We start from the raw sequence: 56,741 nt of genomic DNA, 5'->3' as shown, positions 1-56,741 counted from the left end.
ACGCAACGGCGCGCGAACTTCGCTCGCTGCGCCTCGAGTCGACAGAAGACGGCAAGGGTATTCTTCTGATCGAAGTCGACGAACGCAAGCCGGGCATCCACCGCGAAGTGCGTTATGAAATCACGCCGGCGGAACTGATTGCGGCCATTCGCGCGCACGGTGCCGAGCTGCCGGGCGAACAACACAATCATCGTACGTAACGGGGTCGCGGCATTGGCGCAAGCGAATGCCGCATGTCAGCCGCTGGGGCTCCGCTTGAGCTCATTCGCACGCCTCGTCTGCAGACCCCTTGTAAAACTCATCTGCAACCTCACTTGTAGGGTTGACCGGCCGGCCGGAACATCGCTCCTCGTCTTCGTTTTCGCCTGCCGCGCCTGACCCAGCAAGGCTTCTCCCGCTTCGTCAACGCATCACATTACCGGACGCTTGCACGTCTCGTAAATGCGTCCATAATCGTTAAGTTCCCTCTTCATTCTTCCCACCGGAAACGGCAGCGGAAGTAAGCCAATGCTACATGACCTCGTGGAGCAGTACGGGCCTGCACTCGTCTTTGCCAATGTGCTCGCCGCATCGCTGGGGCTGCCCGTGCCCGCGATGCCGTGTCTCGTCCTGTTCGGCGCGATGGCGGCCATGCATCCGGCCACCGTCGGCACGCAACTCGCCTCGGTGCTGATCCTGGCAATCTTCGCTACGCTGATTGGCGACAGTGCGTGGTATCTCGCCGGCCGCATCTACGGTGGCAACACGCTGAAGACACTGTGCAAGCTGTCGCTTTCCCGTGACACCTGCGTAAAGAAGACCGAGCGCTTCTTCGGCCGCTGGGGCGTGCGCGTGCTCGCGGTGGCGAAGTTCGTCCCCGGCCTCGCGATCGTCTCCATTCCGATGGCCGGCGCAATGGGCACCAAATATCGCACCTTCCTGACCTATGACAGTATCGGCGCCGCCCTGTGGTCTGGTACCGGTCTCGTCATCGGCGCCATATTCGCGCCGCAGATCGACATGCTGATGGCAGGCGCTGGCCGCCTTGGGCGGATGGCGGGCGTCATCCTCCTTGTGCTGCTGCTGCTCTACGCGACGTATCGCTGGATCCGGCGGCGCCAGCTCATCAACAAGCTGGCCACGGCCCGCATGGAAATCGACGAGCTCGACAAACTGATCGAGGCCGGGAAGCCGCCGGTGCTGTTCGATATCCGCTCGCGCGAGAAACGCAAGCTTGATCCGTACGTGATTCCGGGCACGCAGTTCGCCGACGAGCGTCAACTCAACGACATCATCGCGAAGTACGCGCCGGACCAGAAGCTCGTCATCTATTGTTCGTGCCCGAATGAAATTTCGGCCGCGTGGATGGCCAAGCAACTCAACGAAGCAGGTTTCATCGACGTGCTGCCGCTACGCGGCGGTCTCGACGCCTGGCGCGACTCGGGACTGAAAACCGAACCGCTGGACGAGGAGCCCGTGTCCGAAGTGCATCCAGGCGTAGCGCCGGCGGTGTAGCGCGCCCGCCTACCGCGCGCCGGTGGCCGCCGGTGGCCGCCGTTTGCTTGTGATCTGCCCTGCTCGCTGGACCGTATGCTGAACCAAAAGACAGAAGGAGCGGTTTGATGGTTGAGATTCAAGAAGCCGAAGCACAACAACAACAAACTGTGGTCGCCGACGCGCCGTTCTCTTCGCTGGCGACCCGGGAACATCAGATGTTCCCCGAACTGACCTGGCAAGAAATCGACCGGCTACGCAAATTCGGCGAAGTAACTCATTGGAAACCCGGTGAGCTGCTGTTCGAAACCGGTCATATCGGCCCGGGAATGTTCGTTTTGCTGGCAGGACGAGTCAAGATTTTCCAACGCGATGGACTCGGACGTGAGCGCCTTGTCTCCGAACGTGGCGCCAAGCAGTTCCTCGCCGAAGTGGGTCAATTGTCCGGGCGAGTCTGTCTCGTCAGCGGTATGGCGGTCCAACCCGTCGATGCGCTGCTGATTACACCCATACGATTACGCGCGTTGATCGTCGCGGAAGCCGAGCTTGGCGAGCGCATCATGCGTGCGCTGATCCTGCGGCGCGTCTCGCTGATCGAAAAAGGCGCGGGCGGCCCGATCCTGGTGGGCAAGAGCAACGACGCGCGCCTCGTCTCGCTGCAGGGCTTCCTGTCGCGCAACGGTCACCCGCATTCGGTGATCGACGAACGCGACGACGACGCGCTCAGCCTGATCGAACAGTTCGGCGCGCAGCCTGAAGACCTGCCGCTGGTGATCTGTCCAGACGGCTCCGTGCTGCGTCATCCGAGCGACCCCCAACTCGCGACCTGCCTCGGCATGCTGCCCGAGCTCGATGCTTCGTTGATCTACGACGTGGCCATCGTCGGCGCCGGCCCGGCGGGACTCGCAACCGCGGTTTATGCGGCCTCGGAAGGGCTCTCGGTGATCGTGCTCGACAGCCGCGCGCCGGGTGGCCAGGCGGGCGCCAGTTCGCGCATCGAGAACTATCTTGGCTTTCCGACCGGCATCACGGGCCAGGCGCTGGCCGGCCGCGCGTTTGTACAGGCGCAGAAATTCGGTGCGCACGTCGCGATCCCGGTCAAGGTTAAAGCTTTACATTGCGAAGAGTCCCCGCATCGGCTCGAGCTCAAGTGCGGCGGCAGCGTGAAAGCGCGCACCATCGTGATTGCGAGCGGCGCGGTGTACCGTCGGCCCGCTATCGAAGGGCTCGAGCGTTTCGATGGAAAGGGCGTCTACTACTGGGCCTCGCCTGTCGAAGCCAAGCTATGCAAGCGCGAGGAAATCGTGCTGGTGGGCGGTGGCAATTCCGCCGGCCAGGCCATCGTCTATCTCGCCACGCACGCGGCGAAGGTGCACGTGCTGATCCGCCGCAGCGGCTTCGAAGCAACCATGTCGCGCTATCTGATCGACCGGATCCGCTCGCTGCCGAATGTGTTCGTTCATCCACATACGGAGATCGGGCAACTCGAAGCGGATGAGGTCGGCCTCGCGTCGGTCGTGTTGAAGCAGCCGCTGGCGGACGGCACGGATCATTTCGACACGCGCCATCTGTTCCTCTTCACCGGCGCCGATCCGAACACCGAATGGCTGCAAACCTGCGGGGTAAAGCTCGATTCGAAGGGTTTTGTGCTGACCGGTGCGAAGGGCCTGAACTCCACCTGCGATCTGGGCACGACGGTTGATGGCGTGTTCGCGATCGGCGATGCACGCGCAGGCTCGACCAAGCGGGTAGCGGCAGCGGTCGGCGAAGGGGCGGCCGTGGTGGCGCAGATCCATCAGATGCTCGCGATGGTCACGGGAGAGGTGGTCGCGCTAGGGGCATGACGCATTCGCGCTAAAGTAGCGGTTGTCCGGCCGGGCGACGCATCTTCGGTCCGCCTCACGCCGCTACTTCGTAAGCGCCACCGCGCCACTCCATCCACTCAGCGATCGACCGCGTGAAGACTCTCCCGTTATCCGCCGCCCGCACTCTCCATCTGGCCGCGCAGGGTCTGTTGACCCCGCCCCGCCGCAAAGCCACCAAAGCCGACGTCCTCGACGCGATTCGCCGCATGGCGCAATTGCAGATCGACACGATTCACGTCGTCGCTCGCAGCCCTTACCTCGTGCTGTTCAGCCGCCTCGGCGCCTACACGCCGCAGTGGCTCGACGAGCATCTCGCCGAGGGCAAGCTGTTCGAGTACTGGTCGCACGAGGCCTGCTTCGTGCCGATTGAGGATTACGGCCTGCTGCGCCACCGCATGTTGGACCCAAGCGGTATGGGCTGGAAATACGCGGCCGAATGGCACAAGAAATACCGCAAGGAGATCGAGCGCCTGCTCGAACATATCCGGGCAACGGGACCGGTCCGCTCGGCGGACTTCGCCCGTGAGGCGGGCAAGAGTAACGGCTGGTGGGACTGGAAGCCGGAGAAGCGCCACCTCGAAGTGCTGTTCGTCATCGGGCAATTGATGGTCGCCGAGCGGCGCAATTTTCATCGGGTCTACGATCTGACGGAACGAGTACTGCCGGGCTGGAACGACAAGCGAGATCTGCAACCGGCAGAGGCCATCGCTCAGGAAGTACTGCGACGGAGTTGCCGCGCCTTAGGCGTCGCGCGCGCCGATTGGGTCGCCGATTACTACCGGCTGCCGCGCCGGCCGTATGTCGATGCGCTGCACGCGCTGGCCGACCAGGGCGAACTGATCCCGGTTCACGTGGACGGCTGGAAACAGGACACCTTTGTGCATCACGAATTCGCGCCGCTGATCGACGATGCAGTCAGCGGCAAACTGGCCTCGACGGTCACCACATTGCTGTCGCCGTTCGACCCGGTCGTGTGGGATCGCAAGCGCGCTGCGGCACTGTTCGACTTCGACTATGTGATTGAATGCTATACGCCCGCGGCCAAGCGCAAGTACGGCTATTTCGTGCTGCCGATCCTGAGCCGCGGCAAGCTGGTAGGCCGCGCCGATGCCAAGGCGCACCGGGCGAGCGGCATCTTCGAACTGAAGGCGGTGCATCTGGAACCGGGGGTGCGAATCAGCGGCCGTCTCGCCGCGGACCTTCAGCGCGCGTTCCAGCGCTGTGCGGACTGGCATGGCACGCCAACCGTGCAGATCACGTCGGCGCCGGAGGCTTTGCTGGAAGCGCTAGCCGCGCAAGAAAGCGTGGAAGCCTGAAACTTCAGACCAATTTCAATGTTCGAGCTTGACCCGTAGTTCACGGGCCGTTTCGAGCAAGCCTTCGTACCCGGAACGCGCATGCTCCGGCAGATCCGGATCGCCCACTAGCGTGCCGAGTGTCTCGATCAGGCTATACAACAGCCCTTTGGCCGCGCCCGATGCAATGCCGCCGGAACTCACCAACTGGTCGACGTGGCTGATGGCTGCGTCGAGGTGTTCGAGATCAGGCTTTTGGCCCGTTTCCTGATTTTGCGAAACATCACGCGTCATGATGGAACATCTCTCCGTTTGTGGCAGTGGCGAATGAATCTCTAATGTTGTTATATACCGATCGCGATCGGTCGTCCATTCGTGCGTTCGCCGCATCAGAACCTGCTAGGGCGTAGGCGTCCACCGGTACATCAGGATCTTGGCGCGCGCATCGTCCTCTACCAGCACGTCGTATTCGCCGTTATCACGCTCCACCGCGCTGATGCCGAGATACACATCGACCCAGCCACTCGTGTTGCCCACACTCGCGCCGGGCGTCATGTAGCCGACAGCCTGACCGGAGCGCGCATCGTACACATCGATCTTCTGCGTAAACAACTCGGCAACGAAGATATAGTTGCCCGCCACCGCTACGCCCACCGTGGTCACCTGCGGATCGCTTTGCGTGTTCCACGGCAGTGCAATCGTGTAGGTCAACGACGGATTGCCGCTACTCCAGTTGTCATAGCGCGCGAGCAGCGGCCCGGCTTCTTTCCACAGCGTCGAGTTCCATGGGTTCGCGGTCGTAAAGCCAGTCACATACATCGTATCGGTCTGTGGCACATAGACGATGCGCCCGAGCCGGGTGAACTGCGGCGGCATCGCAAACCACTTGGCTCCCGTGTACTGGTAGATCGGGTTACCGTACGGATCCAGCCCCTGCAGCGGCATCTCGCGGATACCGCTCACGGGCGTCGCAAGCCAGACGTTGCTCGTGCTGTCGACCCACCAGAAACCGTCGCCGACCGTGCTGCCGGTGGAGGGATTACTAGTGATCTCGTTTGCATCGACCACGCCGTCGCCGTTGCTGTCGCGCCACATCCACTCGCCAGACGTCGGCTGCCCAGCCGGCCAGGTGCCGGGGATTGGATTCTCGGCCAGCAAGCCGGAGGGAATTGCGACTTCGCCGTGCGCCGTGTCGAAGCGATACACGCTCAAGTAGTGCGAGTACGGGTCAAGCGTGTACAGATAGGGCTGGCCATTGATCCGCCGCACCATCGGCTCGCCGCGCACGCCGCGAGTCAGGTAGAACGAAGGGTCGTTCGGGTAAGCGAAGCGGTTCAGCGTAAAGCCCGCATACGACCATTCTTTCCCGGTGGGTTGGCTGTAATCGAGCGAGAAGCGTTTCGAGCCGCTGTACACGCTAGCGGAGTTAGCTGGGTCAAAGTCGCCGCTATCGACGAACGTCAGCCCGTACAAACGCCAGTTCAGTTGCTGCGAGGCGAGCCCATAGCTCTCGAGAACTGCGCCCTCGCCGACCGTCGCCGATCCGATCGGCCGCGGCCCCTCGTTGTTCTGCCCCACATACAGATTGCCGCTCTGATCGAAACCGATACCGGTGATGCCGTTAAAGCGCCAGTTCCCGGGCGTGCCTTCGACCGCATGGAAGATGCCGTTGCGCGTGCCGAGCGCGGTGTCGAGTTGCGTCTGTCCGCCGGCGATTTTGTCGAATACAAGAATCTGCTGCGAGGGGCTATTGTCCGCGACGAGAATCTGCCCTGACGGAGCAATGGCAAGGGCGGTGGGTACGGTACCGGCCGGCAGCGGCAGGGTCCCCGCCAGCGGCGCGCCGGCGTTCGAACAATGCACGACGCTCGCGCCGCTCGCCGAATCGAAACCGCTGATGACCCAAAGCGTCGAGTCGGTATCGATGACGATACGGCCCGGCGCCGGCACGCTCCACGAGCGCAACTGCCGCATGGTTTGTGCGTCGAGCACGACGATGCGGTTGCCATAGGTATCGGCCACGTACACTTCGCTGTCGCTGGCAGCGAGCCCGCGAATGCCCGCGTCGATGCCGGCCGGCACCGCCTCGACGCGCAGAAAACTATCCTTGGTTGCGTTAGCGCTGTTGCCGATGCCGGAGGCGAACGGCGCACCAAGGGCGATGTTCGACAACAGACGCCGTGTGATACCGAACCACGTCTGGTTCTGCGGCGGATAGTCCGCACCCACCAGCGCGTTGCTCTCATTGCCGATCGACATCGCGGCGTACAGATACGTGCTGTTGGTAGCGACCGCATCGCCGCCGGCCGCGCCCCATCCGTGCGTATTGCCCGCTACTGCGAGCTTGTTACCATTCTGATAGGAAGCGATTTCACTACCGCTTTCATCCCATGGTGAATTGGTATAAACCGTCCCATTAGGCGTGACATTGATGGATTGAATGTCTTGCTGCATCCATTTTCCGTCGCCAAATCCAAAGCTATTGCCAATCCAGGATGTGGTGTAGGTCAATTGCGATTGAGCCAGTGCAGCGCAAGGCTCGATGCTCAGCAAGACGAAAAAGGTCGCGCCGAGGCGGGATGAGAGTTTCACGATCATATTCCTTGCGAGGAGTACAGCGATTTTTCATCGCGTATTCTGCGAGAAAATTAATCGATAAAAATCCCATTTATAAATTTAATAAAAATTGACAATTTTGCTCGCATCACTCGAATTGAAATTTCGGATTGTTTTTCCGATATATCTTTTCAAATATTACGTATCGGGCAAAGTTTTCCGTCAGGGTGAGCGCGCACGCTAGATCAGGCCAAGCGAATCCAGTACTCCCGTAAGTTCTCACCTTTGGGGGTTGGCAGAGAAGGCTTCCCGAATTCGGCTCCCGGAAAGCCTCACCTTAAAGGCTTGGCGGTGCGCAAGGTGCCTTGTGGGCCCTCACCACTGAGCGGCGGTCATTGCCTGATACATGCACGCCGTGCGGCGAACGCGGCGCTCACTTGCCTCCAAACACCGCCGGACGTCGCGCCGCAAACGCCGCCAGCCCTTCGCTGAAATCCGCGCTTTCGCACGCCTGCCGACGCAGCTCCGCAATCTGCTCCATTGCCTGAACAGGCATGGGCTGCAGGTCTTCGAGGATGCGCAATTGTTCCTTCACGGCCTGAATCGCCAGCGGCGCCTTACCGGCAATCCCGCGCGCCAGTTCGAGCGCCGTGGCCTCCAGCTTGTCGCTGTCGACCAGCCGGTTGACCACACCGAAGCGTTCGGCGCGCTGTGCATCCAGTGGTTGAGCGCAGAAGAACATTTCCTTCAACACGTGGATCGGCAGGTTGTTGAAGAAACGCAGCAGGCCGCTCGTCGTGTACGGCAAGCCGATATTCGCCGGTGTCATCGCAAAGCGCGCACTGCCGTCCGCCACTACGAGGTCGCAGCTCATCGCCAGATCGACTGCGCCGCCCCACGCAGATCCCGAGACCATCGCGATCATTACGCCGGGATAGGCCCGCACGCGGCGTAGCGCCAGTTCGAGCGGCTTGCCATAGGCGATCGGATCGCGGTCGTGCTCGAGTTCGCCGATATCGTGGCCTGCGCTCCAGACGTCTTGCCCCACACCGCTGCCGAGTATGACGACCGGAATACGCTGCGCTGCGAGTGCTTCGAGACGGGCGTCGAGTGTCTGGAGCAGCTCGGCACTGAGTGCATTTCGCCGCGTAGGATTACTGAATGTCAACTGAGCGATCCGCTCATCGACAATGTTCACTTTCACCGTAGCCGGTGAGGTTTGCGTATCGTTCATTGCGTCACTCCTGCAGCGGGTTCCGAGACCTTTTCCCGCGCATTGTATTCGCCCTCACGGTCCTGCTGATGCACGGCCTTCGCGGCAAGCAGCGCCTCGATCGCGGTGGCGTCGAAACCCGCCTCGCGCAATACGTCCACCGTATGTTCGCCCAAGCTGGGCGGCGCATGCCGGCTGACGTGTGGCGACGTCTCACCCGCCGCTGACGGACTCGACACCGGCGTCACCACCTGACGCAGCGCGCCGAGCGTCGGATGCTCCAGCGTCTCGACCAGTTGGCAATGCCGCACCTGCGGATCGTCGAACACTTCATCGAGCGTATTGATCGGGCCGGCGGGCAGTCCCACGCCAATGAAGAGTTCAGTCCACTCGCGTTTACTGCGCGTCTTCAGGCGAGTCTCTAGCACAGCCTTCAATTCGTCGCGATGCGCCACGCGCGCCTCGTTGGTCGCGAAGCGCGGATCATCCGGCAGCGCGGGCAGATCGAGCAACTGGCACAAACGCAGCCACATATCCGAGGTGATCGGCGCCAGATTGAGCGGGCCATCTGCGGTTTCGAATACGCCATACGGTGCGATCACCGCATGCGCATTGCCGGTGCGGCGCGGCACGTCGCCGAGACTCAGGTAGCGCTGGCCGTGCACGCTCAACAAACCGATCAGACTGGCGAGCAACGACGTGCTGACATGCTGGCCGCGCCCGGTGCGCTCGCGCTCCAGTAGTGCCGAGAGAATCGCCATGGCAAGCCACATGCCCGAACTCAGATCGCCGATTGCGGTGCCTGTCCGCGTGGGGTCGCCTTCGGCAAAGCCAGTCAGACTCATCAGCCCCGAATAACCCTGCGCGATCTGGTCGAAGCCCGGCCAGCCGCTCATCGGACCATCCACGCCGAATGCGTTGATGCTGCCCATCACGAGGCGCGGATTGCGCGCGCTGAGCACCTCATAGCCAAGTCCCATGCTCTCGACGGTGCCGGGCTTGAAGTTCTCGATCACGACGTCCGCGCCGTCGATCAGGCGTTGGACTGCAGCGAGACCTCCCGGCTTGCGAAAATCGATGCACACGCCGCGCTTGTTACGGTTGCAGGACAGATAGTACGTGCTCACGCCACGGTCGAACGGCCCCCATGTCCGGCTCATATCGCCGTGCGGACCGGGTTCGACCTTGATCACATCCGCGCCGAGATCGGCCAGCACCATCGAGCAGAACGGTCCCGACAACGCGCGGCTCAGTTCGACGACCTTGATTCCTTGCAACGCTTGCATTCAGTTCTCCAGCGGATAGATGACAGGTGCGGATCGCGCACGTCGTGCATGTAGTGCCCGCGGTGCGCGTGCTGAGGCGCGCTATTCCGGCAACGTCTGATGACGGGTCTCGACGGCAAACGGCAGGATCAGCAGACCGAGTACAAAGGCGGCAGCCGTCCATGCGACTGGCAAGCCCAGCGAGCCTTGCCAGTGAATCGCGGCAGCCAGCAGGAAGTTGACGCCGGCTCCGAGCAACCGCCCGATCGACGCGTTGAAGGCGAAAGCAGTCGCACGCATCCGGGTTGGATATTGCTCGGGCAGCCACAGCGAAAAGATCGCGAAGTTGCCGCCGAAGAAACCGAGAAACAACAGCGACACCATGAACAGGTTGAGCCCGTTGGGCAGATAGAACACCCAGCCGAAGGCGAACACGATCGACGCCGCCATGCCGGCGAAGTACACGCCGAGCGCCCCGCGGCGTCCCAGCCGTTCGGCGAGCCACGGCGCGGCCAGACAACCGAGGATCGTCGCGAACGACAGCACCGCCGCACCAATCGACGCCAGATGCACGCCGCCGACACGGTCGATGCCGACGCGCGCCGCTAGCGTCACGACCGCGCTCGCTTCATAGACCGATCCTGCCCACAACCCGATGATCGCGACACCCACGAGACTCGCGCTCGTCAACGTGCGGCGCCGATACGCCGGGGCAAAAATCTCCAGCAGCGGACGGCGGGTCGCCGCCACTACGGCAGGCGCGTTCGCCGCGCCCGGACCATGCGAGGACTTGCGCCACTGACCCGGCTCCTTCACCTTCATCACCGTGAAGATCGCCAGCAACGCCGGCACCAGACCGCACAAAAACATCGCACGCCAGCCATACGTCGCGCCGACTGTGTAGTTCAGCAGCGCGGCAAGGAAGAAGCCGAGGTAGTAACCCGTCTGCAGATAGCCCGCGCCCATCTTGCGGCGATCCTCAGGCCAGCTTTCGGCCACATAGGTGCCGGCCAGCGCCCATTCGCCGCCCACGCCGATCCCGGCAATCAGCCGGAACGCCGCCAGTTCCCAGACGTTGTGCGCCAACGCGGCCGCACCCGTGAACACCGAGTAGATCAGAATGCTCGCGGCCAGCGTCTTGACCCGGCCGAAGCGATCCGCCAGCGGCCCCCAGATGAAGGACAGCCCCCAGCCGATCAGAAACAGAGCGAACAGGATCGAGCCGTACATGCCGAGGTTGCCGGGTGTGGCGGCTATGCCCGAGGCGGGCAGAAGCTCGGTGAGCGCCGGGATCAGCACGAGCGCGTAGATCACCGAATCCACGCCGTCCAGAACCCATCCCGAGTAGACCGCCCAGAAGCCGTCGATCTGTTCGCGGGTGAGAGGCGTGCGCTGGGGCTTGAGGCCCGGCGCCGATGCAGCGATCACTTTGGACATGCGTGTCTCCTGGCCGGCCGACGCCAACCGTGTTGAAGCGGCGCCCGGCCGGTCGGCCTGAGCACTCTTCGGTTTTTTGTGGACCCAGTATAAGAACGCGCTCGATCGCCGAAAAATATGATATTTCTCTAATTCGATCGGATTTGCTTATGGGACAAAGAGATCAAGGAAACAGGTAGGGACCTGCGGCAACTGCGGTATTTCGTGAAAGTGGTGGAGTGCGGCAACGTCACGCGAGCGAGTGAGGCGCTGCACATCGCGCAGCCGGCGATCAGCCAGCAGATGCGCAATCTCGAAGCCGATCTGGGGATGCAACTGCTGGAGCGCAGCGTGCACGGCGTCGCGCCCACCGCGGCGGGGCAGACGCTCTATCGTCATGCGCTCGAGTTGTTGCGACAAGCCGACGGCACCCGCGAGCTGCTGCGCCAGGACGCCGAGTTGCCGCAGGGCAAGGTGTCGGTGGGTATGCCGTCGAGCACGGCGCGGGTGCTGGCGATTCCGCTCGCGCGAACCATCCGCGACCGTTATCCCGGCATCGCGCTGGAGTTGATCGAGGCGCCGAGCGCGGATCTCGGTGGTCTGATTGGCGGCGGCAGGGTGGAACTGGCGGTGGTGGTGGATGCGGTCGAGACGCGCGGCATCGTTGCGCAGCGGCTCTTCAGCGAGGCGCTCTATCTGATTGCGTGGCCGGAATTTCCCATGCCGGCCGAGCCCGTGCCGCTCGCCGAACTGGCGCGCATGCCGCTGATCCTGCCGAGCGCGCCGAACACGATCCGCAGCCGTGTCGACTGGGCGCTGCGCGAAGCCGGCCTGCCGTGCGAGATCCTGTTCGAGGCCAGCTCCACCTCGTTGTTGTTCGCGGCGGTGATGGCGAAGCTAGGGGTGACGATCCTGCCGTGGAGCGCCGCGCACATCGAACTCGACGAGCACAAACTGAAGCTCGCCAAAGTCGATCACCGGTTGTTCTCGCGCACGCTGTCACTGTGCTGGCATGACACGGCGTTGCTCAGCAACGCCGTGCAGAAGGTGCGGGCCGCCATGCTCGAACTGTTCGCCGAGCTGGGACGGTGGCCGCAATGGGCGGCGGCTGATTAGGCCGTCGCGCGCCGGGCGAAGACGCGCCGTGTCAGGTCGAAGGCCACCAGATTGCCGGCCACCACCAGCACGAGGCCGACGACGGCCAGTACGGTCCAGTGATACCCCTCGAAGACCGTCGATACCGCCAGCGCCACAATCGGAAACAGCACGGTGCAGTAGGCGGCGCGCTCCGGCCCCATCCGTCCGACCAGCATCAGATAGGCGGTGAACCCGACCACCGAGCCGAACACCGCCAGATAGGCGAGTGCGCCGAGATACCGCGCATCGGGTTCGACTGCGAACGACAAGCCCGCCAACGCGCTGCCCACCGTCAGGATGCTCGCGCCAATCAGCATGGCCCAGCTATTGGTGACGAGCGGGTGCAGACCCATGGACTGCATCCGGCTCGACAGCAGGCTGCCGGTGGAAAAGCACAAGGTGCCGAGAAGCGCGACTCCCATCCCGAGCCACGCGGCATTGTCGCCGAGGTGTCCGGCCATCTGTGGTACGAACAGGCACAGGATGCCCACCAGACCCAGCAACGCACCCACGATGACCGTAGGTTGCAACGGACGCCCCATGAACAGCCGGCCATTGATCGAATTCAGCAGCGGCGCGATCGAGAAAATCACCGCGACCAGTCCGCTCGGCACGACCTGCTCGGCGTAGTAGAAGCACAGAAAATTGCAGCAGAACAGCGCCAGCCCCTGCGCCAGCAGATACCGCCACGCGGCGCGCGGCGGCCAGATCGGCCGGCGCATGATGCGCAGCAGTGCGAACAGGATGAGCGCCGCGAGCCCGAAACGCCAGGCAATCGACACCGGCGGCGGCACCACGCCGAGTTGCCATTTGATGGCGATCCAGGTGGTACCCCAGATCAGGACGGTTAAAGCGTAGAGAAACAGATTCATGGCAAGGCTTGCGGGAAGAGAAAATTCGGGGATTCGACCGCCCGACTGTGCTCCCGCGAACCGCTCATCACTTGTCCAGGATTGCGCACTTTTCTGCCACGGCGAGCGGGGACGGTGCCGCACGCTCTATACTGCAAGCCATATCATCCGCCACTTTCCAGCCGTGAACACCAGTCTGCCCAGCACCGTGATCGATCCCACCGAGACGCCATTTGGCCTCCATTCGGTGTGTCGCACACGAACGCTGGGACGACGCCGACGGCCTGTTGCGGACCAATGAAACGGCCCACGAAGTCCTGAGCCTCCTACTGCGTTCGCAAGGCGTGAGCCGTATCGACGCTGGCCTCAAGGGCGGGCTCTCGGTGGCGACACGCCGACGGCTGCGCGACTACATCGACGAGCATTTGACCCAGCCGCTGACGCTCGGCAATCTGGCCGAGGCGGCCTGTCTGTCGGAATACCACTTGGCACGCATGTTCCGCACCTCGTTCGGCTTACCGCCGGCTGCGTGGATTGCCCAGCAGCGTGTCGAGCGGGCGCGGGTGCTGTTGCGCACCACCGCGCTGCCGCTCGCCCAGGTGGCGGCGCGCTGCGGTTATGCCAATGCGAGCCACTTCAGTCACCGCTTCCGCGAAGCGGTGGGCGTGGCGCCCATGTTGTACCGGCAGGCGATCGGCGCCGCGGCCTAACCCAGGTTGACGTCGGCTACTTCAAGGCCATCGCCAGCACACGCGCCACATGCACGGCGTCGACGCCGGCGCCATCGTGAATCTGATGCCGGCAACTGGTGCCATCGGCCACCATCACCGTATCAGCGCCGATCTTGCGCACCGCCGGCAGCAACGACAACTCCGCCATTGCCTGCGAGGTCTCATAATGCTCGGCCTCGTAACCGAAACTGCCCGCCATCCCGCAGCAGGATGACTCCACCGTCGACACCTTCAGTTCCGGAATCCAGTTCAGCACGGTTTGCACCGGCGTGAAGGCATCGAAGGCTTTCTGATGGCAATGGCCGTGCACCAGGGCCTTTTCTGTCGGCAACGGTTTGAGCTCGAGCGCCAGACGCCCGGCCTTCTGCTCGCGCACCAGAAACTCTTCGAACAGGAATGCCGACTTCGAGAGCCGCTGCGCTTCTTCGCCGAACCCATAGTGGAGAAACTCGTCGCGCAACGACAGCAGACACGATGGTTCGAGTCCGACAATCGGCACACCGCGTTCGACAAACGGTTTGAACGTGTCCAGCATGCGTCGCGCTTCCTGCTTCGCTTCGTCCACCAGACCCGCGGCGAGGAACGTGCGGCCGCAACACACCGGCCGCTCGCCTTCGCGCGTATTGAAGTGCACGGTATAACCGGCGGCCTCCAGCACCCGCTGCGCGGCTCGCGCATTCTCCGGTTCCATGTTGTTGTTGAACGTATCGACGAACAGCAACACTTCCCGCACGACGCCATCGGCGCTAGAGCGCGCCTTTGCCGACGCGGCCGATCCGCCCGCTCCAGTCGCTCGCGTCGCTACAGCGCTCGCCAGGAACGATTTGCTGAAGCGCGGCAGCGTGCGTTGCGGCGCAAAACCCACCGTCCGCTTAAACCACGTGGACAGCACCGGCACGTTGTCGGCCAAAGCCATCAAGCCCGGCACCTTGCTCGCGAACGGCGCGTAGCGCGGCATGAACGCCACGAGCCGGTCGCGCATGCTCAGGCCATTACGCTTGACGCGTGCCGCCCGCGCCTCGATCTTGAACTTAGCCATATCGACGCCGGTCGGGCAGTCGCGCTTGCAGCCCTTGCACGACACGCACAGGTCGAGCGTGTCCTTCACGTCGTCACTCGCCAGCCCTTCCTCACCGAGTTGCCCTGAAATTGCTAGCCGCAATGTATTGGCCCGGCCGCGCGTCACGTGCTGCTCGTCCTTCGTCACGCGGTAGCTCGGGCACATCGTGCCGGCATCGAATTTGCGGCAATGGCCGTTGTTGTTGCACATCTCGACGGCCTTGGCGAGGCCACCGGACAGGTCGTTGCCGGCGCCCGGCAGCGTCTCCTTGCCCGTGAGCGGATCACGCTCGACGTTCCATGCGGACCAGTCGAGCGCCGTCTCGATTGCGCGTTCACGATAGCCCGGCGCGAAGCGAAAATTGCGCGCGTCATCCATCTTCGGCGGGCGCACGATTTTGTCCGGATTGAAGCGGTTGTCCGGATCGAAGAGCGCCTTGATCTCGCTGAATGCCTGGTTCAGGCGCGGCCCGTATTGCCACGCCACCCATTCGCCGCGGCACAGCCCGTCGCCGTGCTCGCCCGAATAAGCGCCCTTGTATTCGCGCACAAGGGCCGCCGCTTCTTCCGCGATCGCCCGCATCTTGAGCGCGCCGTCGCGCCGCATGTCGAGAATTGGCCGCACGTGCAACGTGCCGACGCTCGCATGCGCGTACCAGGTACCTTCTGTGCCGTGGCGGTGGAACACCTCGGTCAGCTTGCTCGTGTACTCGGCCAGGTGTTCGAGCGGCACCGCGCAGTCTTCGATAAAGGACACCGGCTTGCCGTCACCCTTCATGCTCATCATGATGTTCAGCCCAGCCTTGCGGACCTCCCAGAGCGCTTTCTGCTCATTGGCATCCGGCATCTGCACAACCGAATCGGGCAGACCGAGGTCGGCCATCAGCTCGGTCAACTGCTTCAGGCCCGCGAGTTGCGCGTCACGGCTTTCGCCCGCGAATTCCACCAGCAGAATCGCTTCAGGACGACCGACCAGCGCCTTCTCAATGACCGGGCGGAAAGCCGGATTGCTGATGGCCAGATCGATCATCGTGCGGTCGACCAGTTCGACCGCCACAGGCTTGAGCTTGACGATGTGCTGCGTCAGGTCCATCGCCTGCCAGAAGGTCGGGAAGTTGACCACGCCGAGTGTCTTGTGCGCCGGCAACGGCGCGAGCTTCAGCGTCAGCTGCCGGCTGAATGCCAGCGTGCCCTCCGAGCCGACCAGCAGGTGCGCGAGGTTGGCGATGCCGTCATCGGTGTAGGCGCGCGGATTCTGACAATCGAAAACGTCGATGTTGTAGCCGGCGACGCGCCGCAGCACCTTCGGCACGCGCGCGACAATCGCGTCGCGTTCGCGCAGCGCGATGCGCTTTACGCCCTCTACAATCTCCTGCAAGCGCACCCCTTGCGGCGCCTCGCGCAGCGACCCGAAGCGCGCCTCGCTGCCGTCGGCGAGGATCGCTTCGATCGCCTCGACGTTGTGCACCATGTTGCCGTACTCGATCGAGCGCGAGCCGCACGAATTGTTGCCGGCCATCCCGCCGATCGTGCATTGCGCGGCCGTCGAGACATCCACCGGAAACCACAGCCCATGCGGCTTGAGCCAGGCGTTCAGATGATCCAGCACAACGCCCGGTTCGACCGTCACGGTGCGCGCTTCGGCATCGAACGCGACGATATTGTTCAGCCACTTACTGGTGTCGACCACCAGCGCCTCGCCAACCGTCTGCCCGCACTGGCTCGTGCCGGCGCCGCGCGCGAGCAACGGCACCTTCTCGCTGCGAGCGACTTCGAGCGCGATGCGCAGATCGTCTTGATCACGCGGCACTACGACGCCAATCGGCGTGATCTGGTAGATCGACGCATCCGTGGCGTAACGGCCGCGGCTCGCCGCATCGAACAGCACATCGCCGCGCAACGCTTCACGCAGGCGCTTCGCGAGCGGCGTCGTCATTCGCGCACTGGACGGCACCAGGTGAATGGGTTTGACGAGCAAGGGGGAAGCGGCATTCGTCATAATCGTCGGCCCGAAAAAATCTCTAGAAGAGCGTCACACTGATGGGCGCGAGCCCTTCAATGCGGCCGCTCGCCGTGCCTGCGGTCTGCGGGAAAAACATGCCCGTGTAGGAGCCGGTCGTGATCACCATCTCCGGCGTGACCGCCACGCCGCGATGCACCGCGCAGTGGTTCACAAGCCACGGGAGCAACCGGCGCGGATCGCCAGCAGGATTCGCCGCCGCCTCGAGCACCACATCGCGTCCCTCGAAACTGAAGCGCAGCGACGGCGCGACAAACGGAAAGTCGTCACGGTAAGGCGCGAATTCGCCGACTATGAGCGCACCGTTGTTCTGCAGATCGGCGAGTTGCGCCAGCTTGTCGATATTCGGCCACGCGGCGTAGCGGCTCGCGACAATTTCAATCGTTGTGCCGAACGATCCGATACCCGCCAGCACTTCATCTTCGCTGTACGGTTCGCTCGCTGGTTCGAAGCGGCGGCCGAAGCGGAACGCAATCTCCAGTTCGAGCGCGAGCGGCGCAAACACTTCTCGCGGCAACTTCGCGCCGTCGCCATAGACATCACCGGCTGGCAGCGGCGCGCCCTGGATCGGCCCGGTATCCGACTTCGCGCCGATCTTCCAGCCGCCAATCCGCGCTCCCGACGCACGCAGAATCTCGTGCTGGATGGCGTAGGCCGCGTCGGCGTCAGCCGGTATCAGTTCCGGCGGCACGCTGCTGAGCGTCAGGTGGCGTGTGCGCGCATCGGCGAGGCGCTGGCTCAAGGGGGAAATGTCGGTAGGGGTCATCGTTACGTCGTTACGGGTCAAGGTTGAAAACAGCGTGCCGCGTGTGCTCAGACTTTCAAGCTGGGCGCCACATGCGCGCCCGGTGTCGCGCTCATTTCGAATTTGCTTTCCGGCTGCATGCGGAAGGCGAGGACCACGCCGATGCCCATCAGCAGCATGCTGCCGAGAAACGGCAATTCCCAGCTGCCGAAGCGGTCGATCAGAAAGCCGCCGACAACCGGCGAGATGATCGCCGCCAAGGCCGAGCCGGTGTTCATCATGCCGCTAGCGGTGCCGGAGTATTCCGGTGCGATGTCCATCGGAATGGCCCACATCGGTCCGATCGTCATTTCCGCAAAGAAGAAGCCGGCGGACAGGCACGCCATGGAAACATAGAGGTTGTGGGCGAACATCAGCGGCACCAGCACGGCGAGCGTCAACAGCATGCAGACCGACACCATCCAGCTGCGCGCACGTCTCAGGCTTCCGGTGCGCGTGAAGATCTTGTCCGTCACGATGCCGCCGAGCGTATCGCCGAGCACGCCCGCGAAAAACACGGTCGAGGCGAAAAGGGCCGATTTCTGCAGGTCGAGGTGGTAGCTATGGAGGAAGTATTGCGGAATCCAGCTCAGAAAGAGCCACAGGGTCCAGCCGTAGCAGAAGTAGACAATCGTGACCGGCGCCATGCGGCGAAACAGGGCTTTCCACGGGACGTTGGCGGCCTTCGGCTTGGGCTGCGGCAGTACCTCGAGCTCGTCAGCCGTGATGCGCGGATGATCTTTCGGATGCTCCGTAAAAGTGACTGCCCAGACAATCACCCACACCAGGCTGAACACGCCGCAGATGTAGAACGATTCGCGCCAGCCCCAGGTGGCCATCACGAGGACGATTGCGGCCGGCGCCACCGCATTGCCGATGCGCGAGGCCGCGTGCGTAATGCCTTGCGCGAAGCCGCGCTTCTCTTTGGCCACCCAGCGCGCCATCGCGGCTGTCGCCGCCGGAAACGTCGCCCCCTCACCGAAGCCCAGCAACAACCGTGCGGCGAGCAGCGAAGTGAGCCCGCCGGCAAGGCCGGTCAGGATGGTGGCCAGCGCCCAAATTGCGCCGCAGCAGATCAAGGTGCGCTTGGCGCCGAAACGGTCGCTCACCCAGCCGCCGACGATCTGAAACACGAGGTACGGATACGCGAAGGCCGAAAAGACCAGGCCAATCTGAGTATGAGAAAGTTGGAACTCCTTACCGAAGCCGGCTGCTGCGGTACTGACGTTGACGCGGTCAAGGTAGGTAATGAAGTACATGATGCATAGCATCACTAAAACGATACTGCTCGCACTGGTCACGCGGAACCGCTTCATCATCCGTCTCCGTTGCTGGTATCGACCGCGTGCCTCGAACGGCGCGCTGCGTCTTGGATCCCCTAGCGTACGCTGCATGGGGGTAACGTTTTGTGAACCGCTACGCCCCTTTACCACCAGGAGAAGGCTCCCCCACCTTACCCCGGCATACGTCGCCGTTGCTCAGGCGGCGACCTTCAAGCCAGCGCCTTGGGCCTGGGTGGTAAGCCACTCCATCGCCGCCGGTAAGCCGCTTCCAGCAACCGGCACACCCGCTAGTTTCAGGCCCATTTCGCAACCGGCTAGCGTCGCCAGCAGCGTGAGGTCATTGCAGTCGCCCAGGTGGCCGATGCGGAACATGCGGCCTTTCATCTTGCCGAGACCCGTGCCGAGCGACATGTCGAAGCGTTCGTAGATGGTCTTGCGCACGGCGTCGGCGTCGATCCCTTCGGGCATCATCACGCCCGTCAGCACGGGGCTGTAGACGGCGGGGTCAGCACATTGGATCTCGAGGCCCCACGCCCGCACGGCGCGGCGGCTGGCTTCGGCGAGGCGCTCGTGACGCGCGAACACGTTGTCGAGCCCTTCGCCCAGGATCATGTCGAGCGCTTCCGACAAACCGTACAGCAGGTTCGTGTTCGGCGTGTACGGCCAATAGCCGGACTTGTTCATCTCGATGATCTCGGTCCAATCCCAGAAGCTGCGCGGCAGCTTCGCCTGCTTGCTTGCGGCGATGGCCTTCGGCGAGACCGCGTTGAAGCTGATGCCCGGCGGCAGCATCAAGCCCTTTTGCGAGCCGGACACGGTGACGTCCACGCCCCATTCGTCATGGCGGTAGTCGGCGCAGGCCAGACCCGAAATGGTGTCGACCAGCAGCAAGGCCGGGTGACCGGCGGCGTCGATCGCGTGGCGTACGGCGGCGATATCGGAGGTGACGCCCGTCGAGGTCTCGTTGTGGACCACGCAGACTGCCTTGATCGCGTGCTGTGTGTCTTCGCGCAGACGCGCTTCGATCATCTGCGGCTGCACGCCACGACGCCAGCCTTCGATGCCCGGCAGACCGAGGAATTCCGGCTTGAGCCCGAGGCTTTCCGCCATCTTTTTCCACAGCGTCGCGAAGTGGCCCGTCTCAAACATCAATACGTGGTCGCCGGGGCTCAGCGTGTTCGACAGCGCGGCTTCCCACGCGCCGGTGCCCGAAGCCGGGTAGATCACCACCGGCTGCTGGGTCTTGAAGATCTTCTTGATGCCGTCGAGCACCTTCAGGCCGAGCGCGCCGAATTCCGGGCCGCGGTGATCGATGGTCGGATAGCTCATTGCCCGCAGGATGCGGTCCGGTACGGGACTCGGCCCCGGAATCTGCAGAAAGTGACGGCCAGCAGGATGAAAGTCGAGTTTCAGCATGAGTCTTCTCCGTTTGAATTTTGCATGCAAAAAACTATAGCAGCACTTCGATGACCAACCCAAGGCAAAATTGGTGTGTTGATACCCGTGTTTACCCGCTATCTTACCTAATGCATCGGCTTCCTATAAAATCGCCAGAAATGGTATGAGGGCTTTTGTATGCAAAATTCGGATTTTGAAGCGGACACCGCTAGCGCCCCGCTAATGCCGAAGGTTGAGCGGCAGCGGCTACATGACACCGTCGTCGAGCACATTAGGCGCTTTATCGTCGAAGGTGTGCTGGAACCGGGCAAGAAGCTCAATGAGCGCGAGTTGTGCGAGACGCTCGGCATTTCCCGCACGCCGTTGCGTGAAGCGCTGAAGGTGCTCGCGGCGGAAGGGCTGATCGAGATCTGGCCGAACCGCGGGGCATCGGTGTCGAAGATGTCGGAGGCGGAGTTGCGCGAGACCTTCGAATTGATGAGCGGGCTCGAAGCGTTTTCGGGCGAGCTGGCGGCCGAACGGATCACTGCGGTGGAACTGGCAGAAATCAAGGCGCTGCACTACGCGATGCTGGCGTGCCGCGCGCAGAACGATCTGGCGGGGTACTACAGCCGCAATCAGGCGATCCACGACAAGATCAACGAAGCGGCGCGCAATTCGGCTTTGCGGCAGACGTATATTTCGGTGAACCGACGGTTGCAGGCGCTACGGTTTCGGTCGAACTTTCAGATTCCGAAGTGGGACCGGGCGGTTCATGATCACGGTGAAATGCTAGAGGCGCTGGAAGCGCGCGACGGCAAACGCCTGAGCGCAATTTTGCGGCAGCATCTGCTGGACAAGCGCGATGCGGTGCTGCAAGTGCAATCGCGCGAGGATGTGGCGGGGGGGACGTTGAAGGCTTGAGGGGGGCAGTGGCCTACGCGGCTGCCACCACCGGTGCGCGCTTGATCTTCTTCGGAGCGTGCTTGCGTGCCTGCCACAGATCGTAATCCAGTTGCATACCAAGCCACAGATCGGCTCGGCCGCCACGCTCGACCCCGAGCCATTGCTCGATGCGCAACGCCATCTCCGGGGTGATGCCACCCCGTTCGTTGAGCAGACGCGACAACGTCACCCGAGAGATTCCCAGTTGCTCCGCAGCCTCGGTGACCGTCAGGTTAAGCGCGGGTAGCACGTCTTCACGAAGGATTGCCGCAGGATGCGGCGGGTTGAACATATTGGACATAGCTTTAGCCACTATGAAAATCTATTATGGGTATCCGCTTTCGAACTAAATCGCAGCTTCAACGCCGGGCGAACAACCACGCTAATGGTAGTCGCTATAGTCAACGAGGATCGCATTTTCACCTTCAAATGCGAACGTTAGCCTCCAGTTGCCGTTTACCTCTACCGCCCACAGCCCTGACTCGCTCCCCTTGAGGGGGTGCACCCCCCAACCAGGCTGATTCATGTCCTGTGGCGATTTTGATCTGTTTAGCACCATCAACTGACGGCTCAGCCGCGCCCGGTGTGCTGCCTGAATCCCTGCGGCCGAACCCGTTTCAAAGAAGCGTTGCACACCTGTGTGTTTAAAAGATCGGATCATACGTTGTCGGACCTACCGTATGGCTGGATTGTATCATGTATTAATACACCTTACGACACGAAGCGGGTTGCACTTCACCAGAAAGATTTGACCATACAAGAACTCGGGCAACGATCGAAGCCACACAATTTGACAATCCGGAACTTCATTGCACGACTTACCGGCCCTCTGCTCAAAACATCCTGCCCCAATCCGCTCAACCACCCCGCCCCCATATGGTAGAAAGTGAGTTCCGCCGCATGACGTGAAACCACCGAGACCGCCCTATGTCCTCCGTTGTGGCCTTCAAACTCATCCTGCTGTCGCTCGTCGCGATGATCGGGCTGCAACTCCTCGCGAAGCGCCTGCGCTTGCCGCCGGCCGCCGCTCTGCTGATAGGCGGTGCCGCCATGGCCTTCGTGCCGGGCCTGCCCACCGTCATGCTCGATCCCGCACTCGTGCTGATCGTGTTCCTGCCGCCCCTCTTGATGGACGGCGCCTACTTCTCCGTCTGGGCCGAATTCAAACGCAACCTCGGCGGCATCCTGCTGCTGGCGATCGGCGCCGTCGCCTTCACGACGCTGGTGGTCGGCGTAGTCGCGCACCAGGTCGTGCCCGGCTTGCCATGGGGCGCATGCTTCGCGCTCGGCGCGATCGTCTCGCCGCCCGATGCGGTCGCCGCCAAGGCCGTGCTCGAGCGCGTCGCACTGCCGCGCCGGTTGATGGTGCTGCTCGAAGGCGAGAGCCTGTTGAACGACGCGGCTGGCCTCGTACTGTTCCGCTTCGCGGTCGCGGCGGCGTTGACCGGTACCTTCAGCACCGGACATGCGGTGGCAAGCTTCACGATCCTGGCGCTGGGCGGCGTGGCAGTGGGTGCCACGCTCGGCTGTCTGGTCGTGAAACTTCTCCAGTATCTCGATGACGCCTACCTGATGATCACGGCGTCGGTACTGGCCGCGTGGATCAGCTATATCGTCGGCGAAATGCTCGACGTCTCCGGCGTGATTGCCACCGTCAGTTGCGGCATGATGCTCGGCTGGTATCAGCACGAAGTCTTCTCAGCCGCCGTGCGCACGCGTGGCTTAGCCTTCTGGCAGGTCGTCATCTTCCTGATGGAAGCGCTGGTGTTCATTCTGATCGGCTTGTCGCTGCGTGGCGTGATCGTCCGCCTCGGTGGCGTGGGCGATGCGTTGATCGCCTTTGCGCCCGCTGTGGCTGCAGTGCTGGCAGCCGTTCTCGTTTCGCGCTTTGTTTGGGTCTTCAGTGTCGAAGCGTTGAATGGCGCGTTGTGCAAGCTCCTGCGACGCAGCAGCGCCGCGCCCGACTGGCGCTCCGCGACCGTCACGAGTTGGGCCGGCATGCGCGGCGTCGTCACACTTGCGATCGCGCTGTCGTTGCCCGACGCGATGCCTGGCCGCGATCTTATTCTGGTCGCCGCTTTCGCCGTGATTCTGGTAACGGTGCTCGGTCAGGGCACAACCATCGGTCCGCTGATTCGTTGGATACAGCCCGCTCATGCGCCCGAAACAGATAGCCGGATGATGACCGAGCCGCAGGCATGGGCGCGCCTCGAAGCCGCGCAGCTCGCTGCGATCCAGCCGCTCGTGCACGGTCCGGACGGCAGTGTGATTCATCCACGCCTGCTCGAACAATATAGTTACCGCGCACGCATCACAGCAGCCCATCAACTCGAAGCCGCCTACCCGGCCGATCTGCGCAGCGCCCACTATGACGTCGTGTTGGCGGCCGTCGCTGCGGGACGCACGGAGTTGTTGCGGATGCATCGGTCGGGGCAGATCGACGACGAACTGCTCACCATTCTCGAGCATGACCTCGATCTCCAGGAGATTGCTGCGCAGCATGCGCGTGGTTGACGCTGCGCTGGTCGGAATGGGCTCGCGCCATACCTCCCGAAAACCCTCACCGTTGGTGCGCCGGGTGATGCGACTCGTCACACACGACGCACCGTAAACCGTGATCGAAGCGCTGTCGACATGCTTCGCTACACATCATCAAGCCCATACCGGCAATCATGCTCACGATTGCCACGCGCGCAAAGGTGAGACTATTCGGGATCACGATACGTGAGTGTCAACATCATCAGGCCAGTCACCTTTGCGTGAGAAAATCGACTCCCTGGAAATCCTCACCTTTTCTCCGGTTTGCTATGCTGTTCCGTGACCTCTCTGCCGGATCAGCTTGATGAAGTGCAGTATTGGTCAACGACTACATGCAGGTAGCGCCTGTTCTCAACGAGGTCATTCGATGCCAAGCGTCGCTGTTGCGATCTTTCCCGGAGTGCAAGCACTCGATGTCGCAGGACCGGTGGATGTCTTTTCGGAAGCCAACAAGTTTCTTCCGCGCAACGCGCATTACCAGGTGACGCTGCTGAGCGCGGAACCGAACACATTGCGCGCCTCGAATGGCATGGCGCTCGTCGCCGACGATACGTTCGAAGGAACGAGGCGCGCCTTCGATCTCGCGCTGGTGGCCGGCGGCCCCGCCCTGCCGGATAGCGAGCCCGACCCGCGGTTGATAGGCTGGCTCACGAGCGTCGCCGCACGTTGCAAACGCTACGGCTCCATCTGCACCGGCGCGTTCGCGCTTGGCCACGCGGGTCTTCTTGACGAGCGCAGCGTCACGACCCACTGGCAACACGCCGAGCAACTCGCCACGCAGTTTCCGCGCGCACGGGTCGACTTCGACCGTATCTATCTGCGCGACGAGCGGCTCGTCACGTCAGCGGGCGTCACGGCCGGGATCGATCTGTCGCTCGCGCTCGTCGCCGAAGATCATGGGCCGCGCACTGCGCTTGCGGTCGCCAAGCGCCTCGTCGTGTTTGCCCAGCGCCAGGGCGGTCAGTCCCAGTTCAGCCCGTATCTGACGGCGCCTGCGGACGAGACGTCGGCGGTGGCGAAGGTGCAGGCGCATGTGATGGAACATATCGGCGAGCGCTTCACGGTGAAGCAACTCGCGGACGTCGCCGCCATGAGCGCGCGCAATTTCGCCCGGGTCTTCGTGGAGGAAACCGGCGTCACGCCGCACGAGTTCGTCGAGCGCGCGCGGGTGGACGCGGCGCGCAAACTGCTCGAGAGCAGTGCCGCCGCGCTCAAGGCGATCGCCTACGACTGCGGGTTTGGCACCGCCGACCGCATGCGCATCGTATTTGTGCGGCGCATCGGCGCGACGCCGGTGCAGTACCGGGAGCGCTTCCGCTCGGCGTGAGGGGCGCGCCGCTGCAGACTTGGCGCGCATAGTGAGAAAATGCGAAGTCTTCTCTGCCCTCCCGAGGACTCTCGTGACCCCACACACCACTCGCGCCATCGTTAGCGGCCATACGCGCGGCCTCGGCGCCGCGCTCGCGGAACAACTGCTGTCGCGCAACATTGCCGTGCTGGCGCTCTCGCGTTCGCGCAACGCCGCCCTCGCTCAGCGTTATCCTCAGACATTCGAAGAAGTCGAGCTGGATCTCGCCAATCCGGAGCGCGTCGCACAATGGCTCGCGGGCGACGCATTGAGCCGCTTCGTCGACGGTGCGCATAGCGTGCTGCTGTTCAATAACGCAGGCACGGTGCAACCGATCGGGTCGCTCGAAACCCAGGACGCAGCCGACATTGCCAGCGCCATCGGCCTCAATGTAGCGACGCCACTGATGCTGGCGAGCGCCGTGGCGACTGCCAGCGTCAACGCGAGCGACCGCCGGATCGTGCACATCTCGAGCGGCGCGGGCCGCACCGCCTATCCCGGTTGGAGCATCTATTGCGCAACCAAGGCCGCGCTCGATCACCATGCGCGCACTGTCGTCCTCGACACCAATCGCGCGCTGCGGATCTGCAGCGTGGCGCCGGGCGTGATCGACACCGGCATGCAGGCGGAGATTCGCGGCAGCGGCGAAGAGAAATTCCCCTTGCGCGAAAAGTTTGAAGAACTCAAGCGCAGCGGGCAACTGGTTTCGCCTGAGCAGTGTGCTACCCAGTTGATCAACTTCGCATTGAGCGATGCCTTCGGAGAGACGCCCATCGCGGATATCCGCGAGGTAATAGTGAGGTAACCGTGAGTTGACGCGGCGCGTGCTGACTCACCTAAGCTCAGCTGCGTTCGACTCCCGAATATCCTCACCTATCATGAGCCCGTACCTGGGCTCAGGTCTTGCACGAGAGGTTTGCACGACCCTCGGCGGCACTGATATCGCCGCGTCTCGCCGTGCGGTATTCATGCACAAAACCCGGTCCTGTGTGCCATTTGCGCGGAACCGGTTATCGCAGCGTCAAGAAAGTGCCCTGCGTTTCGCCGTCATGAAGCCATGGATTTCGCCGGCACATTCCGCAACATTTCCCCATGCTTTTCGTACTCCCGAAAGTCCTCACCTTTACCTGAGCGACACGCGCGACGTCCCCATCCGTGGCGCGATTTGATGCATTCGTTTTCAAGATAAAGCGTGTCACATAGGAGGACGGCCATGCACAGGTTGACGGACGCTGGAGCCGCTCGTAGAGTCCAAGAAACCCAAAAAACATCGCACCGTCGAGACCCTGATCGAATCGCGCGGATTCCGAAAGATGACTTGCCTGTCATCCAAGGATGCCGCTCATGAAGCGCACGAAAGGAGGCACCGTGAACAGCCACACCAAGAAACCGTTGCGTAGCCAGGCCTGGTTCGGCAAAGCCGACAAGGATGGTTTCATTCATCGCTCCTGGATGAAAAACCAGGGACTGCCACATCATTTGTTCGACGGCCGGCCGGTGATCGGCATCTGCAATACGTGGTCGGAACTCACGCCGTGTAACGCCCATTTCCGCGAACTGGCCGAATACGTCAAGAAGGGCGTATACGAAGCAGGTGGCTTTCCGGTGGAGTTCCCGGTCATGTCGCTAGGCGAATCGAATCTGCGGCCCACTGCCATGCTGTTTCGCAATCTGGCGTCGATGGACGTCGAGGAGTCGATTCGTGGCAATCCGATCGACGGCGTTATCCTCCTATGCGGCTGCGACAAAACCACGCCTGCGCTCCTGATGGGCGCCGCGTCATGCAATCTGCCGACGCTCGCTGTCTCGGGCGGCCCGATGCTGAACGGCCGCTATCGAGGCCAAACGCTCGGCTCGGGTACCGGCGTATGGCAAATGTCCGAGCAGGTACGCGCCGGCACCATGGACATGGAGCAATTCGTCGAGGCGGAAAGCTGCATGAACCGCTCGCGCGGCCATTGCATGACCATGGGCACGGCCTCGACGATGGCCAGCATGGTCGAGGCACTCGGCATGGGACTGCCGCACAATGCCGCGATTCCCGCGGTCGATGCGCGCCGCCAGGTCCTCGCGCACATGGCAGGACGCCGCATCGTGGAGATGGTCAACGAAGACCTCACGATGGACAAGATCCTGACCCGTGCCGCCTTCGAAAACGCGATCCGCGCCAACGCAGCGATTGGCGGCTCGACAAATGCCGTGGTGCATCTGCTGGCGATTGCCGGACGGATCGGCGTCGACCTGAAGCTGGAAGACTGGGAACGCGGCTCCGAGGTACCGTGTCTCGTGAACTTGCAGCCATCAGGCGAATTCCTGATGGAAGATTTCTATTACGCGGGTGGCTTGCCCGCGGTGCTGCGCGAACTCGGCGAGGCGCAGTTGCTCCATCGCGATGCGTTGACCGTCAATGGCCGCCCGATCTGGGACAACGTCAGCCGTGCCGAATGCTTCGACCGCAAGGTCATTTTCCCGATCGAGACACCGTTCAAGGCCAAAGCCGGCATCGCCGTGCTGAAGGGCAATCTGGCGCCGGATGGCGCCGTCATCAAACCCTCGGCAGCAACGGCGGCGCTTCTGCAGCACCGGGGCCGCGCAGTCGTGTTCGAGAGTATCGAAGACCTGCATGCGCGGATCAATGACGACAACCTCGATATCGACGCCAACTGCGTAATGGTGCTCAAAGGTGCTGGACCGAAGGGCTACCCCGGCTTTGCGGAGGTCGGCAACATGCCCTTACCGCCCAAGGTATTGAAGCAGGGCATTACCGACATGGTCCGCATCTCCGATGGCCGCATGAGCGGCACGGCCTACGGCGCGGTCGTCCTGCACGTGGCCCCGGAAGCGGCCGCCGGCGGCACGCTGGCGCTCGTGCAGGATGGCGACATGATCGAACTCGACGTGGCGGGACGGCGCCTTCATCTCGATGTCGACGATGCGGAACTGGCGCGCCGCCGCGCTGCATGGCAAGCCCCAGCCACACCGCAGCGCGGCTGGTACAAGCTTTATGTGCAGAGCGTGCAGCAAGCTAATCTGGGCGCCGATCTGGAATTCCTCGTCGGCTCCAGCGGCGCGGCGGTGCCGCGCGATTCTCATTGAGCGCGTTTGGCGCTGGAAACTGACGCAGGAGATGAAAGTGGCAACCATGAACGAGTCAAACACAAGTCCACCTGACATCGCAGGGATCTATCCGATCCTCTACGCGTTCTTCGATCGCAACAACCAACTCGATCGGGAAGCGATGCGCAGACAGATGCAGGCCGTGGTGCGGGCGAATGCGCCCGGCGTGGCAATGCTGGGTCTGGCGACTGAAGTCAACAAGCTCTCGCGCGCGGAACGCGAGCAGGTCATCCAATGGGCGCGCGAGGATAGCGGTGGGGCATTGCCGCTCGCGGTCACCATCAGCGGCACGACCGTCGAGGCTCAACGCGATCTCGCCCGCTTCGCGGTGGAACAAGGCGCAAGCTGGCTGATCCTGCAGCCGCCCGCGCTAGCTATGGGCAGCGCGCCTCAGCCAGAAAAGTTCTACTTCGACTTCTTCGCCGCCGTGATGGCGGGGTTCGACGTGCCCATGGGCATTCAGAACGCCCCCGAATATCTCGGCGTGGGTCTTTCCCCCGAAAGCCTGGAGCGGCTCGCCGCACAGTGTCCGAATTTCCGAGTGCTCAAAGGAGAGGGGCCGTCCATCGTCCTCGCGGAAACCGTCGCGCGCATCGGTCATCTGATGCCGGTACTGAACGGGCGCGGCGGCCTCGAGCTAATCGACAATTTGCGCGCCGGTTGCTCCGGCATGATCGTGGCGCCAGACTGTTTCGACTGGCAGCAACGCATCTATCGGGCTTTCACGAGCGGCGACATCGCGCAAGCGGAGGCGCTCTACCGGGACGTATTGCCGGCTATCGTGTTCGTGATGCAGTCGCTCGATACGCTGATCTGCTATGGCAAGCGTATCGCCGCGTGGCGCATGGGTTTCGAGGTAGTGCATGACCGCGATGCGAAGTTATTGCCGAGCCGCTTTGGGCTCGATGCGGCTCGACGGTTTGCTGAGGTGCTGGGACCGTTGCCGTGAGCGGGCCGGCATGGCACGACGTCTCTGCGCGACTGATGCTCCCGAAAAGACTCACCTTCAGTAAATGCAGCGGGACACATGGGCGATCCAACCTCACGGCGCCCACGCCTTTGTTGCCCGCCGCCTGGTGCAGTTGGTGCGGCTCACTGCGCCGCGTTCTGCTGGTGCGACGGCTTGGCAGGGCGCCCCGTTTTGACCGTTTCGACCGCCGCGATCGCATCGAGCAACTGGGCAAGCGGCGCCGCTTCGAGGAGTAGCAGACCGGCTCGAAGCAACTCGCTCTTTTTCACAGCCACGCCCGCGCTCAGGCATTTCTGCTTCAACTCCCCGAGCTTCTCGTAGTCGGTTTTCGGCATGGTGAAGCTGTCGCGGACCACCTTCTCCTTCTTCACGCGCTTCGGTTTTTGCTCGGCGGCCACGCTTACCGGCTCGGTTTTAACAGGGCTGCCACGCTTTGCACGCGTTGTGTTCGGCTTGGCCGCCCTGGCCGTCACCGCCGCCTTCTTCGGCCCCTCAGCCGGCGCGACGGCCTCTGCACTGCCGTTCGAGCGAGCGGGCGATGGAACGGCTTTCTTTGCTGGCTTTCTGGTGCTGGGTGCGGCCATGGTCATCATCTCCGTGTGGGAAATACTGAAAACAGTATATATCGTTTGTCCCGTTTTCTACGTTGCCTGGTGGGCCAAGGGCGAACGGGAGAGTTGTCCACAGATTCTGTTTGCAAGGGTGTGAATAACTTGCGGGCAACTGAGCCAAGTGGTTGAAGCGCTTGAAGTTACAACGTGGGAGTCAGGCGTGTGCAGACTTCGACCCGCTCGCCCGCGAACACTGGACGGCCCGGTTGAGGAGGTGATGCGCGAGCGCAGAAGGACCCTCACCTACGATCGACAAAAGGTGAATGCAATGCGTGCTCGTGATCGCACCTTTTGGTCATCACGCGCAGCTCCCGAATAACCTCACCTTTGCAGCACGTCGCTCGTTATTCTGCATTCCTAGGTAAGGCATCCTGTACGTGACACGATAGCTGCCGAGCCTGATCGACACTTTGCTTCGGGTTGTTTTGACGTCCGCTCCTGCTCCCGAATATTCTCACCCTTCGTCGATCTGGCGTGACGTAATGAGCCTGTTGTGCATCTCAGAATTGCAATGAACAGCATCGCGTTTGCGGCGCTCCGTATCGCGCTTTTTGATGCGTTTAACCATTGTTTGCAGTTCGTTCGTGGTTAACCCAGCCGTTAAATCACAAAGACGTAACGCCACACACGTCTCGTTACAAACCGAGAGAGCTTGTCATATGCGCCCTTTCTAGAATGCGCATGTGCCTCCGCAACTCATGGCGGTCCATACCCATTCGGAGTTGTCCTGATGACGTTCCTACAATCACAATCGCTCGAACACCACTCGCTCTCGTCACGCAAACGCACATCGCATTCACGCACTGTCTTGCGTAGGATCGTCGCTGCTGCTGCCCTCGTCGCAGCAGCACCGGCAGCCTTCGCGCAAGTCGTGCTCGTGCCTACTCCCGGGCCTGTTTATGAGCAGGTGCCGCCGCCCCGCGCTGGACATATGTGGCATCACGGCTATTGGGCGTGGACGCACGGCCGCTATGTCTGGGTGCCCGGCGACTGGGTAGTTCAGGGGCCGGTTGTCTACGGCGCCAATCCGGCTGAGGTACAACCTGCGCCTGAACCTGCTCCTGAAGCGCCGCCGCCGCGCGTCGAGCGTCTGTCAGCAGACGCGCTGTTTCCCTTTGATCGCGGAGACATCAACGACATCCGTCCTGCAGGGCTGTCGGACCTCGCACAAATCGCAGCACGCCTGCGCGCCAGTCCGTTCGGCCACGTCGAGGTGCGCGGCTATACCGATCGCCTCGGGTCTGACGGCTATAACCTGGATCTGTCTAGACGCCGGGCTGAGGCAGTGAAGGCCGTGCTGGTCCAGCAAGGCGTGCCGGCAGAAAAGATCCGTGCCGAAGGGCTCGGCAGCCAGGATCCGGTGACGCAATGCGGAAGCATGGACAACACGGACCTGGTCCGCTGCCTTCAACCGGATCGTCGTGTGGAGATCGTGACGTACGTGCGCGGCTAGTGACGCCGCCGCCGATCGCCGGTTAATAAAAAATCTTGACCTAATATAACTACATATCTAGCTTTATAGATATGAGAAACTTGTATGCCAACCGTATTCCCGCAGACTGGGAGCAATTCGCCGCCGTCTTCTCGGCACTGGGCGACAGCTACCGGCAGCGCATTCTGCTGTTCTTCGAACCGGGCGAGCGGCTGACGATCAAGCAGATCGCCGACGTGCTTCCGCTCAGCCGCACCGCCGTGCTGCATCACCTTCGCGTGCTGCAGTCGGCGGGTTTGCTGGAGAGTAGCAAGGAGGGCCGCGAAGTCTTTCTCACAGTCAACAAAGCGCTGTTGCTGGAGGCGCTGACAAGCACCGCCCGCTACGCGGAGGAAGCAGTATGACGAATCATCGACGCAATATCCGCATCTGCGGCACCGGGGTGGCAGTACCGGAACAGGTGTTGACGAGCGATGAAATCGACCAGCGCTTCGGGCTGCCGGCCGGTACGGTCTTCAAGCGATACGGTGTGCGCACGCGTCATCGCACGGTGCACGAAAACTCGGCTTCGCTTGCCTTGGCGGCATGCGCAGCGGCCCTCCTGCAGGCGGATCTCCGCTGGAGCGACATTGATTGCTTAGTCTCTGCGTCCGCTACGATGGATCAGGCGTTGCCCTACAACGCAGCCATGATTCTGGCCGCGCGCGGCGGCGATACCAAGCGGATTACCGCCTTCGACGTCGGCGCGAGCTGCCTGTCGTTTCTGGTGGCACTCGACACGCTGAGCTATCTGGTCGAAAGCGGTCGGTATCGGAACGTGCTGATCGTCTCCGCGGATATCGCCACGTTCTCGCTCGACTGGTCGACACTCGGCGAATCGGCGATTTTCGGCGACGGCGCCGCGGCCGCGGTGATCCGCCAGGCCGCGCCCGGCGAAACCTCGTCCATCCTGGCCTCACGCATCGAAACCTATCCCGAGGGCGCGGCGTATTGCCATATCAAGGCGGGTGGGTCGCGCTACCATCCTCGGCGGCTGAGTGACAGCATCGATCCGCTCGCGCTGTTCCATATGGACGGGCCGCGCCTCTTCAAGACGGTGTCGCGTGAGATGCCACGCTTCGTCGAAGGGCTGCTCGACGGCGCTGCCCTGACCCTCGATCAACTGCGCCTCGTCGTGCCACATCAGGCTAGCCGCCTCGCGCTCGATCATCTCGCCAAGCGGCTGCGCGTCGAAGCGGAGCGCACAGTCGACATCCTCGCGGACTTCGGCAACCAGGTCGCGGCGTCGCTGCCGTCCGCGCTGCATCACGCGATTGCAGGCGGACGGGTCCAGCGCGGCGACCCCATCATGCTCATCGGCTCCGGCGCAGGCCTGACGCTCGGTGGCATGGTGATGGTCTACTGACATGCGCCTGCACGCTGATAGCTGGCTCTGCAGCGCCCGCCCACTGCATTGCACGGTCGCGAAGTTATGCCATGACGCGTAACGTCCTCATCCTGGGCGGGCGTGCGCCTGCGGCGCTCGATCACGCACGCCGCTTTGCGCATCAGGGCTGGACAGTGTGGGTGGCCGACAGTATTCCCTGCCAGATCAGCGGCGCATCGCGCGCGGTGAGCGCGACGCTGCGGGTCGCGTCGCCGCGTCATGAGCCAGCACGGTTCGTGGACGACTTGCGGCGCGCTTCATTGACACATGGCATCGACCTGATCGTGCCCACCTGCGAGGAGGTGTTTTTCATCTCGCGTTATCGCGACCGGCTGCCGACGCATGTGCGAGTCGTCGCCGACCACTTCAATAAAATGCGCGACGTGCACAGCAAGTGGCGCTTTCTTTCGCTGGCCCGGGACTGTGGCGTCGAAGTGCCGGACTCGGCACGCGTTGCCTCGCTCGACGAGGCACGCGATTGGGCCGGTACAAGACCCGTTGTGCTTAAACCAGAGTACTCGCGGTTTGGCGTCCACGTGCGGATTTATCGTCACGGTATTCCTGATGCCGCGCCGCCTCTCGCGCCGCTCGGCCACTGGGTGGTGCAGGCGTTCGCCGAGGGCCGCGAATTCTGCTCGTACAGCGTGGCAGATCGCGGCCGTCTGGTGGCCCATAGCGTCTATCGCCCTGGCTGGAGAATGTCGACGAGTTCGAGCTTCTACTTCGAAGGGATGCGCATCGAAGCGATTCGCCGCTTTGTCGAAAACTTCGCGCGCAAGCTCGACTTTACCGGCCAGTTGTCGTTCGACTGGATCCAGCATGCGGACGGACGGGTAAGCGTGCTCGAATGTAATCCGCGTGCGACCAGCGGCTGCCATCTCTTCACGCTTGACGACCCACTGCCTGATGCGCTTAACGGCACACTCGATGGCGCGCTTCACGGCGCACCCGGCGACGCGCCGGTATCGCCCATCGAACCGTCCTCAAACGCTCCGCGGATGGTAAGCGCAGTGATGCTGAGCGCAGGCCTGATCGACGCGCTGAGGCGCGGCGAACTGCGCCGCTGGGCACACGACTATCGCCGCGCCTTCGATGTGATCGGCACGCCGGGTGACCGCGGTCCGATTGCCGGTGCGATTCGCGATCTGGCGTCATATGCGCGGCTCGCGCTTGCGCAGCGTTGCAATATGCGCGAGGCGGCGACGCAGGATATCGAGTGGGACGGCCAGGAGTTGCCCGAAGCATGACCACTTGCCTGTACGTGCCGCACGCGTGTTTCGCCGATAAGGCCGCAGCTTTCAGCACGCTGCATGCGGGTGTGGCGACGCGCGGCTTCGTCTCGAACATCGACGCGCGCGTGGAGACCATCGACGCCGGGGGCCTGACGCTGCCCGTTACCGTCAACGATGCCATGCCGGGAAACGCATGGGTGTGCTCGCCGTTGACGACCTACAGCCGCTACGCGCTCGAAGAGACTCGCCGCGTCGCACCGCGCGTGCTCGCCGCGCCGCTAGGCGGCATGATCGGCTTGGCCGACCGGTGGCTGCGCCGGGGCGAGCTGGACAGTGCGGTGTCGCTGAACAACTGGCTGCTCAGCACGAACCTGTATCCCGCAGCCGACGGCATCGATTTCGGCACGCTCATCGCATCGTGCGTGGCGTGCTGGCCGCGCCACGCGTTCTGGTTCCGCTCGCTCAACTTCGCGCAACATGCGGACTGGTTGCAGGCGTTGATGGCGGTCGGCTTCGAGCTGATCCCCACCCGGCAGGTCTATCTCTTTCGCGATGTAAAGCAAAGCATAACGAAGCATCAGAACCTGCGCCGCGATCTGCAGTTGCTACGTACCACGCCGTTGACGCCGGTCGCCCACGACGCATTCACGGACGCGGATTTTGTGCGCAGTGAAGCGCTCTATGCGCAGCTTTACCTCGACAAATACTCGCGACTCAACCCAAGCTATACGCCGGCGTTTCTGAAGGCGTGGCACCGCGCGGGACTGCTCGAGTTCGCCGGTTTCAGGGACGACACCGGAGAACTGCGCGCGGTGGTCGGCATGTTCGGACAGGGGTCGTTGCTGAGCGCGCCGATCGTCGGCTACGACACGAGCTGGCCGCCATCAGCCGGCCTGTATCGTCTGCTGATGGCCCATGTGCTCAAGACAACGCTCGAACGCGACGCGATACTCAACCTGAGCGCGGGTGCGGCGCACTTCAAACGACTCAGGGGCGGCGAGCCGGCCATCGAGTACAGCGCGGTATTCAGCCGGCACCTGCCGATAGCGACGCGCCGCACGCTGCGCGGCTTGCAGATGCTGACGACAAAACTCGGCGTACCGATCATGAGGCGCTTTCAACTATGAACGCATGGAACCCGGCGCTGTATCGAAGCTGGTTTGTCGTCGCCGAATCAAGACAGCTGAAGTCGAAGCCGTTGAGCGTCACGCTGCTCGATCGGCCGCTTGTACTCGCGCGCTTGCAGTCAGGTGAACTCCTTGCACTCGACGACTGTTGCCCGCACCGGCATGCGCCGCTGTCGGCAGGACGCATCACACCCGCAGGACTGCAGTGCGGCTATCACGGTTGGACCTTCGGCGCGGACGGACGCTGCACCGCGCTGCCCGGTCTCGCGGCACACGCTTGCAAACCGGTAGTTCAAGTCGGCTCGGTCGCCGTGATGGAGCACGACGGGCTCATCTGGGTCAAACCTGACGCGTCGGGTAGCGCCTCCTCGCAGGACTTGCCCGACTTTCTGCGCAGGTTGCCGGAGGGAAGCCGCCGCTTTACCTGGAGCACGACGTGGAAAGCTCACGCGGTCGACGCGCTGGAGAATTTTCTCGATCCGCTCCACACGCATTTCGTCCATCCCGGGCTCGTGCGCCGCGAAGGCAATCGCCAGATCGTCAGTGCGACCATCACGCGCTCGACAGGCGTGCTGCAAGTGGACTATCAGGGACAGCCGCAGCAAAGCGGCTGGTTGTATCGCTTATTCGAGTCGCCGCGTGAGCTTGAACGCGCGCATTTTGCTGCCGCGGCGGCGGGCTCGGCCCAGCTCGAATACCGCTATCGGGACGGCAGCGCGTTGTACTTTACGATCCATTTCAGCCCCATCAGCGAAGCGCTAACGCAGGTACACGGCAGCTTGCACGTTGAAAATCGCTGGGCGCCTGAATGGGCTGTGCGGATGTTGGCATGGCCGTTCCTGCGTCGGGTGGCGCAGCAGGATCAGGAGATCGTGGAGACGCAAGCCGCGAACAAGACACGCTTTCGTCGCGATGCGGGTGTGTCGACCGAGCTCGATCTGGTGCGGCCCAGCCTCGATGAAGTGTGGGCCTTGCGCTCGGGGCCGCTCATGGAGCAAAGCCGGCGTGTCGACATCATGCTTTGACAGCGGGTCTGGCAAGTACCAGGCGTGCTAGTCAGAAACAGACTCCTGGAAATCCTCACCATTCTGCGTCCGGTCGCTGCATCTATGGTGTCGCGGAACTCCTGGAAACGCTCACCTCGCGGATGCCAGATCCTGGAAGTCCTCACTATCCCGAATCCTCTCACCTTTGCGAGCTATGGCCGCGCGACACCAGACTCCCTTCTAATTTCTCTCACGGCCATCCGGCATGCCGCGCTTCATAAAAACATCGATGCCATCGGTCCGCGACGAGGCGAACGCCCTGGCCACCACGAAGCCGACAACGCTCAAAACAATCACTACAGCCGGAATCTCAAGCAAAGTCATATCCATGAGAAAACTCCACATAGTCTGGGAGTCGCCACGAGAAAACGAAAACCATACCGCCCGTGGCGACTCAGTTCACATCTACCAGCATAGGCAGATGGAACTGGTGCGCCAAACGAGCATTGTTCATCGGTATGTGAGAAATATTGCGATAGCGCCGAATCAGCGCCACGCGCTTCTCACTGGCGTTCGGGAAAACGCAGCTTCGAATGATTCCGGCCGTACGAAACATAGATGACCAGCCCGATTATGAGCCACACGACGAGCCGCACCCATGTGACGAGCGGCAGTCCCGCCATCAGCAGCAGGCAGAACAAGATCCCCAGAACCGGCACGATCGGTACGCCAGGAACCCGGAAAGGGCGGGACGCATCGGAGTCGCTACGCCGCAGATAGATCACGGCGCCGCACACAAGGATGAATGCGAACAGCGTGCCGATGCTAACCATTTCTCCGAGCACACTGATCGGCGTAAGCGCCGCCACGATCGCGACGATTGTGCCGATCATGATCTGGCTGAGGTGCGGCGTCTGAAGACGCGGATGGACTCGTGCGAATAGCGGCGGCAGCAAGCCGTCCTGCGACATCGTGAAGAAGATGCGGCTCTGTCCATACAGCAGCACGAGAATCACAGTGGTCAGCCCGGTCAACGCACCGATCTTGATCAGCACGGAGAACCAGGTAAGTCCGATGGCGTCTACGCCTTTTGCGATCGGATCCGGAACATTCAGCTCCCCGTAAGGTACAAGTCCGGTCAGGACACCTGCCACAAGGATGTACAAGATAGTGCAGATGACCAGTGACCCCAGAATGCCGATCGGCATATCCCGTTGCGGCTTTTTCGCTTCCTGTGCGGCGGTGGACACCGCATCGAAACCGATGAACGCGAAGAACACCACGGCCGAGCCACGCAAAATGCCGCTCATGCCGAAGTTGCCGAACTCACCCGTATTCGGCGGGATAAACGGATGCCAGTTCGCCGGCTTGATGAAAAATACGCCGAGCGCGATGAAGGCCACTACCACGACCAGCTTGACCGCCACCATGATGTTGTTGAGTCGTGCAGACTCCTTTGTACCAAGCACGAGCAGGGTGGTGAGGATTGCGATGATCAGTATCGCCGGCAGATTGATGATGCCCGTCACGGCCGTGCCGTCGGCAAGCTTGATGACGGTGCCCGGCGCGGCGGCGAAAGCGGGCGGGATATTGATTCCCGCGTTATGCAGCAAGCTCACGATATATCCGGACCAGCCAACCGCAACGGTCGCGGCACCCATCGCGTATTCGAGGATCAGGTCCCAGCCGATGATCCACGCGAATATTTCGCCCAGCGTGGCATAAGTGTAGGTGTAACTGCTACCGCATACGGGCAGCATGGCCGCCAGTTCCGAGTAGCACAGGCCGACGAACGCGCAGGCGATACCACCAAGTACGAAGGACAGGATGATACTGGGGCCGGCGAACTGCGCTGCGGCGGTGCCGGTCAGAACAAAGATGCCGGCGCCGATGATTGCGCCGATTCCCATTGCTGTGATGCTGGTGGCGCCGAGCGCTTTCGATAGCGAGTGTCCTTCCGCATCCGCACTTCCCACGATATCGGCGACGGATTTCCGTGCCATGTAACTCGTATCAGCCATGATGAGTCGTCCCGTTCAAATAGTGTTTGGGCACGAACCGACTCGGCTTGCTTCGGCTCGCGGAGCACGACAAAAGCAACTGTTACCGAAGACTGGCAGGGATAAGGTGGAAGGAAACGTCGAATTCAGTGTAGTCTGAATTGAAAGTAAAGTGAATATATGACATCCCGGCCCATGACCGAGGGTTTATCCGACGCGTGGGATCGATTGACTTGGGGTTGCTTCTGCTGGCGTATCAGAAAGCAACGCCCCCGTTTCAAGGTGAGGACTTCCAGGATTTAACCTTGAGAAGATGAACAGCTCACACCGCAATCAGAATAGTGGTCCATCTGAGCTTCATCATCGTCATCAACCGGCGTGAGCATGCATCGTCCGATGTTGATCGGTGCGCTCTTGCCTCGCATGCTCCGACGTCGTCGCGATCAACACTGCACGGCTTGTGCAACGCGCAACGGCGTCGCTGGTCCGCTGCTTCCAGAAGCACCAGCTCGATTCCTCTCCGGCACCGACCACGATAAGATCGGCGTCGAGTTCGTTCGCCGCATTGGCGATTGCGCGGCCGATACTCATGGATTTCAGCGGCAACATGACGGTTTGTGCGGCCGTGTCGAGCGCGGCCCGTTCGATGGCATCCTTGCAGTGCTGTTCGACTGCGTGCGCCTGCTGGTCGACCGCGGCGAGCAGCTCCGCGCAGCCATGCTCGCCCGCCAGCGCCCACCACGGCATTGAATCCACTACGTGCAACAAGGTAAGCCGCGCGCCATTTTCACGCGCCCGGGAGATGCCCGCCGACAACGTCCCTTCGCTCAGATCCGATCCAACCGCAACCAGTACGTGCTTGACCATTTAGGGTGCCTCCATCAGTCAGTTGTTTGTTGACTGCATGATCGGCTGCGAAACTTAGCGCCGAATGAGCGCGGCCGGAAGGGCTAGAAACGGCGTCGCGCGATCCAGCTGCGCCGCTCGATGCAGCGCGCGCCTGACGGCTTTTTCCTCATTCGACGCTCATAGTAGATCGATACACTTGACGCGTTACGTCGACTATCACCGATGCAAGGAGCGTCCACATGAATAAGCCACTGAGATCCACGGCACTCGCGATTGCATTGGCGTGTGCCGCACTATCGATCGCCGCTCACGCGCGAACCGCGAGCTATCCCCATGAAGCGGCGTGCCTGGCGCCGCCCGCTACCTCGTCGATCTATGCAGACCATCGCGAACAGATCGCGGACACTTCTCGCGGCCCGCTTGCCTACTACCGGTTCGGTCACGGCAGCCCGCTTCTGCTCGTGACCGGCTATCGCGCGACGATGTCCGAATGGGACGCAGGGTTCCTCGCGGAACTCGCTAAACATCATGACGTCATCGTCTTCGACAACCGCGGCATCGGGCGTTCGATGCCCAACGCGTCTAGCTTCACGATCGACGACATGGCACGCGATACTGCCGCATTGATCGACACGCTGGAGTTGAAGCACCCGACGGTGGTCGGATGGTCAATGGGCGGCTCGATCGTGCAGCAACTCGCGATCGACACGCCTCAGGCGATCGGCAAGATGGTGTTGATGAGCGCTTTGGCGCCCGGCCGAACCGGCGTCCCGGTGCCCGGAGACATCATGGCGAAACTGACGGGCAAGCCCGGCGTCACGTTCAACGACATCATGGCCGTTCTGTTCCCGGCATCGAGTGTGAAGGATGCCGAACGATGTTTCGCCAAGGATATGTTCAAGCCGTCCGGCTACCAGTCGCCCGCCATTTCCAGCGTGGTGACGGATGGTCAATCCGCCTCGCTGAAAGCGTGGGAAACGGACGATAGAGCCGCGGACGCACTGCGCTTGGTGCGTATCGATACGCTGGTGTTGTCAGGCACCGACGATGCGGTCGTCGCCAAAGAGAACGCCACAGCGCTCACGCGCTTATTACCCCATGCCCAGCTTCTGCTGGTTAAGCACGCGGGACACGCAATGATGTATCAATACCCGGTCGCGGTGGCGCGCGCGATCGATTCATTTGCGCGTCGCTGAGGTGCTGCAATTCCTGAGGCATTGCTCACCTCTATGATGTGGTCTCCTGGAAGTCCTCACCATCCTGAAAGTGCTCACCTGTCTGCAAAACTTCGAACCGGTGAAATGGCACATGTTTAAGTCGCAACTTTATTGTTGCGCGACAGCCGCCTCAGAACTTCACCTTGACCTGAAATCCGATCGTGAACGGCAGATTGTCGGAAGGAATTGGCGGAATGAAGATCAGGTTCGCACCCACACGCTTATAGTCGAACATCACGATCGGCGCCGCCACCGGCCCAACGGTGTGGTTCCGGCCGAGACCCCAATTGCCGTAGTTATACCCGGAGATGATGCCCGCGATCGCCGCGATACGCACAAACCCAAAGTGCGCAAATTCCGGCGCCCACAGGCCACCACCATAGTACGAAGGACGGCGCAGCGAGTTGCGAAAGCCACCCACAGTCGCGCCCCATTGGCCATTGAACCAGCACTCAACGCCGAGGCCCGGATTGAACTCATTAAAGTGGGTGCCGGGATCGGGATCGATATGGTAGGAACCCAGCATCGCGTCGGCCCATACGCCGCCGCCGCACCAGTCCGCCGCATGTGCGGTAGACGCCACCGCGAAACCGGCGGTCAGGGCGACGAGTAAGCGTCCGAATCGATTGAGGGTTGGCCGCAAATGCATATCTTCTCCGTCACCGGTCGAGCGCCGGTGTCATGAATGTGCTGGTTATATTCGGTATGTCGTCCGTCGGGCACTGTACCTCAACACGGAAAGTCCATGTTGAGGCAGCCCTCGAAGACGCGGGCACGCGCCCTGCGCGCGCCCAGCCAGCACAATAACGGAAAAGCAGTGGCAGATCGGTGACTGCGCAACGAGCGCTCACGCATCGGTGAGGCTTGCGCAGCCGTTGCGGTGTTCAGTTAGTGCGCCGCAAATGTTCAACCCCGCTATAGCCCGAGATCCGAGAGGCCCGGGTGATCATCCGGACGGCGGCCCAGCGGCCAATGATAGAGACGGTCTGCTTCGCGGATCGCGAGGTCGTTAATGCTCGCGTGACGATGCGCCATCAGGCCATGCTCGTCGAACTCCCAGTTTTCATTGCCGTACGAGCGGAACCAGTTGCCCGAATCGTCGTGCCATTCGTAGACGAAGCGCACCGCGATCCGATTGTCCGTGAACGCCCACAGCTCCTTGATCAAGCGGTAGTCAAGCTCCTTCGCCCACTTGCGGCGCAGTAGCCCGACGATCTCGGCGCGGCCCGTCACGAACTCCGCGCGATTGCGCCACACACTCTGCGGCGTGTAGGCGAGCGAGACCCGCTCCGGGTCTCGCGTGTTCCAACCGTCTTCTGCGCCACGCACTTTCTGGATGGCAGTTTCGCGCGTGAAGGGCGGCACGGGGGGACGGGTTTCGATAGGGTCAGCCATGGTTTGCTCCAAAGGTCAGGTCGGGGAACGCCTCGAGGGCGGGTGAGTGTGAGTATGTGTCGCTTCAACATTCAGCAGTTGCTCGGCGGCGGCGCGCGCATCCAGTGCTACATCGGGTTCGCCGCTGACCAGCGCCACACCGATTGCGCCGTCAATCAGGATCAACCACTGACGCGCGAGGCGCGCCGCGCGCCGGCTGTCGGCGCCGGTTTCGGTCATGTGCTCATTGCACTGCTCGCGCACGAACGCCAGCAGGCGCTCCTTGTGCTCGCGAGCGACGACACGAATCGGATCATCCGGCGCGGCGATCTCGCCGGACGCATTGAGAAACGCACAGCCGTGGAAATCTTTTGATGAAAACCACTCGCGCAACACGTCGAACATGCCGAGCAGGTGGGTACGCGCACTCTTGCCGTGGCGCAGCGTATTTTCGGTGAACCAGTTCATCCACCGTTCATCACGACGCTCAAGCGCCGCGGCGACCAACGCGTCCTTCGATTCGAAGTGCGTATAAAAACTTTTGCGGGCCGTTCCGGATTGCTTGACGATCGCGTCTACCCCGGTTGCATGGATACCACCGGCGTAAATCAGCGCTTCGGCGGCTTCGAGCAGACGTTCGCGCGCGCTGTTTGGGGTCAGAGGTTCGGGAGAAATAGTCATGGGCTAAGGGTAGAACGATCATTCTCCTTCGTCAAGAAAAATTTGGCCGCGGGAATTTTTGGGCGCCCACGGCGTTAACGTGAAAGTACACGATGAGTGCCTCGGCGTATCACCAGACGAATGCCTCGGGTGGGCACCGGCTTGCGTTATTCTGGCGCGGGCGAAATCAGGGAGCGAAACGATGAAGAAGTACGCTGTTCGCGCAGCCGTAGTGCGCGGGTTGTCGATTGCGGTGGTCGCTGCAGCCGCCGCATGTACGCCGCTACAGGTCGTCACGCACACGGTCACACAGACTGAAGCCAGCGTACCCGCGGGGCAGTACACGCTCGATCCGCATCACTGGAGCATCACGTTCGACGTCGAACACCTGAAATATTCGCGCTTCACGATGCGTTTCGACCACGCCACCGCTCAGCTTGACTGGAACGCGGGCGGCCTCGACAAAAGTTCGGTGGTGGCGAACATCGACGCTGCCAGCCTCGACACCAACGTGCCGCTACTCGACAAGCAGGTCAAAAGCGACAGCGTGCTCGACGTGACGCAGTATCCGCAGATCCGCTTCGTCAGCACCAGTTTTGAGCGGACCGGCGATGCACGCGGCAAGCTCACCGGCAATCTGACGATCCACGGCGCGACGCAACCGGTGACGCTCGATGTGGTGTTCAACGGCTTCGGCCCGGACCCGCTCACCAAGCAGGACACGCTCGGCTTTTCGGCGGAGGGGAGCTTCAGTCGGGCGAAGTTTGGGCTGGCGACGTGGTATCCCGCTGTGGGCGACGACGTTCACGTGCGGATTCAGGCGGAATTCGTCCGGCCGGCCGCGGGCGCGTAACCCGCGGCGCACGTGAGCGCGTGGCCGCATGTCTTGCGTGAACGTGTGAAGGCTTGAAAGTCCGGAAGCGTTAGGCTTTGGTGGCCTATGCGCTTCCGGCCGCTCCATACAATGTCAGGCGGTCCAGTCGAGGATCACTTTGCCGCTTTCGCCCGAGAGCATCGTGGCAAACGCACGTTGGTAATCGTCGACAGGGAAGTGATGCGTGAGGATCGGCGACAGGTCCAGCCCGCTTTGCAGCATTGCAACCATCTTGTACCACGTCTCGAACATCTCGCGGCCGTAGATGCCTTTGATTTCCAGACCCTTGAAGATCACCTGGTTCCAGTCGATTGCGGTCTGCGCGGGCGGAATGCCAAGCAGCGCGACCTTGCCGCCGTGGTTCATCGCTTCGAGCATGCTGGTGAACGCGCTCGGCACGCCGGACATTTCCAGGCCAACGTCGAAACCTTCCGTCATGTGCAGATCGGCCATCACATCGCGTAGCGATTCGCGCGAAACATTCACCGCGCGTGTCGCACCCATCTTACGCGCGAGTTCGAGCCGGTAATCGTTGACGTCGGTGATCACGACATTGCGTGCGCCGACGTGTTTCGCGATCGCCACCGCCATGATGCCGATAGGCCCAGCCCCGGTAATCAGTACATCTTCGCCAACCAGGTTGAACGACAGCGCCGTGTGCGTCGCGTTGCCGAACGGGTCGAAGATCGCCGCGAGGTCGTCGGAGATTTCCGGCGGAATCTTGAAGGCATTGAAGGCGGGAATCACCAGATACTCGGCGAACGCGCCTTCACGATTCACGCCTACGCCCACGGTATTGCGGCACAGATGCCGACGCCCGGCGCGACAGTTGCGGCAGAAACCGCAGGTGATGTGTCCTTCGCCGGAAACGCGGTCGCCAATGGCAAAGCCGCGGACTTCCTGGCCCATTTCGACGATCTCACCGACGTATTCGTGACCCACGTGCATCGGCACAGGGATCGTCTTTTGCGCCCAGTCGTCCCACTTCCAAATGTGGATGTCGGTACCGCAGATGGCCGTGCGCTTGATGCGGATCATCACGTCGTTGTGGCCGACTTCGGGCTTCGGGACGTCCGTCAGCGTCAGGCCCGGTGCGCGTTCGAGTTTTGCGAGTGCTTTCATGTGCGCCTCCAGGTCTTAGATGATGCCGAGCGAGCGGCCCACGCGTGCGAATGCGTCCACTGCGCGATCGATCTGTTCAGGCGTATGCGCCGCGCTCATCTGCGTACGAATGCGCGCGCGCCCCTTGGGCACCACCGGGAACGAGAAGCCGATGACGTAGACGCCTTCCTTCAACAGTTCGTCGGCCATGCGCGAAGCGAGTTGCGCGTCGCCGAGCATCACCGGGATGATCGGGTGTTCACCCGGCACCAGCGTGAAGCCGAGCGCGCTCATCTTGCTGCGGAAATGCGCGCCGTTGGCTCGCACGCGTTCGCGCAGTGCTGCACCTTCGGCGCTCGCGAGCAATTCCAGCACCTTCAGCGACGCCGCAGCAATGCTCGGCGTCAGCGTGTTCGAGAACAGATAGGGGCGCGAGCGTTGCCGCAGCAAATCGACGATTTCTTTGCGCGCCGCCACATAGCCGCCCGATGCGCCACCCAGCGCCTTGCCGAGCGTGCCGGTAATGATGTCGACGCGCGAGAGGACGCCGCAACGCTCCGGCGTGCCGCGCCCGTGTTCGCCGATAAAACCGACCGCATGCGAATCGTCGACCATCACCAATGCGCCGTAGCGATCGGCCAGATCGCAGATGCCGGCGAGGTCGGCGATGATGCCGTCCATCGAAAACACGCCGTCAGTGGCAATCAGCTTGAAGCGTGCGCCGGCGGCATCCGCTTCTTTCAGCTTGGCTTCGAGATCCGCGAGGTCGTTGTTCTTGTAGCGAAAGCGCTTCGCCTTCGACAGCCGCACGCCGTCGATGATGCTGGCGTGATTCAGTTCGTCGCTGATGATCGCATCGGATTCGTCGAGCAGCGTTTCGAACAGGCCGCCGTTCGCATCGAAACAGCTCGAGTAGAGAATGCAGTCATCTGTTTGCAGAAACGCGGACAGCGCCTGCTCCAGTTCCTTGTGTACCGTCTGCGTGCCGCAGATAAAGCGCACTGACGCCATGCCGAAGCCATCGCGATCGAGCCCGTCTTTGGCGGCTTCGATCAGGCGCGCGTCATCGGCGAGGCCCAGATAATTGTTGGCGCAGAAGTTCAGTACGTCCGTGCCGTTTGCAAGCCGCACGTCGGCCGATTGCGGGCTCGCGATCACGCGCTCAGTCTTGTAAAAGCCGTCGGCGCGGATCTGCTCGAGCGTGCTGCGCAGATGGGCGAGGTAGGGTTCACGCATACGTCAGACTCCTGAATGGGCGGTAGGCCGCGCGGCCGCGATGTTCGGCGCTGTGGCGGCCTGCTATAGTCGGATATCAGTTTTACCGAACAATTTCGATTTTCCGAACTTAATTTCGGTATATCGAACAACTCTAAACGATAGGTCAGAAAATGGCAAGTTCGGGCACCCGGCGCGCAGCAGCCAGCGCTGCACCCACTCTAGCTCAAACCGTTGCAGCGCCACCGCGGGTGGGCGAACAGATCCAGCGGCTGCGCAGCGAACGCCGCATGACGCTCGACGACCTGTCGCGCGCGGCGGGGGTATCGAAGTCGATGCTGTCGGAAATCGAGCGCGATAAGGCCAATCCGACTATCGCGGTGGCGTGGCGGCTGACCAATGCACTGGGTGTCAGTCTCGATTCGCTGTTCGCGCAGCAAAAGGCACCGGAGGCGATCGCCGTGTCCGGGCCGCACGAAATTCCGACGCTGAGCGGACACGACGCCAAATATCAGTTGCGGGTATGGGGGCCGATCGAGTTGGCAGGGAAGTTCGAGTGGTACGAGCTGACGCTGCAGCCGGGCGGCGCGCTGGTGTCCAATGCGCACGAACCGGGCACGCGCGAACATTTGACGGTGCTGCACGGCTCGATCGAAATCGAGGCGGCCGGCACAACCAAGCGCCTGAAAGCGGCCGACACCGCGCGCTATGTGGCCGATGAGCCGCACGCGATCCGCAACGCCGGCAAGAGCGAGGCCAAGGCACTACTCGTGGTGATCCACGGCTGAGTTCTGAACGCACCGTCAGTGGAAATATGCGAGACAGGTAAAGAAGTGGATTAGCCAGTCGGCCGAGTTGCGCTGAGTACTGTATGTTTGTACAGTATACGCAGATTGACCGGAGCCGAAATGAACGAACTGACAACCAACCACGCCGACCACGGCTTGGCTGCGCTGCGCTTCCAGACCGCGGCGCGCGATCTCGAACACATCGTCCACAGCATTGCGGCGCGCTATATCGTGCAGCAAGTTCCATTAACCTGGCGGCTTCTGCACGCCATCGAGGCGGAAGCCCTCGCCGACCTCGGATTCGCCAGCCGCCACGACGCGCTGATGCTCGGCCTGTTTCAGCGCCCTTCAGCACTACCGTATCCGGAGACCGATGAGCCGGTGGATTTTGGCGCGTCAAACGCGCTGCCAGCGGTGTTCGCGTTTGCCGTCTCCGTGTATGAGGAAGCGCATCGCAATGCGATGCAGGCGCCGCCGCGGCAAAGCCTGCCCAGGCGTGCGCGGGCTTGGGGAGGGTAACCACGAACATATCTGCTACCGAATGGGTAGCGTCTGACCTACAATGAGACGCAACTAACGGTAAACCAGACTATGGTCCCTCCCCACTCGCCCGGCTCCGCCGGCGGAGACATCCCTACTACTGATCTATTCGATCAAGAGCGCGAAGACTGGCGTCGCGATCCGAGTATCGCCTTTGATGCATGGCTCGCGAAGCAACAGTTTCGCAAGTCTTCCGCCGAGGTGTACCAGGCACAATGGGGGCTGTTTCTCGATTGGCTGAAAGTTCGGCATGCAAACCTTATTACGGTCGATACCCGCACGATCGCCGATTTTGTTGCTGGACTCTCGATCCGTAAACCGCAACGAGTCCGCTATTTAAGACTGATCGAACGTGTTCTCGATCATGTCCGCGAGATCGAACTCGCCTCGACCAACCCCGCACGGTTTATCGCCCAGGACGGCGAGGCGGCCTGGCGCAATGCACGTGACAACGAGCCCACGGGTTTCCTCACCAGCCATGAGCGCGCGTTGCTGATAGCGCATCTGTTTTCGCCCGTCACAGAACTCTCTACTGCACAGCGTTGGAGAGAACGCCGCGATCGAGCATTAATTGCGGTGTTTCTCGGCGGGGGATTGAAAACCGGCGAGGCTCGAACACTAACGGTTAGTTGCGTGACGGTGGGCTCACCTTGGGTCATGATCGAGTCACCGAACCCGCTGATGACTCGGCGCACCCGGCTATCGCCATTCGCTGTCGCGGCGCTGGATGCATGGCTCGCCGAACGGCGCCTCTCCGAACTTGCCGGAAATCTCGTATTTCCCGCGTCGCCCTCTGGACGGCCGATGCACAAGGCAACCATGCTGCGTTCGGTCGACGCGTTGATCGAAGCCGCAGGCTTCGCAGAGTCGCGCGAGTCACGAGCCAGTCCGCAAACGCTGCGCAATACGTTTGCCGCCGACCTGTTCGAGACGGGTGTCACGCCAGAGCTGGTCGGGCAATGGCTTGGCTTCATGCAACCCGTTTCCGCTAATCGACTCCATCGAGCATGGAGAACATGGTCGGATCAGCAGAAAAATCCCACCAGTGACGCGCCCGATCCTGACGATCCGCCTGGTCGGACAGCAGCGCGCGGCGGGCCTTCCACTGAATAAGAGTGTGGAAATCGCCCCGGAAAGGCTCACCTTTCTGGTCCCGAATTACCTCACCTTTAAGCGACTTTCTTCGTTTTGGACGGCTTGGCGCGTCCCACTATGCAGGCGAAGCCACCGGTTTCAGCGCCAAAAACCGGCTCACGGCCTCAAGCCGCGAGTGACCAGGCCCCGATGAATGCTCGCACTCCGGGCATTGAAGTTCGTAGCGGTGATCGACCTCGGACAGTTCGGGTTCACCTTCTTCACATTTTGGACAACGCAACGGCAGCGCGACGTGACCGTCCGCGACCGTGCCGATTGTTGCCATCTCGTCTGAGCTCAAGCGACCGGAGTTCGCGAGCGCAGACAACAGACTCGCGACGACTGGATCCACGTCCTGCTGGGCGCGCAGCGTCGCAATTTCTTTCGTCAGCGCGTCGAGCTCGTCCGATTGTTCGCGCAGTTGCGAGTCCAGACGGTCGCCTCGGGCCTTTGCCGCAGCGATTTGCTGGATGAACTCGAATTCCTTGCGACTGGCGTCGCGCACTCCGGACTGGTAGGTGGCCGCCATGGTGCGTAGCGAGTCGAGCTCGACCAGCATCGGTTTGACGCGCCGTTCGGCGTCAGCCACGGCGTCCTTGATTTGTTGCGCATAGTGCTCGGTGCTTTGACGCAATTCAATATGTAACGCGTCAATCCGATCGCGCAACGCGGCATTGGTGGATTGCTCGGCTTCGAGGCGTTTGCGAAGCGTTTCATTTTCCGCGTCAAGACGGCGGACGCTGGATTGCAAACTGTCCTGGTGAACACTGCCGTGGGTGTTGGCCGCGGTCAGTTCCGCTTCAAGCGCGCGAACCCGCTCCCATGCGGCATCCGCTCTCGCGTCACTTCGACGAATCGCTTCTTCGGACGCCTGCCGGCGAATCTCGGCCTCTCTTGTTTCGCGTTCTGCGGCGGATATCTGTGCCTGGATTCCTTCACGCTCGCCCTTGAGGGTAGAACGCGCATGTGCGATGGCTTCCTCAAACAATGCCCCGAGTAATTCACCTGCCCGGTCTTCGAGCACTTTGGGGATAGTCCCGGCACCGACTCGCACACGTGATGCGCTGCGGATTCGCTCCCAGAAGGTATCGATATCTTTAGGAATATCGCTCGCGCTACCGGTTTGGGTCAGATCTCGCACCGCGGCCATTGATGGGCGAATACCGAGATCAAAAAAAAGGCGCTTGCAGGCGTGTAGCGACAACTCCTGCCGGCGCACACCGTTTTCACGCATCGATTCCAGTTCCTGCCGAATGGCTTGGCGTTCTTCGTCCAGACTCATTTGCACCTCGTCGTTGCCGGAATTCGAGAAATCATAACAAATTACGTAATGTTTGCTACAGGTAGATAGGGACAGGTGAGTTTCTCGCGGGAGGGCGTCTGATTTAGTCGCCGCAGGCGACTTCGCGGTGGCCTAGCGTGGTTTTTCCGTGAAACAAAACGAAGAATAGTCAATAAGCCTATGGAAATAAAGGGTTTTCTAGATTTTCGCGACGTGTCACCACTGTTTCACGAAGCGGAATGTCAGCGGGGTTTTGGGTCTGGATCTGTCCGAAGGACGCACGGGGTGGAAATTCTTGAGAGTAATAAAAGTAAACACCCTTGAACCCTTGTTAAAAACGTTAACGCCACGGCAGATCCTTACCAGGCAAGGGTTTCAGCGAGGTCAGGTGAAGCTTTACGGGAGTCCTGGTGAGGGCTTGCGGGATGGTCGAGTGATGGGGTTCGGGGGCCGTGGTGAGGGGCTGCGGGACAGTGAGTGAGCGGGTTCAGGAGCTGCTTACAAAATACCGATTAGCGAAAGGTGAGGTTTTGCGGGACTTGGTGGGCCGCTTAGCCCGGCTGGACGTAAAAAGTACCTGGAAGTCACCAGATCGGTGGGGTGAGCGCTTTCGGGAGAGATTTTAAACCCTCTTTTCGGGGCAAATTCGGTCCCCGAAAAGCCTTCGGTGAGGCAACGCGGGAGAAAAAGCGGACTGAAGGTGAGGCTTTTCGGGGAGCCGGCCGCATTTATGCTCGAATTTTGGGCACGCGAGCCCTGAGGTGAGGTTTTTCGGGAGCGCCAAGGGGCTTTCCGGCCTGCGGCTGGGTTTATTGGAGCAAGAAAAAGGCACGGCGGTGCAAAGGTGAGATTATTCGGGAGGTTGCAAAGGGGCGTTTTTGCGCCGTCGAAAACCGCACCGTTGGCGGCTGAGGTGAGCGTTTTCGGGAGTCATTTGGATGCGAGAAACCCCTTCAGGTGAGGTTTTTCGGGAGGAAGTTTGCGGTTACTTACGGGAAATGCCCCACTGAGCTTGATTGGTGAAACTCAATTTGAAGGCGCTGAATCGCTAATGGTGAGATTTTTCGGGACACTCTCGTGATAGAGGCGATCTGATGAGCGATGCTCGGATGGGATTGCCAAGGTGAGGCTTTTCGGGACCTTATTATTTCAAGAGGTACTCGATGTGTTTGCGCTAAGTGTATGAAGTTATTGTTGATTTCCGTGTTTAGACGGATAGGTGAGGCTTTTCGGGAGCTGGCCACGGTCGTGCTGCGAGTGCGCAAGAGCGGGCCAGTTTCAGTCAAAGGTGAGGCTTTGCGGGAGCGTTTTGGGGTTGTATTCGGATGAGGTTTGACCCGGAGCTCGTATTTTCGCGGGTTCAGCCGAAGCAAAGGTGAGAGTTTTCGGGGGCGATTGGGGGCGGGTGCCGGGTGGTCGTGGTTGTTGAGCGTTGCTCGTGAGAGTTGGAGGGCGTAATACGCTGCTTGCCTCGTGCTGCGCTTGCTGCGATGCCGCGAAAAATGCCGCTCCGCTCCGGCACAGCCCAGCCGATCGCCGCTGCGTTATTGGCGTGTCGACACCATTCATGGCGCAGGTCCGTCGGTGATGGTCAGGTGCCTTTTCGGTCGGGCTGGGTCGGTGAGCACATAGGGGTCGTGCTGCCGAGCTGTCCAAAGGGTGTCGGAGTGGCGGTGTTTGCACAATTGTGCCGACGGTGATCCCGGTCGGCCTATAAGGCGGCAACATGCGAGCGGTGCGCTTATGCCAGCTGCTGCGCCTCACCATGGGGCGAATGCGATCCAGGTTGGCCACCCCAGATGACGTCATGCGAGCGGTGCGTTTGTGCGCATTGGAGCGCCTCACCATGGCTCGCAGGTCATCTAAAGGATGCCCGTCGGTGATACGGCCGTCGCGGTATCCGCTAAGTGCGTCCGGGGCGAGTTTCGCGCGGGAGAGAGGCGTGCGCGACGACGAGCGGATCTCCGGCAAACCCTTACCAGTGCCTGGTTCCAGGGTTATTCCTTAGCATGGATGCAAATGACTTTGCTTGCTCCGATGTTTCTGAGCGCCTCGTGCGTATCGACCACCCAGGAGTGCGAATCAAGTCACGAATTTGCGAAAATTTTTACGGTGAGTCGATACGGGAGCCAAGGCCTCCCTTTCATGACTTACCCAGGAATGGTCCATTTTTGCCTATCCCGCGACGAGCAACGACGCCCGCAACCTGGCGTGAAACGCTTGAGGTGAGCATTTTCGGGAGTGAACCGAGGTGAGTCGCGGTCCGTAAACTCACTTCACCGGGAATGGTGAGAGGCCCGCTATAGACGCGCTTCACCACAGTCGGTATGCTCTCGCCAAATCCCTCCTCGACCCGACGCATGGCCACGAAGCGCGCGAAGAAGACTGATGTGGTGAGCCCTAGCTCCGCCGAATTGCGCAAAGCCGTTGAGGCGATCGCCATTCAGCCCAAGAGCGGCAAGATCACCCTTCTCACCCGAAAGCTGTTCAACGTTCTGCTTGCGGTCGCCCAGCAGGCCGACGAGTCCGGCGATACGTACCGCGCACTACTTTCGGATATTGTGGCCAACTCGGCCTTCGATTCGAACGACACCGCGCTCGTCAAGGAACACCTCCGGCGGATGGTGTCGGTGCAGGTCGAATGGAGTACCGGCACCTCTAGCCAGAAGCCCGGCCGCAAGTGGGGCATCTCGACGCTGATCGCCGACGCGGAAATTCTCGAAGACCCGACCACGCGGCGCGTGTGGGTCGAATTCTCGTTTGCTCCCAAGATCAAGAAGAAGCTGCTCGACCCGGTTCAGTACGCGCGTCTGAGCTTGCAGTTCCAGAGCCAGTTGCGCAGCAGCGCGGGATTGGCGCTGTACGAAATCTGCGTGCGCTATCTGACCAATCCGAGTCACCTCACGATGCGCGAGTCGTGGGAATGGTGGCGGCCGATTCTTTCCGGCACGCCTGACACGGAAGCGGGTGACGAGGCAAAGCGCGAGTACAAGTACTTTAAGCGTGACTACTTGCGCCCGGCTATTGCTGAGGTCAACGCGGTTACCAATATCTTTGTCGAGTTGATCGAGCATCGCGAAGGTCGCCGCGTCGCCGAAATCCAGTTCCGCGTGACGGAGCGCAAGCAGCCGATGCTGGCGCTCGATGAGCACCCCAACGTATTCGACAGCACGCTCGTCGACCGCATGGTCAAGATCGGCATCCCGCTCAAAGAAGCGCAAACGCTTTACGCGGATAGCGAGGAAAACCGGATTCGCGCAGCACTGCAGATGACGGAACAGCGTATGCGGAGCACGTCGCTTCCGCCGGTGCGCAGTGCGCCGGCGCTGTTCAAGGATGCATTGAAGAAGGGTTATGCGCCGCCGGTTGAGTCGCTGGCATCAGGCAGCGGTGGCAAGGCGGCCGTTGCGGCGCCGGCGGACGACCTCAAGGCGCGCCTGCTCGGCGAATACTCGGCCTATCGCCGCAAGGAGGCGCGTGCGCTCTATGACGAGCAAGGTGAGTCTGAGCGCGAAGTGGCGCGTCAATCGTTTGAAGAAGACGAGTTGCCGGGCTTGGGGACGCACATGCGCGATGATTGGCGCCGCCGCGGCCTGGAATCGAAGATCACAGAGACAGCGTTCTTCGACTGGCTGGCTCGCAAGACGTGGGGTGAGCCGACCGACGGGGACCTGCTCGCTTTCACTTTGAGCCAATCCCGCGCGGCCTGACGAAGCTGCTTTTATTACCCGCTTGTTCGTATGAGTGCGGCGCGCCATTCCTGGCGCCGCACTCACGTGTCACTTCTGCTGCAACATCTGCTCGATCTGCCTCAGGATGTCATCGCGCTTTTCCTTCGACAAACCCTTCAGCCGCAGTTCGATGCGGTCATCTCCGTACGACTTCAGATCGCCAACCGCCACACCATCCAGTTTGATCTCGAGACGCTGCGCATAGCGTTGCCGTCCCGCAGGCTTGGTGCTCTCCTGCGCACTTGCCCGACCCTTCACGATGTCGGCAACCTGGCGCGTGCTTAGATCGTCCGACAGAATCTTGTTGATCAGCCGTAATGTGGAGTCGGATCCGCGGGCGGCGTGATACCGGCCAACCTGATAGGCCATGTTCGAGCCGAAGCGATCCGTTCTCGCGACCATCTCCTGCATGACCACCTCGGGCAACTTGGCAATCGACAAGGCAACCGCGACCGTCGATTCGTCGAGCCCAAGATGCTCGGCCAGTTCCTTCTGGCTCTGAAAGTACTTCTCGTCCAGAAAGCGCTTCCATACGACCGCGTTGTCGAACACCGTCTGCGAGTCGCGCTGTACGTTAAGGTCGTAGCCGAGCTTGTAGCTCTGGAGGCCGATCGGCAGGTCAATGACGATCGCCTTCACCGACTCTTTATTGGCTTCCTTCAGTGCGCGCACGCGGCGACCGCCGTCGCTCACGAAGTACGTGCCGGGATTGTCGTAATCAGGGATCACATGGATCGCCTGCTGCTGTCCCTGCTTCGCCAGATTGACCGCGAGCTCTGCGATCGATGACTTCAGATAGAAGTGACGAGGGTTGAACGGGCTGGGCTTGATCGCCTTCAGCGCGAGCTCAATCACCTGTCCAGGCCGGTAGCCATGTTCGACACGCCACGCGTGGTATGCGGCAGATTCATGCAGCGCTTCCGCTGTGTCGGCTTCGGCAACGATGGGGGCGGAAACCGGCTGACTGGAGCGGGCTGCGATGTCGTTTGCCTTCGGTGCATTCTGTACCAAGCCATCGATGGCGTTGAGGCGGTCGAGGGCGGTTCGCTTTTCGCTGCTTGTCGTGTCCGGACGTGCTTGAAAGCCTTTGGCAAATTGGGAGGGTTTCATTCAGTGTCCTTTATGCGCATAAATTCAGGGGAGCAGGGCGGCGATTTCGTCAGCGAACGCCCGTACTTCGGCGGCGGCGAGTTTGGCGCCGCGGTCATTCATTTGCAGCACGGTCTGCCCTAGGGCCATGGCCTGCTTATAGGCTTCGCGGGTGGGGATCTGGGTTTTGAGCAGCGGAAACCCCAGTTCTTCCAGCGCGCGCTTCAGTTCGCGGGTCAGCATCCGCTTCTCTTCCGTCTTGTTGAGGAGGAACACCGCGCGCAGGTCTTCATTCATCGCCTGGGCTTGCTGGATCAGTTTGACCAGCCCCACGCTCGACCAGTAATCGGCCGGCGATGAGGAGGTCGGAATGATGGCCACGGTTGCGGCAAGCAGGACCACGCCAGAGACTTTCTCGGTGATGGAGGGCGGGCAGTCCACGACGATGATGTCGTAATCCCCCACGAACTTCTTGATCTCACGATGGATCTGGCCACCGAACTCGGAGAGGTTGACCACTGGAAAGGGAATCCCATTTTCGCTATCCGACGATGCGCTGGTCCAGTGAACCAGGGTGTTTTGCCCGTCGGCGTCGACGACAAGGACGCGCTTACCTTTCTCATGAAACGCAGCGCCGAGGTGCATCGCGATGGTGCTCTTCCCGACCCCGCCCTTCTGTTGAGTTACCGCGATGATTTCTGCTGCCAATCTTCACCTCCTCTTTTTAGACGCTGATGGATTTTACCTTGATGAATTTGTATTTCAATGTCTTTTGTCGAAAGCGCGAGACGTATTAGCCATTTGGTAGAGGTTTATGCGCATAAAGAGGGGTGTCGGTCGGGACGGTGGTCTCCGAGGGTGCGCATGAATAATTGAATGGGCTACGGCTACGGCTACGGCTACGGCTACGGCTACGAGTGCGAGGCCAGTGCCGCTCGTAGTAGAAGCGGGCCAAGCTGTGGCATCTCGCTGTGGCCGCGATGTGTTTATCCCTACGTGGGTGGTGGTTCCTGCCGTTTGGCACGGCGAGGTGGGCGCTGCGGAGGCTGCGCTACAAACGGCCCCCTCTGGACCGCGAACGCGGCGCTTCGGATTGCACGCAACGGATCCCCGTTAGCAGGAGCGATCACTAGGCATCACTTCGAGACGCGCGGGGCGTGAACTTTATGCGCATAAACCTTGCCCCGACGCCGAGGGTCCGCGCGGATGCGTGCGGACTCGCCCGCTCAATCCGCCTAGGCTTCCGCCATCACGGGAATTCCATCGGTCAGCTCACCGGTTCAAACTCGCCTGCTTGTCAGGACGTCCCCCAACGCCCAGCCAGAACGAAACCGTCTCCTCCCTCGTCGCCTCTGCACCTTCATGCATCCTGGGGTTGAACGCTAAAATCACCCCTCCCTATACCCACCGCTTCCGCGCAGAACGCCGCCATGATCACGATCTATCACACAACCCCCGCTGTTCCAAGTCGCGTGGTGCGTGCGAGTTAATCGCTGACACCTTCAACGTCGCGAACGAGCCCGTCGAAATCGTCGAATACTTGAAGCAACCTCTTTCGGTTGCGCAGTTGACGGCGTTAAATGCAATGCTGGATTGTCCTGTCCGCGAGATGGTGCGTGACACAGAGGCTATGTATAAAGAACTGGGCCTGGACGATGCCGAACTCTCTGACGCTCAGTTATACGAAGCGATCGAGAAACACCCCATCTTGATGCAACGCCCGATCGTCGTACGCAATGGGCGGGCGGTCATCGGACGGCCACCCGAGAATATCAAAGCGCTATTCGACTGAATGCACCGCTTGTATTGAACTGACCGGCCAGCCCACCGAAGCACAGCACAACAAAAGCGCTTGTCGTCGCAACAACAACGTCGCCGCACACCGGACCCCGCGTCCTCAAACACGAGCACCAAAAAGCTCCACCCGGCCTCGCCACGCCCCACCCCGAGGCCCGCTACAATCGCCGTCAGCCGCGCATAGCCGCGGCCGCATCAATCAACAAAAGGGACATCGTGCATCTACCGACAACACTCGCGCCGTGGTCGCCCCACGACACCCAACTGGTCCTTTCGTGCGTGCTCGGCCTCGCCCTGATCATCGTGTTCATCAGCGCGCTGAAACTCGCGCCGTTCCTGTCGATTCTGGTCGGCACGTTCGCCGCAGGTTTCACTGCGGGCTTGCCGCTCGAAGCGGTGGCCAGCGCATTCAGCAAGGGCGCGGGCGCACTGTTAGGTGACGTGGGGATCATCATCGCGTTGGGCGCGATGCTGGGTGCGCTGATGGCGGAATCTGGCGCCGCGGACCGGCTTGTATCGACGATCCTCAAACATTCCACGCCGCGGGTGTTGCCCTGGATGATGGCGCTGGTCGCGATCATCGTCGGTTTGCCGCTGTTCTTCGAGGTCGGGCTCGTGATGATGGTGCCGATCATCTTCATCATGGCGCGCCGCTCCAAACAACCGATCCTGCTTATCGCGATTCCCGCGCTAGCCGGCATGACGACGCTGCACGCGCTGTTGCCGCCTCACCCAGGTCCGCTGATCGCCGTCAGCGCATTGCACGCAGATCTTGGCCTGACTCTGCTGCTCGGGCTGATCGTCGCGATTCCGGCGGTGATTCTGGCCGGTCCGGTCTACGGTATCTGGCTGTCGAAGCGTATGAACGTGACCGAGCCGGAGGAAATGGGCAAACTGTTCACGGCCCAGCAGGACGCTGCCGAGCCTCCCAGTTTTGCCATCTCGCTGATCACGATTCTGTTGCCCGTGATTCTGATGTTGGGCCGCACCGTCGCCAAACTGCTGCTCCAGCCGGAAACCTTTCTTTTTAACG

Annotated in this window: 49 protein-coding genes and 2 pseudogenes (2 of these 51 only partly in view); 27 read left to right on the top strand and 24 right to left on the bottom strand. The window is 61.7% G+C overall.

The window, feature by feature from the left end:
- From P3T40_RS26720 to P3T40_RS26705, 4 genes are all read left to right on the top strand, one after another.
- A protein-coding gene (locus P3T40_RS26720; protein ID WP_429270711.1) for a hypothetical protein crosses the window boundary here: on the top strand, positions 1 to 200 show its 3' portion. 52 nt of this gene lie to the left of the window's left edge; only the last 200 of its 252 coding nucleotides appear in the window; the start codon falls outside the window, past its left edge; it ends in the stop codon at positions 198 to 200.
- A gap of 307 nt (positions 201 to 507) precedes the next feature.
- Entirely contained in the window at positions 508 to 1,494 is a 987-nt protein-coding gene (locus tag P3T40_RS26715; protein WP_429270710.1) for a DedA family protein/thiosulfate sulfurtransferase GlpE, read from the top strand.
- Positions 1,495 to 1,601: 107 nt separating this feature from the next.
- Positions 1,602 to 3,317, top strand: a complete 1,716-nt coding sequence (locus P3T40_RS26710) for an FAD-dependent oxidoreductase (RefSeq protein ID WP_429270709.1) — start codon at positions 1,602 to 1,604, stop codon at positions 3,315 to 3,317.
- Between the two features lie 113 nt (positions 3,318 to 3,430).
- Positions 3,431 to 4,654 carry a winged helix-turn-helix domain-containing protein gene (locus P3T40_RS26705; protein WP_429270708.1) on the top strand — a complete coding sequence of 408 codons (1,224 nt, stop codon included), beginning with the start codon at positions 3,431 to 3,433 and terminating at the stop codon, positions 4,652 to 4,654.
- Between the two features lie 15 nt (positions 4,655 to 4,669).
- Here the strand turns inward: P3T40_RS26705 and P3T40_RS26700 are convergent, their stop codons facing one another.
- From P3T40_RS26700 to P3T40_RS26680, 5 genes are all read right to left on the bottom strand, one after another.
- Positions 4,670 to 4,927 carry a hypothetical protein gene (locus P3T40_RS26700; RefSeq protein WP_429270707.1) on the bottom strand — a complete coding sequence of 86 codons (258 nt, stop codon included), beginning with the start codon at positions 4,925 to 4,927 and terminating at the stop codon, positions 4,670 to 4,672.
- A 105-nt stretch (positions 4,928 to 5,032) separates the two neighbouring features.
- Positions 5,033 to 7,231: a hypothetical protein gene (locus P3T40_RS26695; protein ID WP_429270706.1), complete on the bottom strand. Its 2,199-nt coding sequence runs from the start codon at positions 7,229 to 7,231 to the stop codon at positions 5,033 to 5,035.
- Positions 7,232 to 7,622: 391 nt separating this feature from the next.
- Positions 7,623 to 8,423 (bottom strand): methylmalonyl-CoA decarboxylase, encoded by an 801-nt coding sequence (scpB, locus tag P3T40_RS26690; RefSeq protein WP_429270705.1) that lies wholly within the window; start codon positions 8,421 to 8,423, stop codon positions 7,623 to 7,625.
- Complete coding sequence (locus P3T40_RS26685; RefSeq protein ID WP_429270704.1) at positions 8,420 to 9,688, bottom strand: CaiB/BaiF CoA transferase family protein; 1,269 nt, start codon at positions 9,686 to 9,688, stop codon at positions 8,420 to 8,422. Before P3T40_RS26685 ends, scpB begins: the two co-directional genes overlap by 4 nt.
- Positions 9,689 to 9,769: 81 nt before the next feature.
- Positions 9,770 to 11,104, bottom strand: coding sequence for an MFS transporter (locus P3T40_RS26680; RefSeq protein WP_429270703.1), 1,335 nt, complete (start codon positions 11,102 to 11,104; stop codon positions 9,770 to 9,772).
- 162 nt (positions 11,105 to 11,266) lie between these two features.
- On the opposite strand from P3T40_RS26680, the gene P3T40_RS26675 reads away from it, so the two are divergent.
- Positions 11,267 to 12,199, top strand: a complete 933-nt coding sequence (locus P3T40_RS26675; protein WP_429270759.1) for a LysR substrate-binding domain-containing protein — start codon at positions 11,267 to 11,269, stop codon at positions 12,197 to 12,199.
- Here P3T40_RS26675 and P3T40_RS26670 read toward each other — a convergent pair.
- On the bottom strand, positions 12,196 to 13,092 hold the full coding sequence (locus P3T40_RS26670; protein WP_429270702.1) for a DMT family transporter: 897 nt from the start codon (positions 13,090 to 13,092) through the stop codon (positions 12,196 to 12,198). The genes P3T40_RS26675 and P3T40_RS26670 overlap by 4 nt on opposite strands.
- Positions 13,093 to 13,322: 230 nt before the next feature.
- Between P3T40_RS26670 and P3T40_RS26665 the strand changes: the two are divergent.
- Positions 13,323 to 13,781, top strand: a pseudogene (locus tag P3T40_RS26665) (helix-turn-helix domain-containing protein); the annotation flags it as partial.
- Between the two features lie 16 nt (positions 13,782 to 13,797).
- Here the strand turns inward: P3T40_RS26665 and P3T40_RS26660 are convergent.
- The 4 genes from P3T40_RS26660 to P3T40_RS26645 all read right to left on the bottom strand — a co-directional run bounded on the left by P3T40_RS26660 (position 13,798) and on the right by P3T40_RS26645 (position 20,364).
- Entirely contained in the window at positions 13,798 to 16,860 is a 3,063-nt protein-coding gene (locus P3T40_RS26660) for an FAD-binding and (Fe-S)-binding domain-containing protein (protein WP_429270701.1), read from the bottom strand.
- 22 nt (positions 16,861 to 16,882) lie between these two features.
- Complete coding sequence (locus tag P3T40_RS26655; RefSeq protein ID WP_429270700.1) at positions 16,883 to 17,647, bottom strand: 2-keto-4-pentenoate hydratase; 765 nt, start codon at positions 17,645 to 17,647, stop codon at positions 16,883 to 16,885.
- A gap of 47 nt (positions 17,648 to 17,694) precedes the next feature.
- Positions 17,695 to 18,981: an MFS transporter gene (locus P3T40_RS26650; protein WP_429270699.1), complete on the bottom strand. Its 1,287-nt coding sequence runs from the start codon at positions 18,979 to 18,981 to the stop codon at positions 17,695 to 17,697.
- A gap of 162 nt (positions 18,982 to 19,143) precedes the next feature.
- A complete protein-coding gene (locus tag P3T40_RS26645) occupies positions 19,144 to 20,364 on the bottom strand; it encodes a pyridoxal-phosphate-dependent aminotransferase family protein (protein ID WP_429270698.1) in 1,221 nt (406 codons plus the stop codon).
- 159 nt (positions 20,365 to 20,523) lie between these two features.
- On the opposite strand from P3T40_RS26645, the gene P3T40_RS26640 reads away from it, so the two are divergent.
- The gene (locus P3T40_RS26640; protein WP_429270697.1) at positions 20,524 to 21,249 is read left to right on the top strand and encodes a GntR family transcriptional regulator; all 726 of its coding nucleotides are present in this window, start codon (positions 20,524 to 20,526) and stop codon (positions 21,247 to 21,249) included.
- A 13-nt stretch (positions 21,250 to 21,262) separates the two neighbouring features.
- Here the strand turns inward: P3T40_RS26640 and P3T40_RS26635 are convergent, their stop codons facing one another.
- The gene (locus tag P3T40_RS26635) at positions 21,263 to 21,571 is read right to left on the bottom strand and encodes a HigA family addiction module antitoxin (RefSeq protein ID WP_429270696.1); all 309 of its coding nucleotides are present in this window, start codon (positions 21,569 to 21,571) and stop codon (positions 21,263 to 21,265) included.
- An 81-nt stretch (positions 21,572 to 21,652) separates the two neighbouring features.
- Entirely contained in the window at positions 21,653 to 21,931 is a 279-nt protein-coding gene (locus P3T40_RS26630; RefSeq protein ID WP_429270695.1) for a type II toxin-antitoxin system RelE/ParE family toxin, read from the bottom strand.
- A gap of 266 nt (positions 21,932 to 22,197) precedes the next feature.
- On the opposite strand from P3T40_RS26630, the gene P3T40_RS26625 reads away from it, so the two are divergent.
- From P3T40_RS26625 to P3T40_RS26605, 5 genes are all read left to right on the top strand, one after another.
- The gene (locus P3T40_RS26625) at positions 22,198 to 23,784 is read left to right on the top strand and encodes a Na+/H+ antiporter (protein ID WP_429270694.1); all 1,587 of its coding nucleotides are present in this window, start codon (positions 22,198 to 22,200) and stop codon (positions 23,782 to 23,784) included.
- A 391-nt stretch (positions 23,785 to 24,175) separates the two neighbouring features.
- On the top strand, positions 24,176 to 25,135 hold the full coding sequence (locus tag P3T40_RS26620) for a GlxA family transcriptional regulator (protein ID WP_429270693.1): 960 nt from the start codon (positions 24,176 to 24,178) through the stop codon (positions 25,133 to 25,135).
- A gap of 73 nt (positions 25,136 to 25,208) precedes the next feature.
- Positions 25,209 to 25,961 carry an SDR family oxidoreductase gene (locus tag P3T40_RS26615; RefSeq protein ID WP_429270692.1) on the top strand — a complete coding sequence of 251 codons (753 nt, stop codon included), beginning with the start codon at positions 25,209 to 25,211 and terminating at the stop codon, positions 25,959 to 25,961.
- A 539-nt stretch (positions 25,962 to 26,500) separates the two neighbouring features.
- The gene (locus P3T40_RS26610) at positions 26,501 to 28,252 is read left to right on the top strand and encodes an IlvD/Edd family dehydratase (RefSeq protein WP_429270691.1); all 1,752 of its coding nucleotides are present in this window, start codon (positions 26,501 to 26,503) and stop codon (positions 28,250 to 28,252) included.
- A 46-nt stretch (positions 28,253 to 28,298) separates the two neighbouring features.
- Positions 28,299 to 29,222 carry a dihydrodipicolinate synthase family protein gene (locus tag P3T40_RS26605; protein ID WP_429270690.1) on the top strand — a complete coding sequence of 308 codons (924 nt, stop codon included), beginning with the start codon at positions 28,299 to 28,301 and terminating at the stop codon, positions 29,220 to 29,222.
- 143 nt (positions 29,223 to 29,365) lie between these two features.
- On the opposite strand, the gene P3T40_RS26600 is transcribed toward P3T40_RS26605, so the two are convergent.
- Positions 29,366 to 29,578 carry a hypothetical protein gene (locus P3T40_RS26600; RefSeq protein WP_429270689.1) on the bottom strand — a complete coding sequence of 71 codons (213 nt, stop codon included), beginning with the start codon at positions 29,576 to 29,578 and terminating at the stop codon, positions 29,366 to 29,368.
- Here P3T40_RS26600 and P3T40_RS26595 point away from each other — a divergent pair.
- The 7 genes from P3T40_RS26595 to P3T40_RS26565 all read left to right on the top strand — a co-directional run bounded on the left by P3T40_RS26595 (position 29,577) and on the right by P3T40_RS26565 (position 36,096).
- Positions 29,577 to 29,951: a hypothetical protein gene (locus tag P3T40_RS26595; RefSeq protein ID WP_429270688.1), complete on the top strand. Its 375-nt coding sequence runs from the start codon at positions 29,577 to 29,579 to the stop codon at positions 29,949 to 29,951. The two genes, P3T40_RS26600 and P3T40_RS26595, sit on opposite strands and share 2 nt — an antisense overlap.
- A gap of 633 nt (positions 29,952 to 30,584) precedes the next feature.
- The gene (locus P3T40_RS26590; RefSeq protein ID WP_429270687.1) at positions 30,585 to 31,307 is read left to right on the top strand and encodes an OmpA family protein; all 723 of its coding nucleotides are present in this window, start codon (positions 30,585 to 30,587) and stop codon (positions 31,305 to 31,307) included.
- A gap of 71 nt (positions 31,308 to 31,378) precedes the next feature.
- Positions 31,379 to 31,690, top strand: a complete 312-nt coding sequence (locus P3T40_RS26585; RefSeq protein WP_429270686.1) for an ArsR/SmtB family transcription factor — start codon at positions 31,379 to 31,381, stop codon at positions 31,688 to 31,690.
- A complete protein-coding gene (locus P3T40_RS26580) occupies positions 31,687 to 32,691 on the top strand; it encodes a 3-oxoacyl-[acyl-carrier-protein] synthase III C-terminal domain-containing protein (RefSeq protein WP_429270685.1) in 1,005 nt (334 codons plus the stop codon). Before P3T40_RS26585 ends, P3T40_RS26580 begins: the two co-directional genes overlap by 4 nt.
- A gap of 71 nt (positions 32,692 to 32,762) precedes the next feature.
- Entirely contained in the window at positions 32,763 to 33,959 is a 1,197-nt protein-coding gene (locus tag P3T40_RS26575) for an ATP-grasp domain-containing protein (RefSeq protein WP_429270684.1), read from the top strand.
- Complete coding sequence (locus P3T40_RS26570) at positions 33,956 to 35,071, top strand: hypothetical protein (RefSeq protein ID WP_429270683.1); 1,116 nt, start codon at positions 33,956 to 33,958, stop codon at positions 35,069 to 35,071. Before P3T40_RS26575 ends, P3T40_RS26570 begins: the two co-directional genes overlap by 4 nt.
- Positions 35,068 to 36,096, top strand: a complete 1,029-nt coding sequence (locus P3T40_RS26565; protein ID WP_429270682.1) for a Rieske 2Fe-2S domain-containing protein — start codon at positions 35,068 to 35,070, stop codon at positions 36,094 to 36,096. Before P3T40_RS26570 ends, P3T40_RS26565 begins: the two co-directional genes overlap by 4 nt.
- 201 nt (positions 36,097 to 36,297) lie before the next feature.
- On the opposite strand, the gene P3T40_RS26560 is transcribed toward P3T40_RS26565, so the two are convergent.
- The 3 genes from P3T40_RS26560 to P3T40_RS26550 form a co-directional block, all read right to left on the bottom strand.
- Entirely contained in the window at positions 36,298 to 36,447 is a 150-nt protein-coding gene (locus tag P3T40_RS26560) for a hypothetical protein (RefSeq protein ID WP_429270681.1), read from the bottom strand.
- A 173-nt stretch (positions 36,448 to 36,620) separates the two neighbouring features.
- Positions 36,621 to 38,078, bottom strand: coding sequence for an amino acid permease (locus P3T40_RS26555; RefSeq protein ID WP_429270680.1), 1,458 nt, complete (start codon positions 38,076 to 38,078; stop codon positions 36,621 to 36,623).
- Between the two features lie 348 nt (positions 38,079 to 38,426).
- Positions 38,427 to 38,924, bottom strand: a complete 498-nt coding sequence (locus P3T40_RS26550) for a universal stress protein (RefSeq protein WP_429270679.1) — start codon at positions 38,922 to 38,924, stop codon at positions 38,427 to 38,429.
- Positions 38,925 to 39,145: 221 nt separating this feature from the next.
- Between P3T40_RS26550 and P3T40_RS26545 the strand changes: the two genes are divergently transcribed.
- Positions 39,146 to 40,102 carry an alpha/beta fold hydrolase gene (locus P3T40_RS26545; RefSeq protein ID WP_429270678.1) on the top strand — a complete coding sequence of 319 codons (957 nt, stop codon included), beginning with the start codon at positions 39,146 to 39,148 and terminating at the stop codon, positions 40,100 to 40,102.
- A 151-nt stretch (positions 40,103 to 40,253) separates the two neighbouring features.
- Here P3T40_RS26545 and P3T40_RS26540 read toward each other — a convergent pair whose 3' ends face one another.
- From P3T40_RS26540 to P3T40_RS26530, 3 genes are all read right to left on the bottom strand, one after another.
- Entirely contained in the window at positions 40,254 to 40,772 is a 519-nt protein-coding gene (locus tag P3T40_RS26540; RefSeq protein WP_429270677.1) for a hypothetical protein, read from the bottom strand.
- Between the two features lie 266 nt (positions 40,773 to 41,038).
- A complete protein-coding gene (locus tag P3T40_RS26535; protein ID WP_429270676.1) occupies positions 41,039 to 41,518 on the bottom strand; it encodes a DUF1348 family protein in 480 nt (159 codons plus the stop codon).
- A 15-nt stretch (positions 41,519 to 41,533) separates the two neighbouring features.
- The gene (locus P3T40_RS26530; protein ID WP_429270675.1) at positions 41,534 to 42,178 is read right to left on the bottom strand and encodes a TetR/AcrR family transcriptional regulator; all 645 of its coding nucleotides are present in this window, start codon (positions 42,176 to 42,178) and stop codon (positions 41,534 to 41,536) included.
- Positions 42,179 to 42,359: 181 nt separating this feature from the next.
- Here P3T40_RS26530 and P3T40_RS26525 point away from each other — a divergent pair, with 181 nt between their 5' ends.
- The gene (locus tag P3T40_RS26525; protein ID WP_429270674.1) at positions 42,360 to 43,010 is read left to right on the top strand and encodes a YceI family protein; all 651 of its coding nucleotides are present in this window, start codon (positions 42,360 to 42,362) and stop codon (positions 43,008 to 43,010) included.
- Between the two features lie 114 nt (positions 43,011 to 43,124).
- On the opposite strand, the gene tdh is transcribed toward P3T40_RS26525, so the two are convergent.
- Positions 43,125 to 44,153, bottom strand: coding sequence for an L-threonine 3-dehydrogenase (gene tdh, locus P3T40_RS26520; protein WP_429270673.1), 1,029 nt, complete (start codon positions 44,151 to 44,153; stop codon positions 43,125 to 43,127).
- 15 nt (positions 44,154 to 44,168) lie between these two features.
- On the bottom strand, positions 44,169 to 45,368 hold the full coding sequence (locus P3T40_RS26515) for a glycine C-acetyltransferase (protein WP_429270672.1): 1,200 nt from the start codon (positions 45,366 to 45,368) through the stop codon (positions 44,169 to 44,171).
- A 152-nt stretch (positions 45,369 to 45,520) separates the two neighbouring features.
- Here P3T40_RS26515 and P3T40_RS26510 point away from each other — a divergent pair, with 152 nt between their 5' ends.
- The 3 genes from P3T40_RS26510 (at position 45,521) to P3T40_RS26500 (ending at position 47,788) form a co-directional block, all read left to right on the top strand.
- On the top strand, positions 45,521 to 46,135 hold the full coding sequence (locus P3T40_RS26510) for a helix-turn-helix domain-containing protein (RefSeq protein ID WP_429270671.1): 615 nt from the start codon (positions 45,521 to 45,523) through the stop codon (positions 46,133 to 46,135).
- A gap of 120 nt (positions 46,136 to 46,255) precedes the next feature.
- Positions 46,256 to 46,654: a DUF2471 family protein gene (locus P3T40_RS26505; RefSeq protein WP_429270670.1), complete on the top strand. Its 399-nt coding sequence runs from the start codon at positions 46,256 to 46,258 to the stop codon at positions 46,652 to 46,654.
- Positions 46,655 to 46,726: 72 nt separating this feature from the next.
- Complete coding sequence (locus P3T40_RS26500; protein WP_429270669.1) at positions 46,727 to 47,788, top strand: tyrosine-type recombinase/integrase; 1,062 nt, start codon at positions 46,727 to 46,729, stop codon at positions 47,786 to 47,788.
- 97 nt (positions 47,789 to 47,885) lie between these two features.
- On the opposite strand, the gene P3T40_RS26495 is transcribed toward P3T40_RS26500, so the two are convergent.
- Positions 47,886 to 49,091: a DNA-binding protein gene (locus P3T40_RS26495; RefSeq protein WP_429270668.1), complete on the bottom strand. Its 1,206-nt coding sequence runs from the start codon at positions 49,089 to 49,091 to the stop codon at positions 47,886 to 47,888.
- A gap of 2,360 nt (positions 49,092 to 51,451) precedes the next feature.
- Here P3T40_RS26495 and P3T40_RS26490 point away from each other — a divergent pair.
- Positions 51,452 to 52,801 carry a replication initiation protein gene (locus P3T40_RS26490; RefSeq protein ID WP_429270667.1) on the top strand — a complete coding sequence of 450 codons (1,350 nt, stop codon included), beginning with the start codon at positions 51,452 to 51,454 and terminating at the stop codon, positions 52,799 to 52,801.
- A 69-nt stretch (positions 52,802 to 52,870) separates the two neighbouring features.
- Here the strand turns inward: P3T40_RS26490 and P3T40_RS26485 are convergent, their stop codons facing one another.
- Complete coding sequence (locus P3T40_RS26485) at positions 52,871 to 53,932, bottom strand: ParB/RepB/Spo0J family partition protein (protein ID WP_429270666.1); 1,062 nt, start codon at positions 53,930 to 53,932, stop codon at positions 52,871 to 52,873.
- 24 nt (positions 53,933 to 53,956) lie between these two features.
- The gene (gene parA / locus P3T40_RS26480) at positions 53,957 to 54,619 is read right to left on the bottom strand and encodes a ParA family partition ATPase (RefSeq protein ID WP_429270665.1); all 663 of its coding nucleotides are present in this window, start codon (positions 54,617 to 54,619) and stop codon (positions 53,957 to 53,959) included.
- Between the two features lie 722 nt (positions 54,620 to 55,341).
- Here parA and arsC point away from each other — a divergent pair.
- Positions 55,342 to 55,703: pseudogene (gene arsC / locus P3T40_RS26475) on the top strand (arsenate reductase (glutaredoxin)).
- A gap of 221 nt (positions 55,704 to 55,924) precedes the next feature.
- Positions 55,925 to 56,741 carry the 5' portion of a gluconate:H+ symporter gene (locus P3T40_RS26470; RefSeq protein WP_429270664.1) on the top strand. Its footprint extends 560 nt past the window's final position, so the window shows 817 of its 1,377 coding nt (coding positions 1–817); it begins with the start codon at positions 55,925 to 55,927; the stop codon falls past the right edge of the window.

This window comes from Paraburkholderia sp. EB58 (assembly GCF_050436665.1).
Taxonomy (GTDB): domain Bacteria; phylum Pseudomonadota; class Gammaproteobacteria; order Burkholderiales; family Burkholderiaceae; genus Paraburkholderia.
Note: the sequence above shows the minus strand (reverse complement) of the source record. Positions and strands in the feature narration are given on the sequence as shown.

What these genes read in the sequence shown, in the direction of transcription:
- P3T40_RS26715 (WP_429270710.1), top strand. Translation starts at nt 508, where the DNA reads ATGCTACATGACCTCGTGGAGCAGTACGGGCCTGCACTCGTCTTTGCC.
- P3T40_RS26710 (WP_429270709.1), top strand. Translation starts at nt 1,602, where the DNA reads ATGGTTGAGATTCAAGAAGCCGAAGCACAACAACAACAAACTGTGGTC.
- P3T40_RS26700 (WP_429270707.1), bottom strand. Translation starts at nt 4,927, where the DNA reads ATGACGCGTGATGTTTCGCAAAATCAGGAAACGGGCCAAAAGCCTGAT.
- P3T40_RS26695 (WP_429270706.1), bottom strand. Translation starts at nt 7,231, where the DNA reads ATGATCGTGAAACTCTCATCCCGCCTCGGCGCGACCTTTTTCGTCTTG.
- scpB (WP_429270705.1), bottom strand. Translation starts at nt 8,423, where the DNA reads ATGAACGATACGCAAACCTCACCGGCTACGGTGAAAGTGAACATTGTC.
- P3T40_RS26685 (WP_429270704.1), bottom strand. Translation starts at nt 9,688, where the DNA reads ATGCAAGCGTTGCAAGGAATCAAGGTCGTCGAACTGAGCCGCGCGTTG.
- P3T40_RS26680 (WP_429270703.1), bottom strand. Translation starts at nt 11,104, where the DNA reads ATGTCCAAAGTGATCGCTGCATCGGCGCCGGGCCTCAAGCCCCAGCGC.
- P3T40_RS26670 (WP_429270702.1), bottom strand. Translation starts at nt 13,092, where the DNA reads ATGAATCTGTTTCTCTACGCTTTAACCGTCCTGATCTGGGGTACCACC.
- P3T40_RS26660 (WP_429270701.1), bottom strand. Translation starts at nt 16,860, where the DNA reads ATGACGAATGCCGCTTCCCCCTTGCTCGTCAAACCCATTCACCTGGTG.
- P3T40_RS26655 (WP_429270700.1), bottom strand. Translation starts at nt 17,647, where the DNA reads ATGACCCCTACCGACATTTCCCCCTTGAGCCAGCGCCTCGCCGATGCG.
- P3T40_RS26650 (WP_429270699.1), bottom strand. Translation starts at nt 18,981, where the DNA reads ATGAAGCGGTTCCGCGTGACCAGTGCGAGCAGTATCGTTTTAGTGATG.
- P3T40_RS26645 (WP_429270698.1), bottom strand. Translation starts at nt 20,364, where the DNA reads ATGCTGAAACTCGACTTTCATCCTGCTGGCCGTCACTTTCTGCAGATT.
- P3T40_RS26640 (WP_429270697.1), top strand. Translation starts at nt 20,524, where the DNA reads ATGCAAAATTCGGATTTTGAAGCGGACACCGCTAGCGCCCCGCTAATG.
- P3T40_RS26635 (WP_429270696.1), bottom strand. Translation starts at nt 21,571, where the DNA reads ATGTCCAATATGTTCAACCCGCCGCATCCTGCGGCAATCCTTCGTGAA.
- P3T40_RS26630 (WP_429270695.1), bottom strand. Translation starts at nt 21,931, where the DNA reads ATGATCCGATCTTTTAAACACACAGGTGTGCAACGCTTCTTTGAAACG.
- P3T40_RS26625 (WP_429270694.1), top strand. Translation starts at nt 22,198, where the DNA reads ATGTCCTCCGTTGTGGCCTTCAAACTCATCCTGCTGTCGCTCGTCGCG.
- P3T40_RS26620 (WP_429270693.1), top strand. Translation starts at nt 24,176, where the DNA reads ATGCCAAGCGTCGCTGTTGCGATCTTTCCCGGAGTGCAAGCACTCGAT.
- P3T40_RS26610 (WP_429270691.1), top strand. Translation starts at nt 26,501, where the DNA reads ATGAAGCGCACGAAAGGAGGCACCGTGAACAGCCACACCAAGAAACCG.
- P3T40_RS26605 (WP_429270690.1), top strand. Translation starts at nt 28,299, where the DNA reads ATGAACGAGTCAAACACAAGTCCACCTGACATCGCAGGGATCTATCCG.
- P3T40_RS26595 (WP_429270688.1), top strand. Translation starts at nt 29,577, where the DNA reads ATGGTGAAGCTGTCGCGGACCACCTTCTCCTTCTTCACGCGCTTCGGT.
- P3T40_RS26600 (WP_429270689.1), bottom strand. Translation starts at nt 29,578, where the DNA reads ATGCCGAAAACCGACTACGAGAAGCTCGGGGAGTTGAAGCAGAAATGC.
- P3T40_RS26590 (WP_429270687.1), top strand. Translation starts at nt 30,585, where the DNA reads ATGACGTTCCTACAATCACAATCGCTCGAACACCACTCGCTCTCGTCA.
- P3T40_RS26585 (WP_429270686.1), top strand. Translation starts at nt 31,379, where the DNA reads ATGAGAAACTTGTATGCCAACCGTATTCCCGCAGACTGGGAGCAATTC.
- P3T40_RS26580 (WP_429270685.1), top strand. Translation starts at nt 31,687, where the DNA reads ATGACGAATCATCGACGCAATATCCGCATCTGCGGCACCGGGGTGGCA.
- P3T40_RS26575 (WP_429270684.1), top strand. Translation starts at nt 32,763, where the DNA reads ATGACGCGTAACGTCCTCATCCTGGGCGGGCGTGCGCCTGCGGCGCTC.
- P3T40_RS26570 (WP_429270683.1), top strand. Translation starts at nt 33,956, where the DNA reads ATGACCACTTGCCTGTACGTGCCGCACGCGTGTTTCGCCGATAAGGCC.
- P3T40_RS26565 (WP_429270682.1), top strand. Translation starts at nt 35,068, where the DNA reads ATGAACGCATGGAACCCGGCGCTGTATCGAAGCTGGTTTGTCGTCGCC.
- P3T40_RS26560 (WP_429270681.1), bottom strand. Translation starts at nt 36,447, where the DNA reads ATGGATATGACTTTGCTTGAGATTCCGGCTGTAGTGATTGTTTTGAGC.
- P3T40_RS26555 (WP_429270680.1), bottom strand. Translation starts at nt 38,078, where the DNA reads ATGGCTGATACGAGTTACATGGCACGGAAATCCGTCGCCGATATCGTG.
- P3T40_RS26550 (WP_429270679.1), bottom strand. Translation starts at nt 38,924, where the DNA reads ATGGTCAAGCACGTACTGGTTGCGGTTGGATCGGATCTGAGCGAAGGG.
- P3T40_RS26545 (WP_429270678.1), top strand. Translation starts at nt 39,146, where the DNA reads ATGAATAAGCCACTGAGATCCACGGCACTCGCGATTGCATTGGCGTGT.
- P3T40_RS26540 (WP_429270677.1), bottom strand. Translation starts at nt 40,772, where the DNA reads ATGCATTTGCGGCCAACCCTCAATCGATTCGGACGCTTACTCGTCGCC.
- P3T40_RS26535 (WP_429270676.1), bottom strand. Translation starts at nt 41,518, where the DNA reads ATGGCTGACCCTATCGAAACCCGTCCCCCCGTGCCGCCCTTCACGCGC.
- P3T40_RS26530 (WP_429270675.1), bottom strand. Translation starts at nt 42,178, where the DNA reads ATGACTATTTCTCCCGAACCTCTGACCCCAAACAGCGCGCGCGAACGT.
- P3T40_RS26525 (WP_429270674.1), top strand. Translation starts at nt 42,360, where the DNA reads ATGAAGAAGTACGCTGTTCGCGCAGCCGTAGTGCGCGGGTTGTCGATT.
- tdh (WP_429270673.1), bottom strand. Translation starts at nt 44,153, where the DNA reads ATGAAAGCACTCGCAAAACTCGAACGCGCACCGGGCCTGACGCTGACG.
- P3T40_RS26515 (WP_429270672.1), bottom strand. Translation starts at nt 45,368, where the DNA reads ATGCGTGAACCCTACCTCGCCCATCTGCGCAGCACGCTCGAGCAGATC.
- P3T40_RS26510 (WP_429270671.1), top strand. Translation starts at nt 45,521, where the DNA reads ATGGCAAGTTCGGGCACCCGGCGCGCAGCAGCCAGCGCTGCACCCACT.
- P3T40_RS26505 (WP_429270670.1), top strand. Translation starts at nt 46,256, where the DNA reads ATGAACGAACTGACAACCAACCACGCCGACCACGGCTTGGCTGCGCTG.
- P3T40_RS26500 (WP_429270669.1), top strand. Translation starts at nt 46,727, where the DNA reads ATGGTCCCTCCCCACTCGCCCGGCTCCGCCGGCGGAGACATCCCTACT.
- P3T40_RS26495 (WP_429270668.1), bottom strand. Translation starts at nt 49,091, where the DNA reads ATGAGTCTGGACGAAGAACGCCAAGCCATTCGGCAGGAACTGGAATCG.
- P3T40_RS26490 (WP_429270667.1), top strand. Translation starts at nt 51,452, where the DNA reads ATGGCCACGAAGCGCGCGAAGAAGACTGATGTGGTGAGCCCTAGCTCC.
- P3T40_RS26485 (WP_429270666.1), bottom strand. Translation starts at nt 53,932, where the DNA reads ATGAAACCCTCCCAATTTGCCAAAGGCTTTCAAGCACGTCCGGACACG.